At 69.7% G+C, this 53,381-nt stretch carries 66 protein-coding genes, 1 pseudogene and 1 riboswitch (1 of these 68 running past the window's edge); of the genes and pseudogenes, 47 read left to right on the top strand and 20 right to left on the bottom strand.

Going from position 1 to position 53,381, the window contains the following annotated elements; translation table 11 throughout:
- Window positions 1-113: 113 nt before the first annotated feature.
- The 3 genes from ACIBK0_RS28125 to ACIBK0_RS28115 all read right to left on the bottom strand — a co-directional run bounded on the left by ACIBK0_RS28125 (window position 114) and on the right by ACIBK0_RS28115 (window position 2,072).
- Complete coding sequence (locus tag ACIBK0_RS28125; RefSeq protein WP_399085733.1) at window positions 114-587, bottom strand: C40 family peptidase; 474 nt, start codon at window positions 585-587, stop codon at window positions 114-116.
- Between the two features lie 3 nt (window positions 588-590).
- Window positions 591-786: riboswitch (cyclic di-AMP (ydaO/yuaA leader) on the bottom strand.
- A gap of 337 nt (window positions 787-1,123) precedes the next feature.
- Window positions 1,124-1,429, bottom strand: coding sequence for a hypothetical protein (locus ACIBK0_RS28120; RefSeq protein WP_399085730.1), 306 nt, complete (start codon window positions 1,427-1,429; stop codon window positions 1,124-1,126).
- Window positions 1,430-1,436: 7 nt separating this feature from the next.
- A complete protein-coding gene (locus ACIBK0_RS28115; protein WP_399085727.1) occupies window positions 1,437-2,072 on the bottom strand; it encodes an ATP-dependent Clp protease proteolytic subunit in 636 nt (211 codons plus the stop codon).
- 168 nt (window positions 2,073-2,240) lie between these two features.
- Between ACIBK0_RS28115 and ACIBK0_RS28110 the strand changes: the two genes are divergently transcribed.
- Complete coding sequence (locus ACIBK0_RS28110) at window positions 2,241-2,519, top strand: type II toxin-antitoxin system Phd/YefM family antitoxin (protein WP_189184395.1); 279 nt, start codon at window positions 2,241-2,243, stop codon at window positions 2,517-2,519.
- A 138-nt stretch (window positions 2,520-2,657) separates the two neighbouring features.
- Here the strand turns inward: ACIBK0_RS28110 and ACIBK0_RS28105 are convergent.
- Window positions 2,658-3,626 (bottom strand): annotated as a pseudogene (locus ACIBK0_RS28105) (ABC transporter permease).
- 71 nt (window positions 3,627-3,697) lie between these two features.
- On the opposite strand from ACIBK0_RS28105, the gene ACIBK0_RS28100 reads away from it, so the two are divergent.
- From ACIBK0_RS28100 to ACIBK0_RS28065, 8 genes are all read left to right on the top strand, one after another.
- Complete coding sequence (locus ACIBK0_RS28100) at window positions 3,698-4,120, top strand: hypothetical protein (protein ID WP_399085723.1); 423 nt, start codon at window positions 3,698-3,700, stop codon at window positions 4,118-4,120.
- Between the two features lie 11 nt (window positions 4,121-4,131).
- A complete protein-coding gene (locus ACIBK0_RS28095; RefSeq protein ID WP_399085720.1) occupies window positions 4,132-4,434 on the top strand; it encodes an urease subunit gamma in 303 nt (100 codons plus the stop codon).
- A 16-nt stretch (window positions 4,435-4,450) separates the two neighbouring features.
- The gene (locus ACIBK0_RS28090) at window positions 4,451-4,762 is read left to right on the top strand and encodes an urease subunit beta (protein WP_399085717.1); all 312 of its coding nucleotides are present in this window, start codon (window positions 4,451-4,453) and stop codon (window positions 4,760-4,762) included.
- Window positions 4,755-6,476 (top strand): urease subunit alpha, encoded by a 1,722-nt coding sequence (locus tag ACIBK0_RS28085; protein WP_399085714.1) that lies wholly within the window; start codon window positions 4,755-4,757, stop codon window positions 6,474-6,476. The genes ACIBK0_RS28090 and ACIBK0_RS28085 overlap by 8 nt, the downstream gene beginning before the upstream one ends.
- Complete coding sequence (locus ACIBK0_RS28080; RefSeq protein ID WP_399085711.1) at window positions 6,476-7,150, top strand: urease accessory protein UreF; 675 nt, start codon at window positions 6,476-6,478, stop codon at window positions 7,148-7,150. Before ACIBK0_RS28085 ends, ACIBK0_RS28080 begins: the two co-directional genes overlap by 1 nt.
- A 198-nt stretch (window positions 7,151-7,348) precedes the next feature.
- Window positions 7,349-8,032, top strand: coding sequence for an urease accessory protein UreG (ureG, locus tag ACIBK0_RS28075; RefSeq protein ID WP_399085708.1), 684 nt, complete (start codon window positions 7,349-7,351; stop codon window positions 8,030-8,032).
- Entirely contained in the window at window positions 8,029-8,787 is a 759-nt protein-coding gene (locus ACIBK0_RS28070) for an urease accessory protein UreD (RefSeq protein ID WP_399085764.1), read from the top strand. The genes ureG and ACIBK0_RS28070 overlap by 4 nt, the downstream gene beginning before the upstream one ends.
- Window positions 8,788-8,934: 147 nt before the next feature.
- Complete coding sequence (locus tag ACIBK0_RS28065) at window positions 8,935-10,521, top strand: alpha/beta hydrolase (RefSeq protein WP_399085705.1); 1,587 nt, start codon at window positions 8,935-8,937, stop codon at window positions 10,519-10,521.
- Window positions 10,522-10,570: 49 nt separating this feature from the next.
- On the opposite strand, the gene ACIBK0_RS28060 is transcribed toward ACIBK0_RS28065, so the two are convergent.
- A complete protein-coding gene (locus tag ACIBK0_RS28060) occupies window positions 10,571-11,584 on the bottom strand; it encodes an NAD-dependent epimerase/dehydratase family protein (protein WP_399085760.1) in 1,014 nt (337 codons plus the stop codon).
- An 88-nt stretch (window positions 11,585-11,672) separates the two neighbouring features.
- On the bottom strand, window positions 11,673-12,398 hold the full coding sequence (locus ACIBK0_RS28055) for a lysophospholipid acyltransferase family protein (protein WP_399085700.1): 726 nt from the start codon (window positions 12,396-12,398) through the stop codon (window positions 11,673-11,675).
- Window positions 12,399-12,803: 405 nt separating this feature from the next.
- Here ACIBK0_RS28055 and ACIBK0_RS28050 point away from each other — a divergent pair, with 405 nt between their 5' ends.
- Both ACIBK0_RS28050 and ACIBK0_RS28045 read left to right on the top strand, forming a co-directional pair.
- Window positions 12,804-14,057 carry a PP2C family protein-serine/threonine phosphatase gene (locus ACIBK0_RS28050; RefSeq protein ID WP_399085697.1) on the top strand — a complete coding sequence of 418 codons (1,254 nt, stop codon included), beginning with the start codon at window positions 12,804-12,806 and terminating at the stop codon, window positions 14,055-14,057.
- Between the two features lie 152 nt (window positions 14,058-14,209).
- Entirely contained in the window at window positions 14,210-14,536 is a 327-nt protein-coding gene (locus ACIBK0_RS28045) for a hypothetical protein (protein ID WP_399085694.1), read from the top strand.
- A 25-nt stretch (window positions 14,537-14,561) separates the two neighbouring features.
- Here the strand turns inward: ACIBK0_RS28045 and rocD are convergent, their stop codons facing one another.
- The 3 genes from rocD to ACIBK0_RS28030 form a co-directional block, all read right to left on the bottom strand.
- Window positions 14,562-15,800, bottom strand: coding sequence for an ornithine--oxo-acid transaminase (gene rocD, locus ACIBK0_RS28040; RefSeq protein ID WP_399085691.1), 1,239 nt, complete (start codon window positions 15,798-15,800; stop codon window positions 14,562-14,564).
- Window positions 15,797-16,618 (bottom strand): dimethylargininase, encoded by an 822-nt coding sequence (ddaH, locus tag ACIBK0_RS28035; protein ID WP_399085688.1) that lies wholly within the window; start codon window positions 16,616-16,618, stop codon window positions 15,797-15,799. Before ddaH ends, rocD begins: the two co-directional genes overlap by 4 nt.
- A gap of 123 nt (window positions 16,619-16,741) precedes the next feature.
- Entirely contained in the window at window positions 16,742-17,245 is a 504-nt protein-coding gene (locus ACIBK0_RS28030; RefSeq protein WP_399085685.1) for an Lrp/AsnC family transcriptional regulator, read from the bottom strand.
- A gap of 123 nt (window positions 17,246-17,368) precedes the next feature.
- Between ACIBK0_RS28030 and ACIBK0_RS28025 the strand changes: the two genes are divergently transcribed.
- From ACIBK0_RS28025 to ACIBK0_RS28010, 4 genes are read left to right on the top strand one after another with little or no spacing between them, the layout of a single operon-like run.
- Complete coding sequence (locus tag ACIBK0_RS28025; RefSeq protein WP_399085682.1) at window positions 17,369-18,124, top strand: LytR/AlgR family response regulator transcription factor; 756 nt, start codon at window positions 17,369-17,371, stop codon at window positions 18,122-18,124.
- 10 nt (window positions 18,125-18,134) lie between these two features.
- Entirely contained in the window at window positions 18,135-18,494 is a 360-nt protein-coding gene (locus ACIBK0_RS28020; protein WP_327426994.1) for a hypothetical protein, read from the top strand.
- A gap of 3 nt (window positions 18,495-18,497) precedes the next feature.
- Window positions 18,498-20,240: a cation acetate symporter gene (locus tag ACIBK0_RS28015; protein WP_399085678.1), complete on the top strand. Its 1,743-nt coding sequence runs from the start codon at window positions 18,498-18,500 to the stop codon at window positions 20,238-20,240.
- 25 nt (window positions 20,241-20,265) lie between these two features.
- Window positions 20,266-21,471 (top strand): sensor histidine kinase, encoded by a 1,206-nt coding sequence (locus ACIBK0_RS28010; protein ID WP_399085675.1) that lies wholly within the window; start codon window positions 20,266-20,268, stop codon window positions 21,469-21,471.
- Between the two features lie 3 nt (window positions 21,472-21,474).
- Here ACIBK0_RS28010 and ACIBK0_RS28005 read toward each other — a convergent pair whose 3' ends face one another.
- The 7 genes from ACIBK0_RS28005 to ACIBK0_RS27975 all read right to left on the bottom strand — a co-directional run bounded on the left by ACIBK0_RS28005 (window position 21,475) and on the right by ACIBK0_RS27975 (window position 29,961).
- Window positions 21,475-21,633: a hypothetical protein gene (locus ACIBK0_RS28005; protein ID WP_399085672.1), complete on the bottom strand. Its 159-nt coding sequence runs from the start codon at window positions 21,631-21,633 to the stop codon at window positions 21,475-21,477.
- Window positions 21,634-21,726: 93 nt separating this feature from the next.
- The gene (locus ACIBK0_RS28000; protein ID WP_399085669.1) at window positions 21,727-23,817 is read right to left on the bottom strand and encodes a protein kinase; all 2,091 of its coding nucleotides are present in this window, start codon (window positions 23,815-23,817) and stop codon (window positions 21,727-21,729) included.
- 39 nt (window positions 23,818-23,856) lie between these two features.
- Window positions 23,857-25,332, bottom strand: a complete 1,476-nt coding sequence (locus tag ACIBK0_RS27995) for a DUF6777 domain-containing protein (RefSeq protein ID WP_399085666.1) — start codon at window positions 25,330-25,332, stop codon at window positions 23,857-23,859.
- Window positions 25,333-25,579: 247 nt separating this feature from the next.
- The gene (locus tag ACIBK0_RS27990) at window positions 25,580-26,533 is read right to left on the bottom strand and encodes a cytochrome c oxidase assembly protein (RefSeq protein ID WP_399085663.1); all 954 of its coding nucleotides are present in this window, start codon (window positions 26,531-26,533) and stop codon (window positions 25,580-25,582) included.
- Window positions 26,534-26,713: 180 nt separating this feature from the next.
- A complete protein-coding gene (locus ACIBK0_RS27985) occupies window positions 26,714-27,739 on the bottom strand; it encodes a 6-phosphofructokinase (protein WP_399085660.1) in 1,026 nt (341 codons plus the stop codon).
- 235 nt (window positions 27,740-27,974) lie between these two features.
- On the bottom strand, window positions 27,975-28,703 hold the full coding sequence (locus ACIBK0_RS27980; protein ID WP_399085657.1) for a type 1 glutamine amidotransferase: 729 nt from the start codon (window positions 28,701-28,703) through the stop codon (window positions 27,975-27,977).
- Between the two features lie 19 nt (window positions 28,704-28,722).
- On the bottom strand, window positions 28,723-29,961 hold the full coding sequence (locus tag ACIBK0_RS27975; RefSeq protein WP_399085654.1) for a MurT ligase domain-containing protein: 1,239 nt from the start codon (window positions 29,959-29,961) through the stop codon (window positions 28,723-28,725).
- Between the two features lie 154 nt (window positions 29,962-30,115).
- Between ACIBK0_RS27975 and def the strand changes: the two genes are divergently transcribed.
- Window positions 30,116-30,655, top strand: a complete 540-nt coding sequence (gene def / locus ACIBK0_RS27970; RefSeq protein ID WP_399085651.1) for a peptide deformylase — start codon at window positions 30,116-30,118, stop codon at window positions 30,653-30,655.
- Between the two features lie 91 nt (window positions 30,656-30,746).
- Here the strand turns inward: def and ACIBK0_RS27965 are convergent, their stop codons facing one another.
- Window positions 30,747-31,391 carry a TetR family transcriptional regulator gene (locus tag ACIBK0_RS27965; RefSeq protein ID WP_369244910.1) on the bottom strand — a complete coding sequence of 215 codons (645 nt, stop codon included), beginning with the start codon at window positions 31,389-31,391 and terminating at the stop codon, window positions 30,747-30,749.
- 169 nt (window positions 31,392-31,560) lie between these two features.
- Here ACIBK0_RS27965 and ACIBK0_RS27960 point away from each other — a divergent pair, with 169 nt between their 5' ends.
- Window positions 31,561-32,787, top strand: a complete 1,227-nt coding sequence (locus ACIBK0_RS27960; protein ID WP_399085647.1) for an acyl-CoA dehydrogenase family protein — start codon at window positions 31,561-31,563, stop codon at window positions 32,785-32,787.
- Between the two features lie 88 nt (window positions 32,788-32,875).
- Here the strand turns inward: ACIBK0_RS27960 and ACIBK0_RS27955 are convergent, their stop codons facing one another.
- The 3 genes from ACIBK0_RS27955 to ACIBK0_RS27945 form a co-directional block, all read right to left on the bottom strand.
- Window positions 32,876-34,174, bottom strand: a complete 1,299-nt coding sequence (locus tag ACIBK0_RS27955) for a tyrosine-type recombinase/integrase (RefSeq protein ID WP_399085644.1) — start codon at window positions 34,172-34,174, stop codon at window positions 32,876-32,878.
- Between the two features lie 80 nt (window positions 34,175-34,254).
- On the bottom strand, window positions 34,255-34,440 hold the full coding sequence (locus ACIBK0_RS27950) for a hypothetical protein (RefSeq protein ID WP_399085641.1): 186 nt from the start codon (window positions 34,438-34,440) through the stop codon (window positions 34,255-34,257).
- 135 nt (window positions 34,441-34,575) lie between these two features.
- Window positions 34,576-35,127: a multiprotein-bridging factor 1 family protein gene (locus ACIBK0_RS27945; protein WP_399085638.1), complete on the bottom strand. Its 552-nt coding sequence runs from the start codon at window positions 35,125-35,127 to the stop codon at window positions 34,576-34,578.
- Between the two features lie 278 nt (window positions 35,128-35,405).
- Between ACIBK0_RS27945 and ACIBK0_RS27940 the strand changes: the two genes are divergently transcribed.
- The 30 genes from ACIBK0_RS27940 to ACIBK0_RS27795 all read left to right on the top strand — a co-directional run.
- Window positions 35,406-35,603, top strand: a complete 198-nt coding sequence (locus ACIBK0_RS27940; RefSeq protein ID WP_399085635.1) for a helix-turn-helix domain-containing protein — start codon at window positions 35,406-35,408, stop codon at window positions 35,601-35,603.
- On the top strand, window positions 35,590-35,901 hold the full coding sequence (locus tag ACIBK0_RS27935) for a hypothetical protein (RefSeq protein WP_399085632.1): 312 nt from the start codon (window positions 35,590-35,592) through the stop codon (window positions 35,899-35,901). The genes ACIBK0_RS27940 and ACIBK0_RS27935 overlap by 14 nt, the downstream gene beginning before the upstream one ends.
- Window positions 35,902-36,041: 140 nt before the next feature.
- Window positions 36,042-36,500, top strand: coding sequence for a hypothetical protein (locus tag ACIBK0_RS27930; RefSeq protein WP_399085629.1), 459 nt, complete (start codon window positions 36,042-36,044; stop codon window positions 36,498-36,500).
- Window positions 36,497-37,069: a hypothetical protein gene (locus ACIBK0_RS27925; RefSeq protein ID WP_399085625.1), complete on the top strand. Its 573-nt coding sequence runs from the start codon at window positions 36,497-36,499 to the stop codon at window positions 37,067-37,069. Before ACIBK0_RS27930 ends, ACIBK0_RS27925 begins: the two co-directional genes overlap by 4 nt.
- Window positions 37,066-37,950: a hypothetical protein gene (locus ACIBK0_RS27920; RefSeq protein ID WP_399085622.1), complete on the top strand. Its 885-nt coding sequence runs from the start codon at window positions 37,066-37,068 to the stop codon at window positions 37,948-37,950. The genes ACIBK0_RS27925 and ACIBK0_RS27920 overlap by 4 nt, the downstream gene beginning before the upstream one ends.
- Window positions 37,947-38,492, top strand: coding sequence for a hypothetical protein (locus ACIBK0_RS27915; RefSeq protein WP_399085619.1), 546 nt, complete (start codon window positions 37,947-37,949; stop codon window positions 38,490-38,492). The genes ACIBK0_RS27920 and ACIBK0_RS27915 overlap by 4 nt, the downstream gene beginning before the upstream one ends.
- Window positions 38,489-38,695, top strand: a complete 207-nt coding sequence (locus ACIBK0_RS27910; RefSeq protein WP_399085616.1) for a hypothetical protein — start codon at window positions 38,489-38,491, stop codon at window positions 38,693-38,695. Before ACIBK0_RS27915 ends, ACIBK0_RS27910 begins: the two co-directional genes overlap by 4 nt.
- Window positions 38,692-39,027: a hypothetical protein gene (locus tag ACIBK0_RS27905; RefSeq protein ID WP_399085613.1), complete on the top strand. Its 336-nt coding sequence runs from the start codon at window positions 38,692-38,694 to the stop codon at window positions 39,025-39,027. The genes ACIBK0_RS27910 and ACIBK0_RS27905 overlap by 4 nt, the downstream gene beginning before the upstream one ends.
- Window positions 39,024-39,218 (top strand): hypothetical protein, encoded by a 195-nt coding sequence (locus ACIBK0_RS27900; RefSeq protein WP_399085610.1) that lies wholly within the window; start codon window positions 39,024-39,026, stop codon window positions 39,216-39,218. Before ACIBK0_RS27905 ends, ACIBK0_RS27900 begins: the two co-directional genes overlap by 4 nt.
- The gene (locus tag ACIBK0_RS27895; protein WP_399085607.1) at window positions 39,218-39,538 is read left to right on the top strand and encodes a hypothetical protein; all 321 of its coding nucleotides are present in this window, start codon (window positions 39,218-39,220) and stop codon (window positions 39,536-39,538) included. The genes ACIBK0_RS27900 and ACIBK0_RS27895 overlap by 1 nt, the downstream gene beginning before the upstream one ends.
- A gap of 94 nt (window positions 39,539-39,632) precedes the next feature.
- Entirely contained in the window at window positions 39,633-40,046 is a 414-nt protein-coding gene (locus ACIBK0_RS27890) for a hypothetical protein (protein ID WP_399085604.1), read from the top strand.
- 108 nt (window positions 40,047-40,154) lie between these two features.
- Window positions 40,155-40,694, top strand: a complete 540-nt coding sequence (locus ACIBK0_RS27885) for a hypothetical protein (RefSeq protein WP_399085601.1) — start codon at window positions 40,155-40,157, stop codon at window positions 40,692-40,694.
- 134 nt (window positions 40,695-40,828) lie between these two features.
- A complete protein-coding gene (locus ACIBK0_RS27880; RefSeq protein ID WP_399085598.1) occupies window positions 40,829-41,170 on the top strand; it encodes a hypothetical protein in 342 nt (113 codons plus the stop codon).
- A complete protein-coding gene (locus ACIBK0_RS27875; RefSeq protein WP_399085595.1) occupies window positions 41,167-41,394 on the top strand; it encodes a hypothetical protein in 228 nt (75 codons plus the stop codon). Before ACIBK0_RS27880 ends, ACIBK0_RS27875 begins: the two co-directional genes overlap by 4 nt.
- Entirely contained in the window at window positions 41,391-41,762 is a 372-nt protein-coding gene (locus ACIBK0_RS27870) for a hypothetical protein (protein WP_399085592.1), read from the top strand. Before ACIBK0_RS27875 ends, ACIBK0_RS27870 begins: the two co-directional genes overlap by 4 nt.
- Entirely contained in the window at window positions 41,759-43,246 is a 1,488-nt protein-coding gene (locus ACIBK0_RS27865) for a DNA cytosine methyltransferase (RefSeq protein WP_399085589.1), read from the top strand. Before ACIBK0_RS27870 ends, ACIBK0_RS27865 begins: the two co-directional genes overlap by 4 nt.
- Window positions 43,243-43,452 carry a hypothetical protein gene (locus tag ACIBK0_RS27860; RefSeq protein ID WP_399085586.1) on the top strand — a complete coding sequence of 70 codons (210 nt, stop codon included), beginning with the start codon at window positions 43,243-43,245 and terminating at the stop codon, window positions 43,450-43,452. The genes ACIBK0_RS27865 and ACIBK0_RS27860 overlap by 4 nt, the downstream gene beginning before the upstream one ends.
- A complete protein-coding gene (locus ACIBK0_RS27855) occupies window positions 43,449-44,240 on the top strand; it encodes a PD-(D/E)XK nuclease family protein (RefSeq protein ID WP_399085583.1) in 792 nt (263 codons plus the stop codon). Before ACIBK0_RS27860 ends, ACIBK0_RS27855 begins: the two co-directional genes overlap by 4 nt.
- Window positions 44,241-44,320: 80 nt before the next feature.
- Window positions 44,321-44,926, top strand: a complete 606-nt coding sequence (locus ACIBK0_RS27850; protein WP_399085580.1) for a hypothetical protein — start codon at window positions 44,321-44,323, stop codon at window positions 44,924-44,926.
- A gap of 109 nt (window positions 44,927-45,035) precedes the next feature.
- Window positions 45,036-45,710, top strand: coding sequence for a hypothetical protein (locus tag ACIBK0_RS27845; RefSeq protein ID WP_399085577.1), 675 nt, complete (start codon window positions 45,036-45,038; stop codon window positions 45,708-45,710).
- Window positions 45,707-48,442, top strand: coding sequence for a phage/plasmid primase, P4 family (locus ACIBK0_RS27840; protein WP_399085574.1), 2,736 nt, complete (start codon window positions 45,707-45,709; stop codon window positions 48,440-48,442). The genes ACIBK0_RS27845 and ACIBK0_RS27840 overlap by 4 nt, the downstream gene beginning before the upstream one ends.
- 321 nt (window positions 48,443-48,763) lie before the next feature.
- Window positions 48,764-49,135, top strand: coding sequence for a hypothetical protein (locus tag ACIBK0_RS27835; protein WP_399085571.1), 372 nt, complete (start codon window positions 48,764-48,766; stop codon window positions 49,133-49,135).
- 11 nt (window positions 49,136-49,146) lie between these two features.
- Window positions 49,147-49,827, top strand: a complete 681-nt coding sequence (locus ACIBK0_RS27830) for a hypothetical protein (RefSeq protein ID WP_399085568.1) — start codon at window positions 49,147-49,149, stop codon at window positions 49,825-49,827.
- Window positions 49,827-50,504: a hypothetical protein gene (locus tag ACIBK0_RS27825; RefSeq protein WP_399085566.1), complete on the top strand. Its 678-nt coding sequence runs from the start codon at window positions 49,827-49,829 to the stop codon at window positions 50,502-50,504. Before ACIBK0_RS27830 ends, ACIBK0_RS27825 begins: the two co-directional genes overlap by 1 nt.
- A 76-nt stretch (window positions 50,505-50,580) precedes the next feature.
- On the top strand, window positions 50,581-51,288 hold the full coding sequence (locus ACIBK0_RS27820) for a hypothetical protein (RefSeq protein WP_399085564.1): 708 nt from the start codon (window positions 50,581-50,583) through the stop codon (window positions 51,286-51,288).
- Window positions 51,281-51,652: a hypothetical protein gene (locus ACIBK0_RS27815; RefSeq protein WP_399085561.1), complete on the top strand. Its 372-nt coding sequence runs from the start codon at window positions 51,281-51,283 to the stop codon at window positions 51,650-51,652. The genes ACIBK0_RS27820 and ACIBK0_RS27815 overlap by 8 nt, the downstream gene beginning before the upstream one ends.
- 61 nt (window positions 51,653-51,713) lie before the next feature.
- A complete protein-coding gene (locus tag ACIBK0_RS27810) occupies window positions 51,714-51,917 on the top strand; it encodes a hypothetical protein (protein ID WP_399085558.1) in 204 nt (67 codons plus the stop codon).
- A complete protein-coding gene (locus ACIBK0_RS27805; RefSeq protein WP_399085555.1) occupies window positions 51,914-52,090 on the top strand; it encodes a hypothetical protein in 177 nt (58 codons plus the stop codon). The genes ACIBK0_RS27810 and ACIBK0_RS27805 overlap by 4 nt, the downstream gene beginning before the upstream one ends.
- Before the next feature lie 334 nt (window positions 52,091-52,424).
- Window positions 52,425-52,895, top strand: a complete 471-nt coding sequence (locus ACIBK0_RS27800) for a hypothetical protein (protein ID WP_399085548.1) — start codon at window positions 52,425-52,427, stop codon at window positions 52,893-52,895.
- A gap of 29 nt (window positions 52,896-52,924) precedes the next feature.
- Window positions 52,925-53,381: the 5' portion of a hypothetical protein gene (locus ACIBK0_RS27795; protein ID WP_399085546.1), read on the top strand. The gene runs 155 nt beyond the window's last position; 457 of the gene's 612 nt are visible here — the first part of the coding sequence; it begins with the start codon at window positions 52,925-52,927; its stop codon lies beyond the right edge, outside the window.

The raw sequence follows: 53,381 nt of genomic DNA, 5'->3' as shown, positions 1-53,381 counted from the left end.
GGGCGGGCCCGGGGGCCCCGGTGGCCCGGCCTGGGGCCCGTTGACCCGGTTACCCCCGCCTACCACCCCCGGGGGGGGTCCGGGCTACGGCCCCCGCCCCCCCCTCGGCCGGGTCAGCTGACCCGGCCGTACCAGACGCTCTTCGTCCAGATCTTCTGGAGCTTCACGACCTCCCCGGTCTTGGGGGAGTGCCAGATCTTTCCCTTCCCGGCGTAGATGCCGACGTGGTACACGTACCGGCCCGAGTGGAAGAACACGAGGTCTCCGGCCTTGCGGTGCGAGGCGGAGATGTGATGCGTCTTGTTGTACTGCGCCGCGGCCGTACGAGGCAGTTTCTTGCCCGCCTTCTTGTACGAGTAGAGGGTGAGCCCGGAGCAGTCGAAGCGGCGCGGCCCCGTGGCGCCCCACTGGTACGGGGAGCCCTTCTTGGAAGCCGCAACCTGAAGTGCCTTCGTCGCAAAAGTGGCCGCCTCGGCGTCGGATGCGACGCCCGGGACCACGAGGGTGCCGCCCACGGCGGCGAGGGTGAGGGCCGAGGCCGTACCGGCCCTGGTCCACAGCGACGGGGCACGATTGAGCGCAGTCATGCGCAACCCTTCGTCAGCCGCCTGTGAAGGATGACCTGTCGGATTCGGGCTGGCGAAGTAGCCCGGCCGCTTACGCGGCTTCACCCCAAGGGCCGCCCGGATCTCTCCGGCGGACCGTCGTGCTGGGTCCTCCACTCCTGCCGATCCACTCCTGTCGACCGGTCATCCGGGCAGCGGCAGGACTCGGCGTCCGCCCGGACCGCCCCGCCGCTGTGGCGGGGGCTTGTCGTCGGAAGGGATCTTCACGCATGAGTGTTGGAATATCCGAGCGGAATCGGCGATTTGTGGGGTTACTCACCACTCACCCGTTCGGGTGGACACCCCTCCGTTCGAGGGGGTGTTGAGGAACTCGACCATGCCCGCACCTGCAATGGAGGGCTTCATTCCGCCTCACTGTTACGCGCGTTGCGCAACTTTTACGCGCTATTGAAAGGACCAGCGTCTACTCCATCAGGGGGTACGCCATTTGGTCCGTTTGAAGCCCGAGCCGGATGCTTCGCTGCCGCGACGCGTGCCGCGGCCCGGGTGTCCCTGCGTCAACTGTCCGAGCCGGGGGGCAGGGTGACCCGGGCCGCTCGCCGCTCGCCGTCCAGGACGCGCAGGGCCTGTGCCAGGGTCGGGGCGTGCACCTCGCTCTCGCCCCGCTGATGCATCAGGGCGAGGGCGTCACGCAGCGCCGTCGCCTTGCCGACCAGCGCCTGAGCGGCCCTCAGTCCGCGATAGGTGTCCCCGGGGCGGGCGGGATTGATGCGGCCGACCAGATCGACCACGTCGAGGTAGCGGTCGATCAACTCGGCCTCGGCACGCGTCAGTGCGGGCAGCGGGGGCAGATCGGGGATCATCGGGCGATCACCTGGCGCCGGGCGCGGTGCGCGAGGCCTTGCGGCTCGGGATGATCCGGTCGACCAGTCCGTACGCCACCGCCGCCGGCGCGTCCAGGATCTTGTCCCGCTCGATGTCCGCAGCGACCTGCTCCGGGCTTTGCCCCGTGTGCCGTACGAGCATGTCCTCCAGCAGCTTGCGGGTGCGCACCAACTCCTCGGCCTGGATGGCGAGATCGCTCGCCTGACCCTGGATCGGTTCGGGGATCGACGGCTGGTGGATGAGCACGCGGGCACCCGGCAGCGCGAACCGCTTGCCCGGTGTACCGCCGGCCAGCAGCACGGCGGCGGCCGACGCCGCCTGCCCCAGGCAGACCGTCTCCACGTCGCAGGTGACGAACTGCATCGTGTCGTAGACCGCTGTCATCGCGCTGAACGAGCCGCCGGGGGAGTTGATGTACAGCGAGATGTCCCGGTCCGGGTCCAGGTACTCGAGGTGCATGAACTGCGCCATCACATCGTTGGCCGACGTGTCGTCGATCGGCGTCCCGAGGAACACGATCCGCTCGTCGAGCAGCTTCGAATACGGATCCAGGGTCCGGTGCCCCGTGCTGGTCCGTTCGGTGAACTCGGGCAGGACGTAGCGGGCGGACGGACTGTCCATGGCGCGTGCCTCCTCGGATCGACATCCGTAAAAAATGTACAGGACGTACGCTCGCTGTGGAGGGTTCCCTCGCTGACAGCGAAATGCCCCGCAGGGTGAGATGCGGCGGATCGGCACGAAATCGTCCGCTCTGTGGGGGGTGTCGGGGACCGGTCTAAGCTGGACGACATGGCCTACGAGATTCCGGTGACGCAAGCCAGGGCTGAGCTCGCCGATCTGATCAACCGCGTGGTGTACGGCGGTGAGCGCGTCGTCGTGACGCGGCACGGGAAGCCCCTCGTCGCCCTGGTCTCCGCCGCCGACCTGGAGCGCCTCGAAGAACTCCAGGACCCCGCGGACGAGCAGGTGATCAGCTCCCTCTCCAGCGTCCGCGAGGTCGCGTCCGCGCCGCGCGAGCGACAGCGGTTCGGCATCGCCGCGGAGCACCGGGGGCCCAACGCCTCGTAGACACAAGGCGGTTCACCACCGACGTAGAGGCTCACAAACACAGGGACCAGGAACGGCGGAAACAAAGAGACCGTGCGCCCCCGTCCGCTACAGCGGGGGCACACGGTCCGTTCCGTGGGCGGTCGTCCCGCCAGGCGGTCAGCTCGCCAGGGCGGGCTCCAGCCTGGCGACCGCCTTCGTGGTCCTCCGGCCTCGTTTGAGCGCGTTGCCCAGCAGGACCGCGCCGAGGCCGAGCACGGCCCACGAGGTCCAGGTCAGCGCCGGTCCGGTCGCGGCGGCGCCGTCGAAGAACGACACCGAGCGCAGCAGTGACGCGCCCGCGCCCGGCGGCAGCCAATGGCCGATCGTCCCGACCGGCTCGGGCAGCATCCGTGGAGCCGAGGACGCGCCGGAGGCCGGGTTGCCGAGCAGCATGACCACGAACGCGCCGAGCCCGTTGCCGGAAGGCCCGATCAGTGCCGCGAGCCCGGCACCGCCACGCCCACGGCCAGGGTCGACAGCCGCGGCGGCCTCCCCCCACCAGTTGCCGGTGAAGACCCCCGGCCGGCTGTGCGCGAGGACGGCCGCGACCACGCCGACCAGGGCCGCGGTGCCTTCCAGCGCGGCGACGGTGCGTGTGCCGCGTAGTCCGAGCAGGGTCACGACGGCTCCGGCGGCGATGCCGACCAGGGTGGGCGGGAGCACGCTCGCGCCGAGGGCCGCGCCGCGTGGACCCTTCGCGGAGGCGGGCACGACATCGGTGGTCGTCACCTTGGTGCCCTTGGGGGCATGCCGGGTCACCGCCTGCTGGAGCAGCTGGGCGACGAGCGGGCTCGCGGCGGAGGCGGTCAGCAGCTTGGGTCCCTGTGCGGTGGCGACGACCGCGCCGTATACGGTCCGGTCCTCGATGGCGTCCCGCGCGGCGGCCTCGTCGGCGTAGTGGTGGATCTCGAAGGCGCCCTGGTGTCGGGACAGTTGCTTCTGCGGTGACGGTCGCGGGGCCCGCCACACCGAGCGGAGATCGCGGGGTGCCGTGCGGGTGGCGGGCCAGGCGAAGGCCCAGAGCGCGAGCGCCACCAGGGCCGGGGCGAGCGCGATCACGGCGACGATCCGGCGGCCCTGCGGCAGCGCGGCGGTGCCCGTGGGCGTGGCGGAATGGGCGGGCGTGATCGTTCCTCGCTTCGGACTCCTGCAGCGACGTGGCGTGGATCCCGCGGCTGATGATCCAGGTGTGGACCGAGACCCTGCGCAACGACGAAGTGTCGGCCCTGATGGCCGCGGGGTACGTCAAGGTGCGCGGCGCCTGGGCGAACCTCGTCGAGAGCTGCAGGGCCGCGGGGCTGGTGTCCGAGGACGCCGCCGCCATGGCGCGCACGATGATCGCGCTCGCGCAGGGGTTCGCGGCGCAGGTGGCCGTCTTCGTCGCCGCCTCGCCGGAGGTCCTGCGGGACGGTCTGCGGGCCCTGATGAGCATGGGGGGGAGTCCAGGGTGCGGCCGTGAAGGGATCACAGGCCGGTTAACGTCCTCGAAACTCCGGCCAACTACCGTGCGCATCCATGCCACCAGGGGTTTTTGGTGGCTGCGGCCACCGGGCCCCGCACGGTCCGGAGCGAGGATGTGAGGTGGGACGCCGTGCAACTGACCCCGCACGAGCAGGAGAGGCTGCTCATTCATGTGGCAGCCGACGTGGCCGAGAAGCGGCGGGCCCGCGGACTGAAACTGAACCACCCCGAGGCTGTCGCCCTCATCACGTCGCACATCCTCGAAGGCGCGCGTGACGGCCGTACCGTCGCCGAACTGATGTCCTCCGGACGCAAGATCCTCACCCGGGACGACGTCATGGCGGGCATCCCCGAGATGATCCACGACGTCCAGGTGGAGGCGACCTTCCCCGACGGCACCAAGCTCGTCACCATCCACGACCCGATCGTCTGACGGGGGAGCGAGAACCATGATTCCTGGGGAGATCCTGTTCGCCGACGGACCCGTCGTCTTCAACGAAGGCCGCGAGGTCACCCGGCTGACCGTCCTCAACGCCGCCGACCGGCCCGTCCAGGTCGGCTCCCACTACCACTTCGCCGAGGCCAACCCCGGTCTGGACTTCGACCGCGCCGCCGCACGCGGCAAGCGGCTCAACGTCGCCGCCGGCACCGCCGTGCGCTTCGAGCCGGGCATCCCCGTCGATGTCGAACTCGTTCCGCTCGCCGGTGCCCGTGTGGTGCCCGGACTGCGCGGTGAGACTGGAGGTGCCCTCGATGCCTGAGATCTCGCGTGCCGCCTACGCCGATCTGTTCGGCCCCACGACCGGCGACCGCATCCGGCTCGCCGACACCGATCTGCTGGTGGAGATCGAGGAGGACCGTTCCGGCGGCCCAGGACTCGCCGGTGATGAGGCGGTGTTCGGCGGTGGCAAGGTCATCCGCGAATCCATGGGCCAGGCGCGCGCCACCCGTGCGGAGGGCACCCCGGACACGGTCATCACGGGCGTTGTGATCATCGACCACTGGGGAATCGTCAAGGCCGACGTCGGCATCCGCGACGGCCGGATCACCGGCATCGGCAAGGCGGGCAACCCGGACACCATGGACGGTGTGCACCCCGATCTGGTGATCGGTCCGGAGACGGAGATCATCGCGGGCAACGGGCGGATCCTGACCGCGGGCGCCATCGACGCGCACGTGCATCTGATCTGTCCCCAGATTGCGGACGAGGCGCTCGCCGCCGGGATCACGACGCTGGTCGGCGGCGGCACGGGTCCCGCCGAGGGCTCCAAGGCGACCACCGTCACGCCCGGCCCTTGGCACCTGGCCCGGATGCTGGAGGCGATGGAGGCATACCCCCTCAACTTCGGCCTGCTCGGCAAGGGCAACACCGTCTCGCACGACGCGATGTTCTCGCAGATCCGTGGCGGCGCGCTCGGCCTGAAGATCCACGAGGACTGGGGTTCCACGCCCGCGGCGATCGACGCCGCGCTGACCGTCGCCGACCGTACGGGCATTCAGGTCGCCATCCACACGGACACCCTCAACGAGGCCGGCTTCGTGGGTGACACGCTCGCCGCGATCGGCGGCCGCGGCATCCACGCGTACCACACCGAGGGTGCGGGCGGCGGCCACGCCCCGGACATCATGACCGTGGTCTCCGAGCCGCACGTGCTGCCCAGCTCCACCAACCCGACCCGGCCCTACACCGTCAACACCGCCGAGGAACACCTCGACATGCTGATGGTGTGTCACCACCTGAACCCGGCCGTCCCGGAGGACCTGGCCTTCGCGGAGTCCCGGATCCGGCCCTCCACGATCGGGGCCGAGGACATCCTGCACGACCTCGGCGCCATCTCGATCATCTCGTCCGACGCCCAGGCCATGGGCCGCGTCGGCGAGGTCATCATGCGGACCTGGCAGACGGCACATGTGATGAAGCGGCGGCGAGGGGCTCTTCCCGGCGACGGGCGCGCGGACAACCATCGCGTACGTCGCTATGTCGCCAAGTACACGATCAACCCGGCGCTAGCTCAGGGGCTGGCCCGCGAGGTCGGTTCCGTCGAGACCGGCAAGCTCGCCGACCTCGTGCTGTGGGAGCCCGCGTTCTTCGGGGTCAAGCCGCATCTCGTCATCAAGGGCGGACAGATCGCGTACGCGCAGATGGGCGACGCCAACGCCTCGATTCCGACGCCGCAGCCGATTCTGCCCCGCCCGATGTACGGGGCCATCGGGCGGGCCCCGGCCTCGAACTCGTTCAACTTCGTGGCGCCGCTCGCCATCGAGGACGGGCTGCCGGAACGGCTCTCGCTCGGGAAGCGGTTCGTCGCGATCGAGTCGACGCGTGGGGTGACCAAGGCCGACATGCGCGAGAACGACGCGCGGCCGGATGTGCGGATCGATCCCGACAGCTTCGCCGTGCACATCGACGGGGAGCTCGTCGAGGCGACTCCGGCCGCCGAACTGCCCATGGCCCAGCGTTACTTCCTCTTCTGATGTCCCGCGCAGCACTGCTCGTCCTGGCCGACGGCCGCTTTCCCGCCGGGGGGCATGCCCACTCCGGTGGGGCGGAGGCGGCGGTCAAGGCCGGGCGGATCACCGGGGCGACGAGTCTGGAGGAGTTCTGCCGGGGGCGATTGCACACGACCGGGCTCGTGTCGGCCTCGCTCGCCGCGGCGGGCGCGCTCGGCGTCGATCCGGTGGCGTTGGACGCGGCCGCGGACGCCCGCACGCCGTCGCCCGCGCTGCGTGGCGCCGCGCGCAGGCTCGGGCGGCAGTTGATGAGGGCGGCTCGGGCGGCGTGGCCTTCGGCGGAACTCGACGCGATGGCTCGGGAGTTCCCCAAGGGGGCGCATCAGCCGGTGGTGCTGGGGGTGGCTGCGCGGGCCGCGGGGCTCGGGGCGCAGGACGCGGCGTACTGCTCCGCGTACGAGGCGGTCAGTGGGCCGGCGACGGCGACGGTGCGGTTGCTGAGTCTGGACCCGTTCGATGCCACCGCGGTTCTGGCCCGTCTTGCGCCGGAGTTGGACCTGGTGGCCCGTGCCGCGGCCGACGCCGCCCGCAGAGTGGTCGACGACGGGGTCGATGCGCTGCCTGCCGCTTCGGCTCCGCTGCTGGAGATCAGCGCGGAGGCGCACGCGGCGTGGTCTGTACGTCTGTTCGCGTCGTAGGAGTTCTCCGCCCCCTCCGCCCCTGCCCTTCCCAAGCTCTTGGCTTCGCTCGAGCAGGGGAGACCCCCATCGTCCCTGGGGCTCCGCCCCCGGACCCCGAATCGGCCTTGACGGCCTCGTCCTCGAACGCCGGACGGGCCGGTTGTGCCGGCCGGAGCTGACGGACCTCAGCCCCGACCAAGAACTGGAGCCGTAATCATGCACCTCGACCACCATCACACCCACGGCGGTGTCTCCGCCGTCAGTGCCGACGCCCATCGTGCCGACGGCTCGCGTCGTGCTCTTCGCATCGGTCTCGGCGGGCCCGTGGGCTCCGGGAAGACGGCCACCGTCGCCGCGCTCTGCAAGGCGTTGCGTGACGAGTTGTCCCTCGCGGTCGTCACCAACGACATCTACACGCGGGAAGACGCCGAGTTCCTGCTGCGGGAGGCCGTGCTGCCGCCCGAGCGGATTACCGCCGTCGAGACGGGGGCCTGCCCGCACACCGCCATCCGGGACGACATCTCCGCCAACCTCGAAGCGGTCGAGGATCTGGAGGACGAGGTGGGGCCGCTGGATCTGATCCTGGTGGAGTCCGGGGGTGACAACCTCACGGCGACCTTCTCGAAGGGGCTGGTCGACGCGCAGATCTTCGTCATCGACGTGGCGGGCGGGGACGACATTCCGCGCAAGGGCGGGCCCGGTGTCACGACTGCCGATCTGCTCGTCGTCAACAAGACCGACCTCGCGCCGTACGTCGGGTCCGATCTGGGGCGTATGGCGGCCGACGCCAAGGCGCAGCGGGCCGAGCTGCCGGTCGTCTTCCAGTCGCTGCGGACCGAGGCCGGGGTTACGGACGTCGCCGGCTGGGTGCGGGAGCGGTTCGCCGCGTGGACGGTATGACGACGGCGGGAGTGCGGGCCACCGCGCGGATTTCGGCACGGGACGACGGACGGGGCGGGACCTCACTGCCCGTGCTGGAGGGGGACGGGCCGCTCGCCCTGCGCCGTACCCGGGCCGACGGCTCCGAGGCACGGGTTCTGCTCGTCGGCGCGATGAGCGGTCCGCTCGGCGGTGATCACTTCACCGTCGAGGCGGAGGTGGGAGAGAGGGCGCGGCTGCAGGTCGGGTCGGCCGCCGCCACCATCGCGCTGCCGGGGCAGAACAAGGGGGAGGCGCGCTACGACGTGCGGCTCCACGTCACCGACGGGGGCGAACTGTGCTGGCTGCCCGAGCAGTTGATCTCGGCAGGCGGTAGTGATCTGTACGTCTCCTCGCGCATCGAACTCGACGCGGGTGCTCGGCTCGTCTTCCGGGAGGAGCAGGTGCTCGGGCGGGTCGGCGAGGAACCCGGGCGGCTCACCAGCCGTCTTGCCGTGCGGCTCGCCGGACGACTGTTGCTGGACCAGGAGTTGGCATGCGGGCCCGGTGCGCCCGGTGGGTGGGACGGTCCCGCCGTCCTCGGGGGACTGCGGGCTCTGGGGCAACTCGTCGTCGTACGACCGGAGTTCGAGAAGGAGCTGCCGCAGGCACGACTGCTGGGGGAGTGCGCCGCGCTCACACCGCTCGCCGGACCGGCCGTGCTGGTGACCGCGCTCGCGCCCGACGGGCTGCGGCTGCGGCGTGTATTGGACGACGCACTGCGGGTGCTCGGCTGAAGGACAGCGTCTCCGCTCAACGGAACAGTGGACACCGGCTATCGGATTAGTAAAGAAGGCCGGTCTCATCTGTTCTCAGGGACCTCACAGCCGAAAGGATCCCCGTACCAATCGCAACGATGTACGGGGAGGCCCCACTTGAGGTCCATGAGACCGTCGAGACGCGTGACAGCCCTCGGTTCGGCCGGAGCGCTCGTCACGGCGACCCTGATAGCCGGAGCCGTGGCGGCCCCGTCGGCCACCGCCGACTCACGCCACGGTCAGAGCCGGGAGCAGCGCGGAGCGGCCATCGCCGCGGAACGGGCCGCCAAGGCCGGGATCGACTGGCAGGACTGCCCCGCCGACTGGGGCTTCGAGAAGCCGATCCAGTGCGGCTGGGTCAGTGTGCCGCTCGACTACGCCCACCCGAACGGCAAGCAGATCAAGCTGGCCGTGGACCGTATCGGGAACACGGGCACCAAGGAGGAGCGCCAGGGCGCCCTCGTCTACAACCCGGGTGGTCCCGGTGGCTCGGGCATGCGCTTCCCGCGCCGCGTGACCACCAAGAGCGCCATCTGGGCCAACACCGCCAAGGCGTACGACTTCGTGGGCTTCGACCCGCGCGGTGTCGGCCACTCGGCGCCCATCTCCTGCATCGACCCGCAGGAGTTCGTGAAGGCGCCCAAGGCCGACCCGGTCCCGGACACGCAGGCCGACAAGTTCGCCCAGCGCAAGCTGGCCGCCGAGTACGCGGACGGCTGTGCCGAGCGCAGCGGCGCCATGCTGCCTCAGATGACCACGCCGAACACCGCGCGCGACCTGGACGTCATCCGGGCCGCACTCGGCGAGAAGAAGCTCAACTACCTGGGCGTCTCGTACGGTACGTACCTCGGCGCCGTCTACGGCACGCTCTTCCCGGGACACGTCCGCCGCATGGTCGTCGACAGCGTCGTCAACCCGTCGCGCGAGAACATCTGGTACCAGGCCAACCTGGAGCAGGACATCGCCTTCGAGGGCCGCTGGAAGGACTGGGAGGACTGGGTCGCCAAGAACGACGCCGCCTTCCACCTCGGCGACACCCGCGCCAAGGTGCAGGACCAGTGGCTGAAGCTGCGCGCCACCGCGAAGCAGAGTCCGCTGGGTGGCGTCGTCGGCCCCGCCGAGCTCATCTCCTTCTTCCAGAGCGCCCCGTACTACGACTCCTCGTGGGTGCCGGTCGCGACGGTGTTCAGCAAGTACGTGGCCGGTGACACCCAGGCGCTCGTCGACGCCGCCTCCCCGGACCTGTCGGACACCGCGGGCAACATCGCCTCGGAGAACGGCAACGCCGTCTACACGGCCGTCGAATGCACCGACGCCAAGTGGCCCACCAGCTGGAAGAAGTGGGACCGGGACAACACGCGGCTCCACGAGGACTACCCGTTCATGACGTGGGCCAACGCGTGGATGAACCTGCCGTGCGCCACCTGGCCGGTCAAGCAGCAGACGCCGGTGGACGTGAAGACCGGCAAGGGGCTGCCGGCCGTCCTGATCGTGCAGTCCACGCGTGACGCCGCCACTCCGTACCCCGGTGCCGTCGAACTGCACAAGCGCTTCAAGGGCTCCCGCCTGATCACCGAGAAGGACGCGGGCTCGCACGGCGTGACCGGCCTGGTCAACCCGTGCATCAATTCCCGGGTGGACGCCTACCTGCTGACCGGCAAGACGGACAGCAGCGACGTGACGTGCACCCCGCACGCCACGCCGACGCCGTAGCCCGGCATCAAGTGACCGAAGGGCGGCCGGAGTTCCGGCCGCCCTTCCCTCATTTCGTCAACCAGTCGTCCTCCGCGGCATAATCGAAGAGATCCCCGTACGCCCGGAACATGTCCGGATACGCCTCGCGCCAGTCCCGCCCGGCGAGCCGGCCTTCGATCCAGGCGACCGTCTCCGGGAGGGTCTCGGCGTACCGGACCACCGGGCGGTAGCCCAACTCCCGTTCGGCCGAGGTCATGTCGCAGATCACGGGATGCGGAACCGACCAGGGCGTGTCGCCCACCGTGGGGGCGGGCGGGAGCCCGTCCACGAGGACGTCCTCGTTCTCGACGCCCATCACCGCGTCGACCGCCGCGCCGATCTCCGCCACCGTGGGCGCCTCGGGGTCACAGGCGTTCAGGACACGTGATCCCGGCCGCGCGGCCGCCAGGCGGACCAGCTCAGCGAGGTTGTGGACGCTCGCCGGATGAAAACGGCTCGTGCCGCCGAAGGGGAGGATCCGCCGGCGACGACCCTCGATGTTGCGCTTGACGAAATACAGCTCGCGCGGCGTTCGGCAGTACGGGCCGTGGACGGCACCCGCGCGCAGCAGGGTCGCGGGCAACTGCTCGCCCAGGGCGAGAAGTTCGCGCTCCAGGGCGACCTTCCGGGTGCTGTACGTGTCGTCACCGGGCCGCACGGTGCGCTGACTTTCCGGGATCGGCACCGGATACTCAGGGAAGCCGTCCGGCTGTGACTGCGTGTCGAAGCCGCGCCCCTTGTCGTCCTCGTACACCGACACGCTGGAGATCACTACGGCCGAGCCGACGCGTCCGGCGAGGCCCGCCAACTGCCGTGCGTGCCCCGCTCCGTAGGCGACGACGTCCACGACCACGTCGCAGCCCTCGCCGATCACCGCGTCCAGTGCCGCGTCGTCCTCGCGGTCGAGCCGCGCGCTCCGTACCTGCTCGGGCCAGGTGTCGTCCCGGCCCCCACCACGTGACGCGGCCGTCACGTCCCAGCCGTCCCGCACGAGCGTGCCCACGGCCGCACGCCCGATCTGTCCCGTCGCCCCGATCACCACAGCTCGTCTCATGAGGGGACCGTACGGCCGGGAGGGCATGGTCCCCCAGAGGTTCAGCCCTCGGCAGAGTCACCCGGCTCCCGCCGGGTCAGCTGAGCGGCATCCGCGGGAACGAGCGGGCCTTCGCCGCGCTCTCGGTGGCCTCCTCGGCCTTGACGACGGCCGCGTACCGGTCGACGTACTCCTGCTCGGACAGGGTGAGGATGGCGTACATGATCTCGTCGGTGATGGCACGCAGCACGGCCTTCTCGTCCTCCATCCCGGCGTAGCGGGAGAAGTCGAGGGGCTTGCCGAAGCGGATCACGACGGGGTGGATGTTCGGGATGACCTTGCCCGGGGGCTGGGCCTCGAAGGTACCGATCATCGCGCAGGGAATCACCGGGACTTGGGCCTTGAGGGCCATCACCGCGACGCCGACCTTGCCCTTGTACAGGCGGCCGTCGTGCGAGCGGGTGCCCTCCGGGTAGATGCCCAGCAGTTCGTTCTTGCGCAGGACGCCGAGTCCTTCGCGGATGGCGGCCTGGCCTGCCTCCTTGCCGGAACGGTCCACCGGGATCTGCCCGGCGCTGCGGAAGAAGGCGGCCGTCAGCCGGCCCTTGATGCCGGGGCCGGTGAAGTACTCGGCCTTCGCGAGGAAGGTGATGCGCCGCTTGAGGATCGCGGGCATCAGGAAGTGGTCCGAGAAGGAGAGGTGGTTGCCGGCGACGATGGCGGGACCCGACGGCGGGATGTGCTCAAGGCCCTCGATCCGGGGCCGGAAGACAAGCCTCAGCAGCGGCCCGAGAAGGACGTATTTGAGGACGTAGTAGAACATGGGGTCGCTCCTCACTCTGGCGGATCGGCTCAACCGCCGCGTTCCAGCAGGTCAACCGGCATGTCGCGGGGTGCCAGTGTATGTGCAGGCGCGGTCGGCCGGAACCGTGTCCGAACGGACTCATGCTGACCCATCACCGCTTTCCTGATGGCAGGTCAGGGTGCGATGGGCGTGTTCTTGCGCAGGCCGGGACGAACGCTGGTCCAGCCTGCTGCTACTGGCCGGTACACATCAACCTGATGGCGTAGTGTGGCGCAATCATTACTGTCCGTTGGCAAGCGTGTGGGTCTTGTGTCCCCCGGGGTACTCCTGCTGGCTCCGCGAAGCCGCAGGTCTTCGCCGGGCGTGGACGGCGGATGCTTCGTAGATTGGAAGTGGCGGGTCACCAGGACTGGCAGGAAGCACGTGACATCACCAGAGATCGACTACGCGGCGCTGTTCGCGGCCACGCCGAGCCCCTACCTCGTTCTGGGGCCCGACCTGGTGATCGTCGACGTGAACATGGCCTACCTGCAGGCGACCGCCCGCAGCCGTGACGATCTGTTGGGGCAGTACATCTTCGACGCCTTCCCCGACAACCCCGCAGATCCGCATGCCGACGGGGTGCGCAACCTGGACGCCTCCCTGCGCCGGGTCCTGTCGTCCGGCGAGCGGGACACCATGGCGCTGCAGAAATACGACATTCCCATCGTGGAGCGGCCGGGTCAGTTCGAGGAGCGGTGGTGGTCCCCGATCAACACCCCCGTCCTGGGGATCGACGGAAAGGTTGCCTGGATCATCCACCGGGTGGAGGACGTCACCGCGTTCGTGCGCGCCCGTCAGGCCTACCGTCGGCTGCTTGGCCCGAACGCGGGCGTGAGCAAGCGCGAGGAGGGGATGGAGGCCGAGCTGTACGCACGTTCCCGGGAACTGCAGCATCTCAACGAGGAACTGCGCCAGGCCCACGCCCGTGAACGTCAGGTCGCCGTCACCCTGCAGGAAGCCATGCTGCACTCCCCGGACCTGGCCCGGCACCCCGACATCGCGGTGCGGTATCTCCCCGCGGTCGGTTCCCTGAACGTGTGCGGCGACTGGTACGACGTCGTCGACCTGCCCGGCGACCGCTTCGCCGTCGCGGTCGGCGACGTCGTCGGTCACGGTCTGGAGGCCGCCACTGTCATGGGCATGCTCCGCAGTGCACTGAGTGCCTCCACCCGCACCGTGGAGGGGCCCGCGAAGGCCTTGGAGGTGCTCGGCCTGTACGCCCGGTCGGTCGAGGGTGCGATGGCCACCACCGCGGTCGCCGCGGTGATCGACGCCGACAGCCGGCAGATCGCCTACAGCAGCGCCGGCCACCCGCCGCCGGTACTGCTGCACTCCGACGGCACCTGCCGGCTGCTCGACCGGGCCACCGACCCACCGCTGGGCGTCCGCCCCGAACACGTCCCCCGCCCCCAGTCAGCCGTCCCCTACACCTCGGGCGACACCCTCGTCCTGTACAGCGACGGGCTCATCGAACGCCGCGGCGAAGACATCGACGCCGGCCTCGACCGTCTCACCGACGCCCTGGCCCGTTCCGCCCGACTCGGTCCCGAACGCCTCGCCGACTTCCTGCTGGCCCGCCTCGGCGTCACCGGCGGTGCCCGCGACGACATCGCCCTGGTGGCCGTACGGCTCTGACACCTTCGCTCACACGATGGGACGGCCGAGCGGGGAATTCGGTGCTTCCGCGCTCCCTGTTGTGGAACGATCGCACCCGATCGCGAACAAGCCGGAGAAACGGGCGGGGCGGACATGGCGCAGCCTTTTCGGCGCCCCGAGTTCTACCGGCCATGGTCCGCGCGTCTGAATCCTCATCCGGATTCCGCGCGCGAGCACAGCAGGCCGTGGACATCGCCTACGACCTGTTCACCGCCCGGATCCGCGAATTCGAGGAGACCACCACGACCGAACTGCCCCAGCTCCTCGCGGAACTGGGGTCGGACGTGTCCGAGAGCGTCCTCGGGTACGTCGGAACGCTCCAGGACTGGATGGCCGGCGACAACGAGTGGTACCGCCGCACCGGCCTCCGCACGCGAGGACCCGCGGAGCGCCTCCTCCACGGCCCCGCCGGCCTCGGAACCTCGGCCGCCAGGATCGCCCCGCACCCGTGGTGGTGACGCCCTTGCCCGATCGCCGCCGGTTTCAGACGCCCTGAGCCAGGACCTTCTCCAACGCCCCGAGCGCCGAACGGAGTTCCTGGCCGGTGATGGTCAGCGGTGGTGCCAGCCGGATCGTCGAACCGTGGGTGTCCTTGACCAGGATCCCTTCGCGCATCAGGCCCTCGCTGATCTCGCGCCCCGTGCCGATGGCCGGGTCGATGTCGACGCCCGCCCACAGCCCGCGCGAGCGGAAGCCCTCGACACCCTTGCCCACGAGCGCGGCGAGACCACCACGCAGGACCACGCCCAACTCGGTCGCCCGGCGTTGGAATTCACCGGTCTCAAGGAGCCCGACGACGGCCGAACCGACCGCCGCGGCGAGCGGATTGCCGCCGAACGTCGAGCCGTGCTCGCCAGGACGCAGCACGCCGAGCACGTCCCGGCGGCCGACCACCGCGGAGACCGGCACGATGCCGCCGCCGAGCGCCTTGCCGAGCAGCAGCAGATCCGGAACGACGTCCTCGTGATCGACGGCGAGGGTGCTGCCCGTGCGGCCGAGGCCCGACTGGATCTCGTCCGCGATGAACAGACAGCCCGTGCGCCGGGTCAGTTCGCGTACGCCGGTGAGGTAGCCGTCGTCGGGGATGACGACGCCCGCCTCGCCCTGGATGGGCTCGATCAGCACGGCTGCGGTCGTCTCGTCGACCGCCGCTTCGAGCGCGGCGAGGTTGTTGTACGGGACGACACGGAAACCGGGCGTGAAGGGGCCGAAGCCCGTGCGGGCCGTCTCGTCCGTGGAGAAGCTGACGATGGTCGTCGTACGGCCGTGGAAGTTGTCGGCGGCCACGAGGATCGTCGCCTGGTCCGGTGCGACGCCCTTCACCTCGTACGCCCACTTGCGGGCCACCTTGATGGCGCTCTCCACGGCCTCCGCGCCCGTGTTCATGGGCAGGACCATGTCCTGGCCCGTCAACTCGGCGAGCGACTCGGCGAAATGGGCCAGCTGGTCGTTGTGGAAGGCGCGTGAGGTGAGTGTCAGCCGGTCGAGCTGCTGGTGTGCCGCCTCGATCAGCACCGGGTTGCGGTGGCCGAAGTTGAGCGCGGAGTAGCCCGCCAGCATGTCCAGATAGCGGCGGCCCTCGACGTCCTCGACCCAGGTGCCCTCGGCGCGGGCGACGACGACGGGCAGCGGGTGGTAGTTGTGCGCAAGGACGGGCTCCTCGGCACGGATGAGGTCGGTGGAGGTGCGGGTACGGGCAGGGACGCGGGTGGGTGCCGTCATGAACGGATCTCCTGAGTGCAGCACTTGATGCCGCCGCCGGCCTTGTGGAACTCGGACAGGTCGACGGGGACGGGGACGTAGCCGTGGCGTACGAGCTGGTCGGCGAGGGCCTCGGCGCGCGGCGAGATGAAGACGTGGCGGCCGTCGGAGACGGAGTTGAGACCGAAGGCCATGGCGTCCTCGCGGGTGGCGATCACCGCGTCGGGGAACAGCCGCGCGAGCACCTCGCGACTGCCCGGCGAGAACGCCTGCGGGTAGTACGCAATGTTTGCCTCGTGCCCGTCGTCCAGGACGAAGAGGGCCGTGTCCAGGTGGTAGAACCGCGGGTCCACCAGCTGGAGGCTGATCACCGGGACGCCGAAGAACTCCTGGACCTCGCGATGGGCCTCGGGCCTCGTCCGGAATCCGGTGCCGGCCAGGACGTACCGGCCCGTCGGGACGAGGTCGCCCTCGCCCTCGCACACCGACTCGGGGCGGTAGACGTCGAAACCGGCCGCCTTGAACCAGGTCTCGTACGCGGTGGACTCGGGGCGGCGCTGCGGCGCGTGGAAGAGCGAGCCGAAGACACGGCCGGCGAGGACGAGCGCGGAGTTCGCCGCGAACACCATGTCGGGGAGGTCGGCGACGGGCTCGACGGAGTCGACGGTATGACCGTGGTCGCGATAGGCGCGGATCAGCGCCTGCCACTGGCCGCGGGCCAGATCGACGTCGACCGGGGTGTCGGGATGCATCCAGGGATTGATGGCGTACTGCACGGCGAAGTGTCTGGGTTCGCAGACGAGGAAGCGCCGGGGGTGCGGCACACGGCTGTCGGGCACAGAGAGGTTCCTCCGCTTCCTGCGGTGTCGGCTGGGGGTGCCTCCACGGTAGGAAACGGGGGATACGGGCGACAAGCGACGAGAGCTGCGCGTGTGCGCAGTTTTGCTGCGCAAACCAGGGGTTCAGCGCACGGTTGCTGCGTCATCCGGTGCGGCGTGGGTCGCACCCGCCTCCGGGGCCTCCGGCAGCAGGTGGGACAGCACCATGTAGCTGATCGTCTTCCGGATGAAGGGTTCGGCACGGATGCGCTCCAGCACCTCCTCGAAGTGCTCCACGTCCGTGGCGCGCACATGCAGCAGCGCGTCCGCGCCCCCGGTCACCGTCATCGCCGCGGTGATCTCCGGATGATTGCGCACGACCTCCGCGAGCCGCCGGGGCGGGGCCGCGCCCTCGCAGTAGACCTCCACGTACGCCTCCGTGCGCCAGCCCAGTGCCGCCGGCTTCACCGTGGCCGTGAACCCGGTGATCACGCCGGTCTCACGCAGCCGGTCGACGCGGCGCTTGACTGCGGTGGCGGACAGGCCGATCGCCGCGCCGATCTCCGCGAAGCTCGTCCTGGCATTGGCCATCAGGGCCGTGATGATCTTGCGGTCGAGGTCGTCGAACATCGGGGGCTTGCTGTTCATGGCGGCACTGTATCCAGCACGCCGCCCGGGCCCCCTCCGGCGCAACATCCATGCCGCATCCAGCGGCAACGTCCACGCCCCGCGCATGTCCAGTCGTACGAATCGCTCATACACTCCACTCTCATGCTGCGCGCGCTCGCCGTCGACGACGAACAACCGTCCCTCGAGGAACTCCTCTATCTGCTGAACGCCGATCCACGCGTCAGCAACGCCGAGGGGGCGAGCGATGCGACCGAGGCGCTGCGCCGGATCAACCGGGCGCTGGAATCCGGACCCGGCGGACCCGAGGCGATCGACGTCGTCTTCCTCGACATCCACATGCCGGGGCTGGACGGGCTCGACCTCGCCCGGCTGCTCACAGGCTTCGCCCAACCGCCGCTCCTCGTGTTCGTCACCGCCCACGAGGGCTTCGCCGTGCAGGCCTTCGATCTCAAGGCCGTCGACTACGTCCTCAAGCCCGTCCGCCGGGAGCGGCTCGCCGAGGCCGTTCGACGAGCCGTCCAACTCAGGGACACCGCACCGCTGATTCCCGTGCACGAGCCCGACCCCGACCACATATCCGTCGAACTCGGCGGTGTGACGCGCTTCGTGGCCGTCGAGGACATCACCCACGTCGAGGCGCACGGCGACTACGCCCGCCTGCACACCGCCCAGGGCAGTCATCTCGTGCGCATCCCGCTGTCCACCCTCGAAGAGCGCTGGCGCTCCCGCGGCTTCGTCCGCATCCACCGGCGCCACCTCGTCGCGCTGCGCCACATCGGCGAGCTCCGGCTGGACGCGGGTACCGTGAGCGTCCTCGTCGACTCCGTCGAACTCCAGGTCAGCCGTCGGCACGCGCGCGAACTGCGCGACCTGCTGCTGCGCCGGACCACGAGCTGAGGAGGGCAGCGTGCCGCAGGACCCGACCGAGCGCCGCGTGGTCGTCACCGGCGTGCCCCGGCGCACCCGCCGGACGTCCGGCTACTACCGTCCCAGGACCGAGATCGACGAACAGACCACACTCGGCCACACCTATGTCCGTTCTCTGATGCGCAGTCAACTCCGGGTCGCTCTCGTGGTGTTCGCCGTCCTGGTGCTGCTCGTCGGTCCGCTTCCCCTCGTCTTCGCCGCGATGCCGGACGGCGCGAGTCTGGAGTGGGCCGTACTCGGATTCTGCGTGTACCCGCCGCTGGTGCTGCTCGCCCGCTGGTACGTACGCCGGGCGGAGCGCAACGAGAAGGACTTCGTGCGCCTGGTCGAGGACCGCTGAGCCGTGAACCAGAGTTACGCCGTCCCCGCGGTCGCCCTCGTCGTCGTCGCGACCGTCCTGGTCGGCGCCTTCGGCCTGCGCATCTCCCGGACCACCTCCGACTTCTACGTCGCCTCGCGCACCGTGGGCCCCCGGCTCAACGCGGCCGCGATCAGCGGCGAGTATCTCTCGGCCGCCTCCTTCCTGGGCATCGCCGGCCTCGTGCTGGTCCAGGGCCCGGACATGCTCTGGTACCCCGTCGGCTACACGGCGGGCTACCTGGTGCTGCTGCTGTTCGTCGCGGCCCCGCTGCGCCGCTCGGGCGCGTACACCCTGCCGGACTTCGCCGAGGCACGGCTCGGCTCGGGGGCGGTGCGGCGGCTGGCCGGTGCCTTCGTCGTCGGCGTCGGCTGGCTGTATCTGCTGCCCCAACTGCAGGGCGCGGGCCTGACCTTGGCCGTGCTGACCGACGCGCCCGACTGGTTCGGCGGAGTGCTCGTCGCCGTCGTCGTGGTCGCCACCGTCGCCGCGGGCGGCATGCGCAGCATCACCTTCGTGCAGGCGTTCCAGTACTGGCTCAAGCTCACCGCCCTGCTTGTCCCCGCGCTCTTCCTGGTCCTCGCCTGGCAGGCCCACGGCGGACCCCGCGACGCCTTCGACGAACCGGCGACCTTCCGCGAACAGCGGTTCGTACGCGTCGACGTCACCCTCGACCTGAAGCTCTCCAGGCCCCTGGGCGTCACGGCCACGGGCGGCGTCGACGGACGGGGGTACGAAGGCGAGCGCGTCGAACTCCCCGCGGGCGTCCACCACATCGAGCGCGGCGCCCGGCTCACCTTCTCCAAGGGCGACCCGGTCCCGGTGGCCGACCGCGGCAGCAACGGCGGCATGTCGACCTCGCTGGCGGCCGGGCGCGAGGAACGCCCGCTGTACGCCACGTACGGACTGATCCTCGCCACCTTCCTCGGCACGATGGGATTGCCGCACGTGGTCGTCCGCTTCTACACCAGCCCGCACGGCGTCGCCGCTCGCCGCACCACGGTCGCCGTGCTCGGTCTGATCGGCACCTTCTATCTTCTCCCGCCCGTCTACGGGGCGTTGGGCCGGCTGTACGCCCCCGAGCTCACCCTCACCGGGGACGCGGACGCCGCGGTGCTGCTGCTGCCGGACCGGATGATCGGCGGCGTCGGCGCGGACCTCCTGGGCGCACTGGTGGCGGGCGGCGCCTTCGCGGCGTTCCTGTCGACCGCGTCCGGACTCACCATGGCGGTGGCGGGCGTGCTCACGCAGGACGTGCTGCCCACGCGTGGGGTACGGCACTTCCGGCTCGGCACCGTGATCGCCATGGCCGTGCCGCTCGGGGCGAGCGTGCTGGTGGGCGGGCTGCCGGTGGCCGATGCGGTGGGGCTCGCGTTCGCCGTCTCCGCCTCCTCCTTCTGCCCCTTGCTGGTGCTCGGCATCTGGTGGCGGCGGCTGACCCCGCCGGGCGCGGCCACCGGGATGCTCATCGGCGGCGGCTCCGCGCTGGTCGCGGTCGGCGCGACCATGGCGGGTTATCCGGGCACAGGTTCCCTGCACGCACTCCTGGCCTGGCCCGCGCTGTGGTCGGTGCCGCTCGGATTCGTGACGATGATGCTCGTGTCACTGGCCACGCCGGGACGGGTGCCGGCCGGGACGGCCGCGATTCTGGCCCGGTTCCACCTGCCTGAGGAACTGGCCGGCGCTCAGGTGCGCACCGCGGTGAGCGCCAAGGAGGCCGGGGCGTGAGGGGCTTCGCGAACGAGGCCCAGACATGAGCGGATTCCTCGCCGGTCTCTGTGTCGCCGTACTGCCGTTGCTCGCCGCCGGGTTCTGGCTCGGCAGGCGCACCGCGCGGCCCGAGAGCCTCGGCGGGCTCGGCACCCCCGTCGAGCATGCCACCTTCGAGACCCTGCACACCGCTTCGCTCGCCGCGCCACCGCTGCGCGCGGGCCTCACCGGCGAGACGGCGGGCCGGTCCGCGCGACGGCTGCGCACGCTGCTCGGCACGGACGCGCTCTGCCTCACCGATCAGGAGACGGTCCTCGCCTGGGACGGCGTGGGGGCGCACCACCGCGCCGAGATCATGGAGCGGCTCGGCGGACCGCTGGAGACCGGCCGTGGCGAGGCCTTCCGGCTGACGTGCGAGGAACCCGACTGTCCGCTGCGCTGGGCCGTCGTCGCGCCGCTCACCGTCGACGAACGGGTGCACGGGGCGCTCGTCGCCTGCGCGCCCCGTGAGTCCGCCGTCCTCGTACGGGCCGCGGGCGAGGTCGCCCGCTGGGTCTCCGTGCAACTGGAACTCGCCGACCTCGACCAGTCCCGTACTCGGCTGATCGAGGCCGAGATCAAGGCACTCCGCGCCCAGATATCACCGCACTTCATCTTCAACTCGCTCGCGGTGATCGCCTCGTTCGTCCGCACCGATCCCGAACGCGCCCGCGAACTGCTCCTGGAATTCGCCGACTTCACCCGATACTCGTTCCGCCGGCACGGCGACTTCACCACGCTCGCCGACGAACTGCACGCCATCGACCACTACTTGGCTCTGGTCAGAGCCCGCTTCGGGGAGCGTCTGTCGGTCACCCTGCAGATCGCGCCCGAGGTGCTGCCGGTCGCGCTGCCCTTCCTCTGTCTGCAGCCCCTCGTGGAGAACGCCGTCAAGCACGGCCTGGAGGGCAAGACCGACAAGAGCCACATCAGTATCACGGCTCAGGACGCGGGCGCCGAGGCGCTGGTCGTCATCGAGGACAACGGCGCCGGAATGGACCCCGACCGGCTGCGCCGCATCCTGGCCGGAGAGGTCAGCCCCTCCGGCGGCATCGGGCTGTCCAACGTCGACGAACGCCTGCGCCAGGTGTACGGGGACGACTACGGCCTCGTCATCGAGACGGCGGTGGGGGCCGGCATGAAGATCACCGCCCGGCTGCCCAAGTACCAGCCGGGCGTGCACTCGGCGGGACGGCTGCCCCGGGAGTGACCCTCACATACTGCGCGAGGCCACCATCCCCAACGTGATCAGGCCGAGGACCACCCAGCCGAACCACAACCAGCCGTTGCTGCCGAGCGCCACCGTGTAGGCGGTCACCACGACCAGCCCACTCACGGTGATCACGCCCATCGCCTTCGTCGAACCGGGCATCGCGGCACCCTCCTCCAGGCGGGTCCGCGACGCGGGCCGTGGCCTTGGGCCCATTTTCACCCGGGGGGAGGTGGTTCGCCAGGGCCGGGCGGCCTACGGGTCCGCGTGCATGAGGGTTTTGTCCAGGCGCTCGATGCTGCAGACGACCAGGTACGTGCCCTTCGACCAGATCCCCGTGCTGCGCAGGCCGTGACTCCAGTAGGTGGTACTGCTGTAGTGGTGCTTCTCGGGTGGGGCGTCCTTCTCGCACTGTGCGTTCGCCTGTTCCAAGGGGTCCTGGTCCGGCGCGTAGCTCGTGAGGTGCGTGATGTCGACGACGAGTCCGACGTGCTCCTTGTCGCAGGCGACCAGCTCGTAGTGATCGTTGACCCGTGCTTCGCCGTCGACATGGCCGAGGCAGTCCCCCCGCTGGATCTGGGTGGCGTCCGTGAAGGTCATCCCGTAGGGGCGGAGGTCGCCCAGCGGGCCGTACACCGGCCCGTCCTTCCCGACCAGCAGGCACGCGACGGTGCCCCCGGTGGCGGCGAAGCCCTCGCGGGTGGGGACGACGGCCATGCTGCGCACGTTCCACGCGAGCCTGCCCGCGGTCTTCTTCGTCCGCTCCAAGCACTGGTTCTCGCCCTGGCGTTGCGCGACCTCGAACGAGGGGGCCTTGTAAAGCGCCATCACCTGCCCGTCGGGGCGCAGGGCCTTGCAGCTCGGATCCAGCGTCAGACGCGGGACACCCGTCGCCTTCCAGGGGGCGGGATCGCCGAGGACGCAGTCGCCCTTGTGGAGCGGTTCGGACAGTCCCACCTCGGCGCCGTACGGCAGCTCGGCCTTGTGCGCCATCGCGTACCAGACGCCGCCGGCCGTCAGCCCGAGCGCGAGGAGCACCGCCGCCACGGCTTGCAGGGCGCGCGGGCGCTTGCGCCGACGCCGGCCTCCGGGCCCTGGCGTGGGAGCGGGCGGCGCCCCGGCCCAGGGTGGGCCGAACCCTTGGCCCGGCGGAATGTACGCGCCCGGTCCCGGTGCGGTCGGGGTGTACGCACCCGGCGCCTGGGCGGTGGGAGCGTACGCGGCCGGTGCGGCGAAGCCCTGGTCGCGGGCCGGGCCGCCGGAACCCATGGCTGTGGGCGTGTACGCGGCCGGTGCGGCTGACCCTTGGTCTCCCACCGCGCCGCCGGGGCCCATGGCCGTGGGCGTGTACGCGGCCGGTGCGGCGAGGCCCTGGTCTCCCATCGCGCCGCCACCAGGACCCGAAGACCCGTCGGAGGTGACGAGACCGGCCCAGGGCGGTTGCGAGCCCGTGTCGACCCGAGTCGGTGGATGCGGCCCGGGCGTGATGATCCTGGCCAGCGCCGCCGCCACGTCCTCCGCGCAGATCCGCCGGGCGGGATCCTTGACGAGGAGTGCCTCGACGACCGACCGCAGCGCCCCGGCCCGCCGGGGTGGCGGCGGCTCCTCCAGGACCACGGCGGTGATGGCGGCCAGATCGGTGTCGCGGTCGAACGGCCCGTGGCCCTCCACGCCGAAGTACAGGGTGCAGCCCAGCGAGAACAGGTCGGCCGCCGCGGTCGGCGGTCCGCCCGTGGCCCGCTCCGGTGCCAGATAGCCGGCCGTGCCCACCAGGATGGACGTCCTGGTCCAGCGGGTCTCGGAGGAGTCCGGCTGGACGGAGATGCCGTAGTCGGTGAGCAGAATCCGGGCGCCCGGTGTGCCCGTGCGGTCCGGAGCGAGCAGGATGTTGGCAGGTTTCACGTCCCGGTGCATGATGCCGCGCTCGTGCCCGGCGGTCAGGGCGTCCAGCACCGCGAGGCCCATGCGGGCGCACTCGGCGGGGGCCAGCGGTCCGCGCCGGGCGAGCCAGGCGCGTAGATCCTCCGCGCCCGCCACGTTCTCCATCACGATCCACGGCAGACCCTCGTGCTCCAGGACGTCGTGCACGGTCACCACGTGCGGGTGCCCGCGCAGCACCGCGGCGTGCCGTGCCTCGGCGCGGGCGCGTGCGATGCGGGACTCGTGCTCCTCACCGCCTTCCGGCGTGGTGCGGAACCTGATCTCCTTGAGTGCGACATCGCAGTCGAGCCGCTGGTCGTGGGCGAGCCACACATGGCCCATCCCACCCGAGCCGACCTGGTCCAGCAGCCGATACCGGCCGGCGATGATCCGGCCCACTCCCGATTGCGGTGATCCTGGTGCCATCCGGTTGCTCCCCGGGTTCTGCGCTGGTTCGTACGCGGATCAGGACGTGCCTCCGGTGAGCCCACCGGAGTCGGTCGCGTCGGTCGCGGAGGAGGGGGCACCGGGCGCGGAGTCGCTGAGGCCGGGGTCGACCGAGGAGGAGCCGCTCGCCCCCGGCGCGCCGCTGTCCGTCGGCTCGATGGGGGACGGGGCGGTCGAGACGGACTCCGAGGGGGTCGCCGCATCGCTCGTCGGCGTGTTCGGCGCGGTGGTGTCCGAGACGGGCGGCGAGTCCGTGCCGTCGGTCGTCGGTGTCGTGTTCGTCGTCGATGGCGTCGTGCCGGCTCCGGTGCTGGACTCGCCCGGACCGGTGCTCGACGCGCCGGGACTGGTAGCGGATTCATCCGGTCCGGTGCTGGACTCGCCCGGTCCGGTGCTGGAGTCGCCCGGTCCGGTGCTGGAGTCGTCGGGTCCGGTGCTCGACTCGTCCGGACCCGTGGTCACGCCGCCGGAATCCTGCGGAGTGCTCTGCCCGCCGTCGTCGGACTGCACGAACAGCGTCACGGAGGCGCCCCACTCCAGCGTGCTGCCCTGGACAGGCTCTGAGGCAGTGACCTGGGCGTCGTCCGGCGGCAGGGAGTCGCCGTCGTACGCCAAGGCCAGCCCGGCGTCGGTGAGGTGCTGCGCCGCCTGGGCGAACGTCATGCCGGTGACGGTCGGCACGGTCTGTTCCGCGTGCGGGTCGAAGGACGTGTCGTCACCGTCGGCGCCCAGCTCGCGGGCGATCCCGCGATCGGGGTCGTTGACGTCGATGAGCTGCAGCCGGTCGATCTCGGGGTTCCCGGGCGGCGTCTCGACGATCACGATGTGGTCCTGCTGATATCCGGACCACTTCTTGTTTCCGTCCTTGAACTGCACCGAGGTCTTTTTGATGTTCACCTCGGAAGGACGCAGCGGATTCCCGCAGGAGCACTTCACGGCGGGCAGCCCCTGCTTATCGACCAGAATCGCGATTCCCGCCTGCAGTAACGCGTCGAAAGGGACGGCCTTGCCGTGCTTGTACTCGTGATTCGTCACCAGAGTGTCGTGACGCAACACGACAGGTGTGAGTTGATCAATGTAATGCGGGATCTCGGCGGTGCCGATATGCAGGACTCGCGCCCATTCCCGCGCCTTCGCGGAGTTCTCGGGAGCGGTGAGGAATTTCTTCAGCTTTGCCACGACGCAGGTGCCCGGCTTGGTCGATCCGCCGAACTCACCGGTGGCCCCACCGCCAACATCCTGTCCTGGCGAACCGTTGTCCGCGCCCGTGCCGCCGCCCGCCCCGTTCCCGCCCGTCCCGTCTCCGCCGGTGCCGTCCCCGCCCGTCTCGTTTCCGCCCGGGCTGTTCCCGCCGCCCGGTGTGCCCCCGTACAGCCCCGGACTGTTGCTGGCCTGTACCCCGCCGGCCGGTCGTGCCTCGGGGACGTGGGTGTCCCTGCCGAGCTTGCCGTCCTCCTTGAAGAAGGGATCGGCCTGCGAAATTCCTGCGGCCACGGCACGCACGACGAACAATTGATCGGATTTGCTGCACCCGCTGACTATCAGCACGGAAACCAGCAGTAGAGCGATCCTGCGGGCTGCCGATATCCCAGCCCTTTGCATGGACGCACGAAATGTCATGACCGCTCCCCCTGCGGTTTCCCCCGTGGACCCCGCGCACCGGAAGACCGGACGCGGGGGCTTCACATTCCATGCTACTGAATGGAAACGGCTTTCACGCAACGTGAAGAGAAAAGTTAATTCAGCGACCGCGTGCGTTGAGTGAGGCCAGATAGGCGTTGTACGCCTCGAGTTCCTTGTCGCCGTCGCGGTCCGCCGCCCGGTCCGCGCGCTTGGCCTGCCGCTGCTCGGAGCCGTACCACTGGAACAGCAGCGCGATCAGTACGAGGACGGAGGGGATCTCGCTGAACGCCCAGGCGATACCGCCCGCCGCGTTCTGGTCGGCGAGTGCGTCGATGCCGAGCGAGGCGGGGGGGTTCTTGTACGTCTCGACCATCGGAGAGGACGCCATCATCAGTGCGATGCCGAAGAACGCGTGGAACGGCATGCCCGCGAACAGCTCCAGCATCCGCATGAGATAGCCGGGGCGGTGCGGGCCCGGGTCGACGCCCATGATCGGCCAGAAGAAGACCAGGCCGACCGCGAGGAAGTGACACATCATCGCGATGTGGCCGGCCTTGGAGCCCATCAGGAAGTCGAAGATCGGCGAGAAGTACAACGCGTACAGGCTCGCGATGAACAGCGGAATGGTGAACGCGGGGTGCGTGATGATCCGCATGTACCGGCTGTGCAGGAACATCAGCAGCAGCTCACGCGGTCCCTTGTTGCCCCGCTTCGCCGCGACCGGCAGCGCGCGCAGCGCCAGTGTGATCGGCGCCCCGAGCAGGATCAGGATCGGTGACAGCATGCTGATCACCATGTGCTGGACCATGTGCACGCTGAACATGACCATGCCGTAGTCGTTCAGCTTGGTGCACATCACGGACATCACGGTCAGTACACCGACGACGAAGGCGGCGGTTCGGCCCCACGACCACTTGTCGCCGCGCCGCTTGAGCCGCACGACCCCCCAGCTGTACAGGCCGAGCCCCATCAGGCAGGCGACGAGGAAGAACGGGTCCGTGGACCATTCGAGCCCCCGCCCCAGCGTGAACGGCGGCAGATCCATGGTCATGCCGTGCCCGCTGTGATCCATCGGCCGGCTCCTGATTCGTACGGGTTGTGCTGTCTGTCCGCACCAGACTAGGACCGACCCCGGTCACTGTTGTGACCGGGGTCGGTACCAGCGCCTCTGACAGGGCGCGGGGCTGTGACCGCCTGCGGCTCCGCCGCGTGGGCGCGATCAGCCACGACGAACCCGCAACCCGCCGAACCTCTAGAGCACGCACTCCGCTTCGGCGTACCGCTCGTCGGGAACCGTCTTGAGGGTCTCCACGGCCTCGGCGAGCGACACCATGACGATGTCGGTCCCGCGCAAGGCGGTCATCCGGCCGAACTCCCCACGGTGCACCGCCTCCACCGCGTGCCAGCCGAACCGCGTCGCGAGGACACGGTCGTACGCGGTCGGCGTGCCGCCCCGCTGCACGTGCCCGAGGATCACCGGACGGGCCTCCTTGCCGAGCCGCTCCTCCAGCTCCAGCGAGAGCTGCCGGGCGATCCCGGCGAAGCGCTCGTGCCCGTAGATGTCCTTGCCGCCCTCGTCGAACTCCATCGTGCCCGCGCGAGGCTTGGCGCCCTCGGCGGCCACGACGATGGCGAACCGCTTGCCCGCCTCGAAGCGCTCGCCGACCTTGGCGGCCAACTCCTCGATGTCGAAGGGGCGTTCCGGTACGACGATGGCGTGGGCGCCGGCCGCCATGCCGGAGTGCAGCGCGATCCAGCCGGTGTGGCGGCCCATGACCTCCACGATCAGGACACGCTGGTGGGACTCGGCGGTGGTTTTCAGCCGGTCCAGTGCCTCGGTCGCGACGCCGACGGCCGTGTCGAAGCCGAAGGTGACGTCCGTGACGGCGATGTCGTTGTCGATGGTCTTCGGAACGCCGACGATGGGCAGCCCGCTGTCGCTGAGCAGCCGGGCCGCCTTGAGGGTGCCCTCGCCGCCGATCGGGATGATCGCGTCGAGGCCCAGTTCCGCGACATGGCCCTTGGCCCGCTCCACGCCGTCACGCAGATGTGCCGGCTGGACCCGGGAGGAGCCGAGCATGGTGCCGCCGCGAGCCAGGATGCCGCTCACCGCGTCGAGGTCGAGCTTGAGGTAGTCGCACTCCAGGAGGCCCTTCCAGCCGTCCCGGAAGCCGATGACCTCGTCGCCGTGGTCGACGACGGCACGGTGCACGACGGACCGGATGACGGCGTTCAGGCCGGGGCAGTCGCCGCCGGACGTGAGGACACCAATGCGCATAGCCCGAAATACCTTCTCAACGTGGGCCGGAGACCGGACCACGCTGTCCGGCTGGACCCCGCCACCCTACCGGCGGCAGGGGGCGGGTCCGCATCGTGCGTCCGCCTGCTGGACGCGCCCGCACACGTGAGCGGAGGCCTTGTCAGACGGGCTCCCGCCGGTGTCCCGCGGAACCGTTTCTCGAGCGGACCGCGCGGGTCTCCAGCCGGTCCGGCAGGCTGCTGTCCAGCTGCGTTCACGCAGGCTGCTGTGCAGACGCGATGCGCTCGTTGCGCAGCGCCTCGTACCACCGGTCGTCGATCGGCGGCAGCGCATTCACGTCGAGCGCCAGCTTCAGCAGCAGGTCGGCGATCTGCGGGTTGCGGGCGAGGACGGGGCCGTGCATGTACGTGCCGAAGACCGTGTCGTTGTACGCGCCCTCGGTGCCGTCACCCGTGCCGTTGCCCTTGCCGAGCCGCACGTTCGCGAACGGGCGGGCGGTAGGGCCGAGGTGGGTCACACCCTGGTGGTTCTCGAAGCCGGTCAGCTGGGGCAGGCCCAGGCGCGGGTCGATGTCCGCGAGGACGTCGCCGACGCACCGCTCGCCTTCCCCGCGCACCGAGACCACGTCGAGCAGGCCGAGACCCGGCTCGCGCTGGCCGAGGTCGTTGACGAACTCGTGGCCGAGGATCTGGTAGCCGGCGCAGACCGAGAAGACGATCGCGCCGTTGCCGACCGCGCGGTGCAGACCGCCGTCGCGGCGCAGGCGCTCCGCGGCGAGCCGCTGCGGCCGGTCCTCGCCGCCGCCGATCAGATAGATGTCGCCCGAGGTCGGGATCGGCTGGTCGCTGCGCACGTCGAGGCGGGCCACGTCGAGGCCGCGCTGACGGGCCCGGCGCTCCACGACGAGCGCGTTGCCCTGGTCGCCGTAGGTGCTCAGCAGGTCCGGGTAGATCCACACCAGACGCAGGCTGTTGTCACTCATCTTCTTCGTCCTCCGTGGCTCAGTTGCCGACACGACGCCGCAGATCCTGGAAAGCGGTGTAGTTCGCGATGACCTCGATGCGTCCCGGCGGTGCCATCTGCACGGCCTGGTCGAGGTTCTCGCAGACCTGGAAGTGCTGGTTGGCGACTTCCAGGCGCACGGCCAGGTCCAGCTTCCGGTCGCCGAGAACGAAGATCGGGTGCCCGGTCAGACGCGTGTAGTCGACGTCCCACAGCCAGGAGGTGTCCGTGCCGTCGGCGCCGCGCGCGTTCACGGACAGGATGACCGGGGTCGGCGGCGGGTCGATCAGGGAGAACGTCTCCAGCCAGCCCGCGGGGTTCTTGGCGAGCAGCAGCCGCAGGTCGCGCTGCATGAACTGCACCACGTCGTAGCGCCCGGCCACGGCCTGCACCTGGTACATGCGCTCCAGGGCGACCTGCGGGGGAACTCCGAAGACCGCGGCGACGGCGGCCGACGAGGCGGCGTTCGCCTTGTTGGCGCGGCCCGGCAGCTGCAGATGGATCGGCCAGGCCGAGCCGTGCGGGTCGAGGACGTGGTCGCCGGACAGCGCCCAGGTCGGCGTCGGCCGGCGGAAGCCGCACTCGCCGCAGAACCAGTCGTCGCCGGGGCGCTGCATCACACCGCCGCAGGACGGGCAGGACCAGGCGTCGTCCTTCCACATCTGACCGGCCGCCACCCACATGACGTTCGGTGAGGAGGACGCGGCCCACACGACCAGCGGGTCGTCGGCGTTGGCCACCACGACGGCCTTGGAACCGGCCAGGCCCTCGCGCCAGTGCTCGGCCATCATCCGGGTCTCGGCGGCCCGGTCGAGCTGGTCGCGGGAGAGGTTGAGCAGTGCGATGCACTTGGGGTCGGTGTCGCGCGCGACACCGGAGAGGTACTTCTCGTCGACCTCTATGACCGCGTACTTGGCGTCCGAACCGCCCGCGAGCGCCGAGGTGATACCGGCCGGCATGTTCGCACCCAGGGCGTTCGACACGACCGGGCCCGCGGCACGCAGCGCCTCCGCGATCAGCCGGGTGGTGGTGGTCTTGCCGTTGGTGGCCGAGACCAGGATCACGTCCAGGTGTGTGGCCAGCCGGGCCAGCAGGTCGGGGTCGAGCTTGAGTGCCACCCGGCCGCCGATCACCGATCCGCTGCCGCGTCCGGCGGCACGCGAGACGGCCGCTGCCGCCTTGCCCGCCGTCACGGCCAGCTTGGCCCGCGGCGTCAGCGGGTCCGAGTTGCCTGACATCGTTTCTCGATCCTCCTTGCGTACGCGCCGCGCCCCTGCCCCCGGCACCGTGTGGGCCTCAGCCTATCGAGATCCACTCACGCGCCCGAATCGCGGCACCACCACGGCGCCCGCGCGACATGCGCGCGCCATCAAGGACCGTACCCTTGCCGCCATGCGACACGGCTCCATCCCGGGCACCCACGGGCGCGTCCGGCCCCTTACGCTGCTCGGCGACCCCGTCCTGCACACACCGTGTGAAGACGTCACCGAGTTCGGCCCCCAACTCGCGCAACTCGTCGAGGACATGTTCGCGACGATGTACGCCGCACAGGGCGTTGGCCTCGCGGCCAACCAGGTCGGTGAGTCGCTGCGGGTGTTCGTGTACGACTGCCCCGACGACGAGGATGTCCGCCACATGGGACATGTGGTGAACCCACGCCTTGTCGAGGCGGACGGTGTGGTGCTCCGGGGCCCGGAGGGTTGCTTGTCGCTGCCGGGTCTGGAGGCGGGGACCGAGCGGTACGACCACGCGGTCGTCGAGGGGTTCACCGTGAGCGGCCGGCCGGTGAGCGTGCACGGCACCGGCTGGTTCGCGCGGTGCCTGCAGCACGAGTGCGATCACCTTGACGGCGGGGTGTACGTGGACCGGCTCACCGGGTGGCGGCGTCGGCGGATCATGCGCCGGGCGGCGCGGGCGTCCTGGAGCCGCTGAGTTCTGTCGGCCGGCCGGGGGGCCGGCCATGGCTGGTCGCGCCCACGCGGCGGAGCCGCGCAATGTCACAGCCCGGCGCCCCGTGCCGGGCTCAGAACCCAGGACCGCCGATCTTGTCCCCCGCCGCAGCAAGGCGGCCCCAGAGCAGGTCGGCCAGACTCCGCACCAACTCGGCCCGGGAACACGGCCGTTCCCCGAGCCACCAGTCCCCGGCGGCATGCATCATGCCGACGATCCCGTGGCCCCACACCCGGGCGAGCTGCTGGCTGCCGGGGCCGAGGTCGACGCGCTCCTCGATGACCTCGGCGAGCTCCTCGCCCATGCGGCGCAGCAACGGCGCGGAGTGCTTGCCCACGTCGAAACCCTGGTCGCCCGGCTGGCCGCCCTCCGCCGGATGCATGAGGAATCGGTAGACCTGTGGGCGTGCCTCAATGGCCGCCAAATAGGTGTCGAGTGTCGACTCGACCCGCTCCCGGCGCTCGGCCGGCGCGTCCAGTGCCGCCCGCAGCGCTCCGAGGAGGGCGTCGGTGTGCCGCTTGGCGAGCGCGGCGTAGAGTCCGCCCTTGTCGCCGAAGTGGCGGTACAGGATCGGCTTGGTGATGCCTGCCTCGGCGGCGATGGCGTTCATCGATGCCCCGGGGCCGTCGCGGAGCACCACCCGGTCGGCGGCTTCCAGCAGCTCGCGCCGGCGGCGGTCGGCGGACCTCTGCTGATCGGTCCGCTGTGTGGTGTCCATGTGCTCTCCCCACCCGTGGTGATTCGGTGACGCCTGCGCAAACTAACACTCGTCGGCGTATGGGTATCGAACGGGCTACCGAGCGTGGCTCGGGAGTTGACTTTTCCTACTGGTCAGTAACACACTCCAGTTACCGCAAGTAACACTTTAGTGCAGCGCTGGAGGGGACATGGCCGAGTTCACCATGGAGCTCAACGACGAACAGAAGGAGGTCCGGGACTGGCTGCACGGCTTCGCCGCCGATGTGATCCGCCCCGCGGCCGCCGAATGGGACGAGCGCGAAGAAACTCCCTGGCCGGTCATTCAGGAGGCCGCGAAGGTCGGCATCTACTCCCTCGACTTCTACGCCCAGCAGTACTTCGACCCCACCGGCCTCGGCATACCGATGGCCATGGAGGAGCTGTTCTGGGGCGACGCGGGCATCGCCCTCTCCATCGTCGGCACCGGCCTCGCCGCCGTGGGCGTCCTCGCCAACGGCACCGAGGAGCAGATCGGCACCTGGATTCCCCAGATGTACGGCGACACCAACGATGTCAAGGTCGCGGCCTTCTGCTCCTCCGAGCCCGACGCCGGCTCGGACGTCGCCTCGATGCGGACGCGCGCCGTCTACGACGAGGCCAAGGACGAGTGGGTCCTCAACGGCACCAAGACCTGGGCGACCAACGGCGGCATCGCCAACGTCCACGTCGTCGTCGCGGTCGTCGACCCCGAGCTGGGCTCCAAGGGGCACGCCTCCTTCATCGTCCCGCCGAACACACCGGGCCTCTCCCAGGGGCAGAAGTTCAAGAAGCACGGCATCCGGGCCTCGCACACCGCCGAGGTCGTCCTGGAGAACGTCCGTATCCCCGGCTCCTGCCTCCTCGGCGGCAAGGAGAAGCTCGACGACCGCCTGGCCCGCGCCCGTGAGCGCGCCAAGACAGGCGGAGAGCGCGTGAAGAACGCCGCGATGGCGACGTTCGAGGCGAGCCGCCCGGCCGTGGGTGCCATGGCGGTGGGTACCGCTCGGGCCGCGTACGAGGTGGCCCTCGACTACGCGAAGACGCGTGAGCAGTTCGGGCGGCCGATCATCGACAACCAGGGGGTTGCCTTCCAGCTCGCCGACATGCGGACGTCGATCGACGCGGCGCGGTTGCTGGTGTGGCGCGCCTCCTGGATGGCGATCAACGGCAAGCCGTTCACCGCGGCCGAGGGGTCCATGTCGAAGTTGTTCGCCAGCGAGTCCGCGAAGAAGGTGACCGCGCAGGCGATCCAGATCCTGGGCGGCAATGGCTACACCCGGGAGTACCCGGTCGAGCGGATGCACCGGGACGCGGCCATCTACACGATCTTCGAGGGTACGAGTGAGGTCCAGCGTCTGGTGATTGCCCGCACGCTGTCCGGGATGCCGATCCGCTAGATACGTCACGGCAGCGGAACGCGCATAGATCGACTCGCACAAGAAGGCCCCCTCGACTTCACGAGGGGGCTTCTCCTGTCTGCCCAAATCAAGATCCATCTGGAATTGGGAGACAACTGGGAGATCGTTTCTCACGGCGGGCCTCAAGTGGGGGATAGGGGCCGAACTCGCGGCGATCCACGACGCTCCTCAACGAGCCCTCCCACAACCCCTGGAGGTACTCGGCAATCGCCAACTCCATCGCCAACGTCACATGCGAGTACGTGCCCTCGACGCCCTGGAGCACATGCCCCATCCGCGCCTCAACAGCAACTCTAGGATGATTCCCCTCATCCAGCCAGACCTTGTGAGAATGCCTCAGCCCATGCGGCGTCAGGCCCTCCACGCCCACAACAGGGCGCACACCGACCCGCTCCCTCGCACCGCGCACCACACCACGGGGCGCCCGGCCAGACACCATCGGCTGCCACGTGTCCGTGTACCAGTCCCCACCCCGCAGCAGCCGGCCACCCTTCGGAGCGGTAAAGACCCACTCGCTGTCCGGCCGGGAGTCCATCAGCTCCTGCAGGAGCTCGGCGAGGAACGCCGGGAGGATGAGCCCGCGGCCCGAGTCGTACTTGTTGTCGATCTCCGTGAACACGCCTCCGACGTACTGGCTCTGCTGCACCGAGTGCAGGCGAGCCCCCTCGCCGCGGTCCTTCAGCGCCAGCTGGTCGCGGTGCACGCCGGCCAACTCACCGATACGCAGGCCCGTGTAGGCGGACGCGAGGACGATGGCGTGCTCGTTCAGACCCCGCATCTCCAGCGCATTGCGGGCTATCAGCAGCGCCTGCCGAGGCGTCGCAATGACCTTCTCGTCCTTCGGCTTGGGCTGGTACCTGCCGCGCCGGCCTGACTTGCGGGTCGCGACGGGGTTGTCACCGCGGAGCTTTTCGGTGACCGCGTCGTCGAGCAAGGTACGGAAGACGCTCATCACGGCGTCCGCATAGTTCTTCGACAGCTCCTTGCGGAGCTTCTTCTCCCAGGTGACGATCGCCGTGGGCGACAGATCGCCGACCGCGACGTCTCCCCACTCGGGGAGGATCTGGTTCTTCAGCCGGAGCCGATACTCCTTCTCACTGAGCGGGCCCACGTCGATGGACGGCAGCCAGGCTTCAGCCCACTCGGCAACGGTGATACGCCCGTCCCTGGGGTTGACGAACTGCTTGCGGCGCACGTCGACTTCGAGTCCGTGCGCGTACTGCTCGGCAGCCCGCTCGGTGTAGAACGGCTGGCCGTTGTTGTCCCGGGAGACAGAGCCCCACTTGCCGTTGGGCAGCTTGTACCGGCCGCGGTAGCGCCACTTGCGGGCTCGCTTGTCGTAGGTGCGTTTCTCGGCGTGCGCCATCGTTCACCTCGCGGAGGCGTTGAAAGGAGCGGAGACGGCAACGCCGGTGGGGGAACGGCGAGGTCGACCCGTGCCCATTGTCAACCAGTGATCGCCCGCAAGGCGCGGTGCACGAAGGAATGGTCGAGGCGCTGCCAGCCGACGGCATGGCGCCGGAGGACTGCCTGAAGGTGCTTCGCGCCCCGATCCGTTATCAGCGCACGGTCGACGTAGATCGTGAACTCGCCCTCGCTGTCGTCAAGCCAGATCTCGACGCCGTAAGGCATACCCGAGACAGGTAGAACCCGCACAGACATAGGTCCCCCAAGACCACCGCGGGCGGCCCCCATTGTGGTATTCGCACATGACACCACACTGCCGGATGGTGGGGGAGGGGTTGACAGCAATCAGTGTGCAGGCGGTTACGACCCGTTGGCTGCCTGAGGTTCGTCACCTTCCCCGTCGGGCAGACGTCGCAGCTTGCGCTCGGCCTGCCGCCAGGCGAGGAGTGCTTCCTGGATCTGCTCGGGCGTGGCATCGGGACGACCGTGGACGACGACGGTCATGCGCGCGCCATCGGCGCCGGGCAGTTGGATGACAGTGGAATCGAGCAGGGGATCGTCGCTCTCCAGCTCGTCGACGATCCGCAGCGGGAGTTTGCGGCGCAGCGCCCCCTCGGCGGCTGCGGCATCGTCTGGCGCCTCGGCGGTTGCAGGTGTGGGCTCGCCGCCATCGAGGATGGCGCGGCCCGAGCCTGCCGCCCAGCCGAGATGCGGCTCGATCTTGGCGAGGGTCTGCGGCATGCGGTTGCGCGCCTTGCCGCTCTCAAGGTTCTGGACGCTCCCCTCGCTGATGTCAGCCAGTTGCGCGAGGTCGACCTGGGAGAGCCCGCGCGCTTCGCGGGCTGACCTGATGGCCTCCGCGAGCTCAGCCCAGCGCAGTGTGGTCCGGTCCTCTGTCATGGCTTTCATCATGCCGCACGGTTTGGCAACACGCACCCACCGAATCCCCCAATTGACCAGGATTGATCGGTCTTAGCGGCTCAAATTTGTTGCCTCGTTAGCACTTCGTTGCGCTTGCGTCCCGTGTGCGCCCCCATGCGCTCCGCGCATCTATGGCCACAGGTTTCGGCACTCGACCCAGATCTACACCCAAGGAACCCAGAAAAACACCCAAGGAAACCGGCGATACGCCTTGCGCGGATCCACTCGTTGCGCCTACGTTGAGTCCTGTGAGACCCAACGGAGCCGCAATGAAAGCCATCCGCGAGGCACGGGGGATCGGCCTGAGGCGGCTCGCCGAAGCCATCGGCATCGACCCCGGCTACCTCTCCCGCATCGAAAACGGCCAACAGGGAGCAGGCAACGGAACCCTCCACCGCTACGCCGAAGAGCTCAACGTGCCCATCAAGGCCATAACCCACGAGGAGACACCCCGTGACCAGGAATGACCTGGCTCCCCCCACCGAAACCACTCTGATCCTGCGCCTGACGGAGATCAAGGCAGCCGTCGAGCGCCTCGCCGCAGCCCCCTCCGCCGCCGAGCTGGAGCTCACGGCGTTCACGCCGGCCAAGGCTGCGGAGCTGCTCGGCAAGACCGAGAACTGGGTCGTCGAGGCCATCCAGGCCGATCGCATCCCCCACACCTACATCGGCAAGTCGCCGCGCATGACGGCCAACCACATCCGCTGGGTTCTGGCCAACGGCGAGCGCATGCCCAACAAGTACGCCAAGCCCATCGCCGCCTAAACGGCCGCGACCCCAACCGTCGGAGTCCAGTCCGGCAGCCGGGGTCACCGCGGCTCACGCCGCGCGATCCACCTCTCACCATCCCAACAGAGACGAGGCGAACCGTGCCTTCATCATCCACTACTCCAGCCCCAGGAACCATGACGGTCCGGGTCTGCGACCGCGGCTCCGGCCGCGACTACGTCGGCGTCACGATCCGCACGATCACGATCTCCGACCGCTGCGCGCAGTGCGACGGACCGCGCGGCGTCGACACGATCCGCAACCACAACTTCCACGAGGACGGCGACTGGCTGTCCGTGGACACCTGGAAGAACCCCTGCGGCCACGTCGACATGTACTCCGCCGTGCTCGCCGAGGCCCGCAAGCGCGCCGAGCTCCTCGAACTGCACGAGTGGGATGAGCTGCTCTTCGGCGGCTTCTACTGCATGTACTGCACGCCCGGCGACGCGGACGACCCGGAGCAGAACGTGTATTGGCCGTGCCCGCCACTGCGTTCGGCTGGCGTCACGGACGAGGAAGCGGTCGCGCTTATCACGGCGGAGCGAGCCGCAATCGAAGCCGAGCACCGCGCCAAGGCCGAAGGCGGTGCGGTATGAAGTGCGGCGAGCTGAAGCCCGGTGACTCGTGGCGTGAGTGCGACCAGAAGCTGAAGCACTCGGGCCCGCACCGCTACCTCAATGAGTCCTGGCCGCGTGTAGTCCCGAATGAGCCCAACCCTGATGTCGAGGCGCTGCTGGACCGGACGAAGGCCGCCCGGTCGTGGGGCCTTGATGAGCGCCGCTACCCGATCATCGTCATCGAGACCGTCACCCGCCTCATGTGGGTGGACGCCGACGACGAAGACGATGCGCTCTCGCTCTACGCGGACGACTACAGCGACATCGACCTGGACGGGACTGAAGTCCTCGACGGCGAGCTGGAGTTCCGCCGCCTCGACGACATCGAACGCATCAACCTCCAGCGAACCTCGCCGATCGGACCGGTCATCGCCTGCCCTGAGTGCGGCGACGTGGCCATGACTCGGCGCTGGTACCACAACCCGCTGCGGAAGTGTCACGGCCCGATCGAGTGGACCGAAACCCGTGCACCGAACCCGCAGTACCGGTGGCGTCGCAAGTTCCAGGCAACCCCGATCGGTGGCATCCGAGAGGCGGTGGCCGCGTGAACGCCGACCAGTTCAACGCCGCGTACCCGGTGGGTACTCCGGTGCTGGCGTATCCGTTCGTGCGGCCGGAGCACCCGGTCGCGGTCCGGTACCGCGAGGCTGTCGAGGCGGGCCGTGCCGCACGGAGCGAGAAGGACCCGTGCATGCGGCTCGTGACCGTCACCCGCACACCCGCGTGGGAGCTGGGCCACGGTGAGCCCGTCGTGTCCGTCGACGGCTACGCGGGCGGCATCTGCCTCACCCACATCGACGTGATCGAGGACGCGGTCCAGCCGATCACCGACACCGCCACTGCTGTCCGCGAGCTGGGCGCCCTGCCGATGCCGACGGGTGGTGCGCTGATGAACTCCACCGTCATCCCGCTCCCGTCTTCCTGGGCGTGCGCCTACGGGGCCACGGACGACGAACCGTTCTGCACCGAAGTCGGCGACGAGCATGTCTGCCCGACGATCCGCGTCCATCGCGACGACACCGAACAGTTCGCCGCGCTGGTGGCCCGGGTGCACGAGCTGGAGTCGCAGGTCGAGAAGGTCGAGGGGCAGCGCCCGAATCGCTACCGCGCAACCCCCGCCGAGGTCGACTGGTTCCTGCGGAAGGTCCTCACCGAGGAGACGCTCCTCAACTACCAGCGGGCCATCGGTAACCGGGCCGTCGAGGAGGCCGCCGAGGACATCCGGCAGGAGACCGCGCGGCTGAAGGCGCACGGCGTCCTGGAGCCCGACAAGGACTGGGCAGCCGCAACGGCCGCCGACTGGATCGACACCTCGAAGGACGGCGGCCACTACCCGTCGCAGCTCCTCTGCGCGAAGCACGACGGCTTCAACCCCTGCCCCGGCGCTCCGCGTTGCACGCCGCGCGACGACGAGGAGGCGGCCCGATGACCGCCCGCATTCCGCTGGTTTCGGCTCCAGCCTCGGCGCTTGCCGCTGCCCTCGCCGAACTCCGAGCCGTCCCGGTAACCGCGAGCCCCGTCGTGGACGCGCCGACCGAACCGGAGGGCTGCTGCACGGGTGACCGGCGCGGCTACCAGTGGCACCAGCGCACCGGGAACCTCCCCGCCTGCCAGGCGTCCGCCGAGGCCGCCGCCGCCTATATGCGGGAGTACGCCGCACGTGCCGTCGGTACGCCGCGCAAGCAGCGAGAGCGGGGCAAGTCGCTTGCGGACCACGAGCACGGCCACCCCCGCACCTATGCCAAGGGATGCCGTTGCGACGCCTGCAGGGCCGCGAACGCGCAGCGCTGCGCAAGCCAGCGTGCTGCCCGCGCGCAGGATTCGACGTCAGCGGACCGGGCTGGTCACGGCAAGGCGTCGACGTACAAGAACCACGGTTGCCGGTGCACCGCCTGTTCCAAGGCCAACACCGCGGCGGTGACCGACTTCAAGCGTCGCAAGCGCGCACTGGTTGAGGCGGTGGCCCGATGACCCGCCCAATCCGCGACCTGGACGTGCCGCTGCCCGAGGTGGAGCTGCAGATCGCCGAGCTCCGCGCCCATGCCGTGAAGCACCTCGCCGACCGCGGCCAGACCCCGACCGGCGCCCACTGGGACCAGTGGCACGAGTTCCTCGACATCGACCCCGACCTCCGGGGCCGCGACTACACCCCGCAGCCCAAGGGGGCGAAGTGACCGCTCTATGCCTGACCGACATGACGACCAGCTTCCGCGCACTGGAGACGCTGGCCGAGGAGTACCCGCAGCTGCCGACCGCCACGTTCCACCTTCGCGGCGTCACGCTCGCTGCCGAGCAGGTCATCGACGTCCAACTGCACAACCAGCCGGACGGGTTCGCCGCCTGGTGTGAGGCGTTCGAGATCGACACCACGCTGCTGGAGACCCGCGAGTCCGGCTTCCTCTACTTCACGCGGGCTGTCGTCCGGTACGCGGGCGTCACCTTCGTCATCGTCCTCGACCACCGCGACCGCCAGTGGCGGACTGCACCCCTGGCGGTGGCCGCGTGAGCGCCGCACCCCGACCGCTCGCCGATGCCGCCGAGGAAGCCCTGGTCCGCCTCGACCAGGAGTTCCAGCGCCGCGCTCTGGGCGCCAGGCCGTGGACGGTCGGCGACTACTACGAGCGAGTCGAACGCGTCCACGCCCAGTTCACGGTCTGCCGCGAAAGCCAGCGGCGACAGCAGCAGGCGGCGGCGTGATGGGCGCCGAACTGAAGGGCGACGCACTCGCCGTCTCGGACATCGACCCGAAGCTGCTACGCCGGGCCGCGGTCCGTGTGGCCGACCAGATCGCCGTCGAGCACCCGCACGAGCTGGACGAGCTCATGCCGAAGCTCGCCGGCCGCCAGTTGGCGAAGGACCCGGCGATCGCGGCCGGGCTGCTGGAACTCATCGACGCGCTCGGCCTGCGGCGCGGCCTCGCCGAGATCGAACTCCTGCAGACCCGCGAAGTCCACCTCGAAGCGGAGCTCGCCATCCGCACCGACCTGAACCAGCGCCTGAAAGGAGGCCGGTCGTGATCTACGTCGGCATCGTCCTCGCGACCGGCACCCCGTTCCTCCTCCTCTTCGGCGAGCGCATCGCTGACCGCATCCGAGCCCGCCAGGGGGACCAGTGACCATCACCGCCTATCTGCCCCGCCTCGGACTCTTCGACCGGCCCGCCCGCAAGCCCCGGCACCGCGCCGTCGACGAGGTGGAGCGGCTCAACCAGGAGAAAGAACGGCTCCGCCTGAACCTGGGATGGGCCGACGCGTTGATCGCGACCCAACGCGTCCAACTCGACGACGCCGACCGGAAACTCGCAGGCGAGCGGCAGCGCCGGAAGATCGCCGAGAGGCAGCGGGACCAGGCCGAAGCCGTCATCCGACTCCGCGACCAACGCATCGCCGACCTCGAACACCGCCTCGAAATCTGGGGCCTCGCCGAAGCCGCCGCCGCACAGACGCAGGAAATCCCCATCCCGGTCATCACACCCGTGCTGCCGCTCCACCAAGCGCCGATGGCCAAGACCGAGCCGGCCACCTGACTCGCCGGGCCGCCAGATGGCCAACGGCTGGCGGACCCGGCGCCCAACGCAAGAACCCCCGAGCGACGGAACCGCCCGGGGATCAAACCCAGCATCCCAGGAGAACGCGTGAACATCGAAATCAAGGTCGACGACATCACCCTCTCGACGGTTGTTGCGGAGGTCGTCGACTTCGACGAGGACGGCGACCTCGTCTCGTCCGGCAAGGAGAACACTGTCGCCCACCTGGTTGCCGAGCAGATCGTCGCCCGGCTGGTGCGCGACGACCGCTACCCGCGGCTGCGCGACAAGGTCACCGAGATCCGCGACGAGGAGATCCGGGCCGCAATCCGCCCGTCCATCGTCGAAGCCGTCAACCGGCCGATCAAGAAGACCAACGGCTACGGCGAGGCGACCGGCCAGGTGACCACCCTGTCCGAGGTCATCGTCGACGAGGCCCGCAAGTACATGAAGGAGCCCGCCGACAAGTACCGGCGTGAGAACGGCACCGTCCTCCAGCAACTGGTCCGGTCCGCCGTGAAGGAAGCGTTCGAGACGGAGATCGCCGACGCGGTGAAGCAGGCCCGCGACATGGTCGCCGCCGAGCTCGGCGACACCGTCAGCACCCAGATCGCAGGCGCCGTCAAGGCCGGACTCAAGGCCAAGTAGTCGCCTGATCCACAACCGAAGACCGGCCGTGTCGAGTTCCCCCAACTCCGCGGCCAGCCGGAGCCTCGCCGCCCCACCAACCCCCCGGTCACGGGCGGCGAGGCCCGGCACCCCACACCTTGAAACGAGGATTCATGAGCACCAACAGCCCGATAGCCACCGCCAGCCGCATCAACCCCGCCATGGGGGAGCAGCTCAAGAACGACGGCATGCACGACGCCGACCAGGCCACCGACCAGGACTGGAAGGAGCGCTGCGACGACGCCATCGACGAGATGGCCCGCCGCGGATCCCCCTTCCAGGCCTCCGACCTCGTCGACCAAGGCCTCATCGAGGACCCGCCCGACCACCACCAGTGGGGGCCCCGCTTCTCCTACGCCGCCCGCCGCGGCGTCATCCGCGAAGCCGCCGCCAGCAAGTCCAAGCGCACCGCCTCCCACAGCTCCCGCCTCGTCACGTGGGTCGGTGCCGCATGAACCACGACCTGCAGACCGGCCTCGCCTGGTTCGGCGGCATCAACGCCCTCGCATACGTCGGCTTCGGCGCCTGGATCTCGGTCGTCAGCGTCCTCGAGGGCCGCCGCCTCGAAGCCAAGCGTGCCGAACTCCGCGCCCGCCCTGCCCCGCTCAGCCAGATCAACATCACCTCGGCCGACTTCGACGCCGAGCTCATCACGCTCATCGAAGGAGACCAGAAGTGAGCGCCTCAAAAAGGAAGGGAACCTCGGCCGAGACCGCGGTCGTCAACTTCCTCCGCCGCATCGGCTTCCAGCACGCCGAACGCCGCGCCCTCAACGGCAACGCCGACCGCGGCGACATCGCCGGCCTGCCCGGCATCGTCATCGAGGTCAAGAACTGCGCCCGCCAGGAACTCGCCGCCTGGGTCGCCGAGGCCGAGGCCGAACGCGAAAACGACGGCGCATCTCTCGGGGTCGTCTGGCACAAGCGCCGCGGCAAGGGCGACGCCAGCGAGTGGTTCGTCACCATGTCCGGCCTGCAGTTCGGCCACCTGCTGCGCGAGCACATGGAAATGCCGCCGCTCGAGATCGAGGGCGGTGAAGCAGCGTGAGCCTCTCCTTCACTGACATCTTCTGCGGCGCCGGCGGCTCGAGTACCGGGCTCGTCGCCGCGGGCCTCGAACTCAAGCTCGCGGCAAACCACTGGGCTCGCGCCATCGAGACCCACGCAGCCAACCACACCGACGCCGACCACCTGTGCGCGGACGTCAACAACTACGACATGCGGCGCCTGCCCAGCACCGACGTCCTGTGGGCGTCGCCGATCTGCACGGAGCTGAGCCCGGCGGGCGGCCGCCGCCGCAAGGCGCGGCTATCAGCGGCTGGCCACGGACAGCTCGGTCTCGAGGAGTTCGGCCACGTACCCGCCGCGGCGTTCGACCGCACCCGGGCCACGTTCTGGGACGTCATCCGCGCCACCGAAGTCCATCGGTACCGCGCGGTCCTCGTCGAGAACGTCATGGAAGCCGCGGACTGGGAACTGTTCGACGTCTGGCTCTCCGGGATGCGCACCCTCGGCTACAACATCCAGTTCGTCTCCCTGTCCTCCGCCCACGCCGGAGACGACAGCAACCCGGCAGCGCCGCAATGGCGGGACCGCATCTACATCGTCTGCACCCGCGAGGGCATTCCGCTCCCCGACGTCCAGCCCCGCCCGCGCGCGTGGTGCCCGACGTGCGAGGAGACCGTCACTGCGTTCCAGTCGTGGAAGAAGGAGGGTCGGCGCCTTGGCAAGTACGGACAGCAGTACGTGTACCGCTGCCCCAACGGGCCACGCTGCCGCCACGCCATCGTCGAGCCCTACGTCCGCCCTGCGGCCTCGATCATCGACTGGTCGAACCTCGGCGTCCGCATTGGCGACCGCACCGAGCACGGGCTGCGGCCCCTCGCCGGGAACACAGTCACTCGGATCCGTAAGGGCCTGAGTCTGCTCGGCGACCGCCGCATGGTCGTCACCGTCAACCACGGCGGCCACGACGGAAGGGCATTCCCTGCAGACGATGGGCCGCTGCCCGCCCGTACCGCGAAGATCGGCGACGCAATCCTCGTCCCGTCGGGCGGCACGTGGAACACCACGGCGACCAGCACGGCCGAGCCGATGCGGACCCGCATGGCCAACCCGAAGGGGTTCGAGGCACTGGTCACACCGCCGCAGGCCGATGACTCGTTCATCGTCACCCTGCGCCGCAACGCCACGGCCCGCCCCGTGACCGAGCCCGTCGACACCGTCACCGGGCAGGGCCGACACCACTGGCTTGTCGTCCCCTACCGCAACGGCAATCAGGCCCGAACCGTCGGCGAGCCACTGCACACGCTCAGCACCAAGGACTCCGCAGCAATCCTCGAACCGGCGCCCGTGCTGGAGGACTGCCACTACCGGATGATCCAGCCGCGCGAGCAGCTGTACGCACAGCGCTTCCCCGAGGACTACATCGTCCTCGGCACCAAGGGCGAGCAGACCATGCAGGCCGGGAACGCCGTGTCCTGCAACGTCGCCCAGTGGCTCGGCCGACGCGTCGCCGCGGTGCTCGCATGAACGAGCCGACCGTCATCACCGGCATCCGCCCGGGTCTCGCCATTCGAACCGCCACCGGCTGCGGTGGCCGCCAGACCCCCGTCGCCGACTGGCTGTGCGCCTGCGGCCACCACGAACGCGCCGTCGGCAAGGACGTCGCCGACCTCGCGGCCCGCGTGATCGTCGGCATCTGCCCCCACCAGACCGCAGCCAAGGAGGCAGCGTGACCTTCACCCAGCCCGCCGGAACCGTCACCGAACACGAGACCGGCGCCGGCGCCGCCATCGCGTCGATGATCCGCACCCTCGTCATCGACACCGCCAACAACGCGCCCCGCTCCCGGCAGCGCCGCATCGGCCCCTCCGAGGTCGGCAACCCCTGCTCGAGGGCCCTCGCCTACAAAGCACTCGACTGGCCCGAGGTGCCAGGCGCCGACCGCGACCCGTGGGCCAGCATCCAGGGCACCGCCGTGCACGCCTGGATGGCTGAACTCTTCGAGAAGCGCGACCCGAAGGGCGAGCGCTACCTCGTCGAGAAGCGGGTCACCGTCCGCCAGGGCTACGGCTACGACTCCACCATCGCCGGCTCCGCCGACCTGTACGACAAGGCCACCGGCACCGTCTACGACTGGAAGGTCACAGGCGTCACATCGCTGCAGAAGTACCGCAGCGGCGGGCCCGGCGACCAGTACCGCATCCAGGCCAACCTGTACGGCCTCGGCATGGAAAACGCGGGCGAGAAGCCGCAGCGCGTCGCCATCGTCTTCCTGCCCAGGCATCACGTCCTCGAGCCCTACGTGTGGGTCGACGACTACCGCCGCGACGTCGCCGAGCAGGCCCTCGCCCGCCTCGACGCGATACGCGAGCTCGTCCTGAAGCTCGACCCCGAGAAGAACCCGCAGCACTGGGCGCTCTTCCCCACCGACCCCAAAGCCAAGTGCATTTTCTGCCCCTGGCACAAGCCCGGCTCCACCGACCTCAGCCAGGGCTGCCCCGGGGCCACCAAATCCTCCTGACCGCACCGCGGTTCAGGACGCACAAACCCGCACGGCAACCACGCCGAACGGGACACCGCACATCCATCAAGGAGAAACACATGTTCAACCAGCCCACCGAGGCGGCCTTCGGCGGATTCTTCAAGCCGGCCGACCACAACGGCCACCTCGTGCTCATCACCGTCGTCCACGGCATCAGCAAGAAGTTCGACACCCTCCGCAACGAGGAGATCGACCAGGCCGACGTCGACGTCGTCGACCTCGACGGCAACGGCGAGCTGCGCGAGCACGTCAACGTCACCCACAAGGCCATCGTCAGCCGCCTCGCCCCCGGCGCCACGCTCGTCCTCGGCCGCATCGGACAGGTCGCCACCAAGTCCGGCTTCCAGGCCTGGGCGCTGCAGCCGTTCAACGAGGGCGTCGACGACGTCAAGGCCGGAGCGTGGGTCACGGCCAACCAGCCGACCTTCAACCAGGCCGCCACGCCCGCACCGCAGACAGCGCCCGCGCAGCAGGTGCCCGCGCAGACCGCCCCGGTCCCGTCGCAGGCCCCGGCCGCGCAGCCGCCCGTCAACACCGCCACCGGCGAGATCGCCGCCGGAGTCAACCTCAACGACCCCGCCGTGCAGGCCCTGCTCGCACAGGTGCAGGGCGGCCAGGCCCCGGTCGCCGCCGGAACGCCGCAGACCAACGTCGCGCCGTTCTAGTCCGACCCAGCACCAACCCCAAGCCCGAAACCGGACAGGCCGGTCACCCCTGGATCCGAGCCAGGGCGGGCACGAAGCCCAGCTTCCGCATCATCAACAAGGAGTCCCAGTGATCCAGGCCATCGAGACCCGCTACGCCGGGTGCCGATTCCGCTCCCGCCTCGAAGCGAGGTGGGCCGTCTTCTTCGACACGCTCGGCATCACATGGGAATACGAGCCCCAGGGTTTTGAGAACCGCTTCTGGTGCGACTGCGACAAGCCCGAGAATTGGAAGTTCACCAATGGCCGCCAGTGCACTGGAAAGCATGAGCGTTACCTCCCGGACTTCTTCCTGCCCGGCACGAAAACTTGGGTGGAGGTAAAGGGTGAAGAAGGCAGGCTGCTAGAAAAGGCCGCGTTCTATACCGAGATGCTCGACTGGGGCGGGCAACTCCCAGGCGTTGCCGAGTCGTACGGCAACAGCGGTGGCCTGCTCGTTCTTGGTCCTGTTCCGCGGGTCGAGCGGCGTTCTTCCGCCCCCCTGCACTCCGCGCTGCAGCACCACAAAGGCGTCTGCCGGGTCTTCATGGAATTCGAACAAAGTGGTCCCAGTTACGTCGGCGACGACGGATGGGATCACGAATCCTGGGCGGACGCCAGTTGTGGTGGTGAGTACCCGGAGCCCGGCGAGTATCCGTATACAGGCACGACGTGGCACACCTCGCGCAGAGTCGACACAGTCGTTCAGCGCGCCTACACCGCAGCACGCTCTGCCCGCTTCGAGCACGGGGAGAGCGGCGCATGACCGAGAACCCCAACCCCATCGCCGCCGACCTCGACACCGTGCGGCACTGGCTCACGAGCCTCTACGCAGACCTGCCCGGATGGATCAGCATCTGCTCACCCACCGACTACTGGAAGGGTCGCCGCTTCACCACCGACGAAACAGGGATCGCTGCAGCCGTCGAACGCGTCGCCGAGCTTGACCGCCTCGGCGCGAAAGGCATCTACGCACAGGTCACCACCCTGAGCGAACAGCCCCTTGGCCGCGGCGGCGAAGACCTCGCCTACGGCATGCGCGGCCTGTGGTCCGACCTCGATTTCGGCACCACCGGCCACAAGCCCGCCGCCGACGGCCTCCCGCTACCACCCGACGAAAAGGCTGTCCTGCAGGTCGTCAAAGAATCCGGACTGCCCGAACCCACCGGCATCATCTGGTCCGGCTACGGCGCCTACGCCTGGTGGTGGCTCGACACTCCCCACCTCATCGGTGACGACCGCGACATCATCAAGCAACTGTCCACCGACTGGCAGACCATCCTCGCAGCGACAGCACTCGAGCACGGCTGGTCGCACGACGCTGGCGTCGCCAACCTCGACCGTCTGCTGCGCATCCCCGGCACCGTCAACCGCAAGGCCGGCGGCGAGCGGCTCTCCCACATCGGCACCGAAGGCAGCGGAGCCCTCTACCCCCTCGACGCCCTGCAAGCCGCTGCCTCGGAGAAGGCGCTGTCAGCACGGCAGGCGCTCGAGGCGGCCGCTGCGGCGCGCAAGCCCGTCGGCTTCGAGCAGCCCGCTCCCAGTCGGACCCCGGGCGAACAGCGCACCGGCACAGGGCCGTTCGACGTGCTGCAAACCATGGCTTCCTGGTCCAACGTCCTCGCCGGCACCGGATGGCTGTACGTCGGCAAGCACTCCGACGGACGCGAAAAGTGGAAGCGCGACGCCCAGGCCGAGTCCGAGTACAGCGCGCTGTGCTCCTATGACCCGCCCGTCATGGTCGTCTTCTCGAGCGCCGCAGGCCTCGAGACAGGCGCGCTGCCAGCGGGCCGCAAGCACACCATGGGCCGCGTCTTCGCCCACTTCCACTACAACAACGACACCATCGAAGCCGGCCGCGACCTCATGCGTGCAGCAGCAGGCAAGACCGCCAGCAGCGCCGCGTCCGCACTGCCGCGCAACATCCTCGACACCATCAAGCAGCGCTGCCAGGCCGACCCCTTCCGCCCTGCTCTGCACTTGGTCGCCAGCAACCAGCGAGCCGTGCACCAGACCGACGGCACCGCCGCCCTCAAGCCCGACCATGCTCCCGTCTGGCAGCCGCCCACCGAGACTGTTCCGCCCCTTCCGTCCCCAATGCCCCGGCGAAACTGGGACGACATCGGAAACGCCGAGCGCGTCGTCGACCGATGCGGGACGGAAGTCCGGTGGATCACCGACACCGAGCAGTGGGCCATCTACGAGGGCGGCAGGTGGACGCTCAAGGGCGCCAACACGGGCGTGTGGACACGTGTTGTTGCCACGATCGACAACCTCGCCGACGAAGCCCCCAACTACTCCGACGAGGTTCCAGTCCCTGACGAGGAGGCGCCAAAGAAGCGATCCGCGCGCGAAGAACTGTCCGAGAAAGAGGAGTTCTTCAAATGGGGCCGCGCCCAGCGCATGCGCCCCAAGCTCGCCGCGGCACGAGAAGTGCTTCAGGCGCACCCGGCCGTGCACTGCACCATGGACCGCTTCGACCGGCCGGAACTGCTTCTCAACGTCACCAACGGCGTCGTCGACCTGCGCACCGGTGACCTGTTGCCGCACGACCGCGGTCTGTATCTCATGCAGCAGGCCTCGGTGCGCTACCAGCCGGACGCCACCTGCCCAACGTGGGACAACTTCCTGCAGGGCGTCATGCCCGATGACGAGCGCCGTGAGTACCTGGCCAGGGTCGTCGGCTACACCCTCACCGGCTCCACCGAAGAGCAGGTCATGTTCATCCATCACGGCGATGGACAGAACGGCAAGGGCGTTTTCATGCGCGTCCTCATGGGGCTGCTCGGCGACTACGCGCAGTCCGTACCTCGTTCAACGCTGTTGGCCAAGCAGGCCGACGGCATCCCCAACGACGTGGCCCGCATGATGGGCAAGCGACTGCTGTCCACGACGGAGACCAGCGCCGGCAAGAAGCTCGATGACGAGCTGGTCAAGCAGCTCACCGGCGAGGACGTGATGTCGGCGCGGTTCATGCGCGCCGAATTCTTCGACTTCCGTCCGGTCGGAAAGATCCACCTGGCGACGAACTACCTGCCTCACGTCGGCGGCGGCCACGGCATCGCCCGTCGCCTGCAGGACATCGGCTGGGACGTGACCGTCCCGCCGTCCCGGAGGATCCCCAAGCTCGACGAAAAGATCATGGCCAACGAGGCGGCGGGCGTCCTCAATTGGGCGATCCGCGGATGCCTGGACTGGCTGGCTCAGGGGCTGTCGGTTCCGGAGTCGGTGAAGGCCAAGACGCAGGAGCACCTTGCGAGTTCCGACCCGGTGGCGATCTGGCTCGACGAGCACTGCATTCAGAGCGATGGCAGCAGTGCCGGAGCACAGGACCTGTACCAGAGCTACCGCACCTGGGCTGAGGCGAACAGCACCCGGCCGATGACCGGCATGGCGTTCGCCATGGCGCTCAAGGAGCGGGGATTCGAGAGCACCAAAGACAGCCGGACGCGCCGGTCGGTCTATCACGGGCTGCGGCTCGCGCCGCTGGGTTTCTGAGGTGATGAGGATGCGTGTGTCATACAAGTGCGAAGGACCTGCGAAGGGCTCTGCGAAGGACTTTGCGAAGGGCCTGACCTGCGGGTCGAAGGACCCGAAGGGCTTTTTCCTCCTGTACGCGCATAAGGGAAACACTCTGTGTTTCACCCTCCAATACAACTCGAGGACCGAAAAAGCCCTTCGAGTCCTTCGCAGGTCCTACGACTTGCAGGTCAGAGGGCGCGAAGGACCTTCGTTTGATCTTCCGCTACCCCTTCGCAGGTCCTTCGCACGTGTACATGACACGCACCCTTTGGTGTTGATACGGGCGGTGTGTGGCAAATGACCGCCGCCAAGAAGCCGCCGTCGTGGCTCGACCTCTCCCAGCCGCTCAACGACCGGGCCCGCACCCAGCTCTGCCCCCGCTGCCGCCAGCCGATCCTGCGCTCCCTCGTCGGCCACGCCGCAGCCCTCGACGTCCGCGCCGACCCTCGAGTCCTCAACCCGCTCGAGGAGCTGGCGGCCCGGCTGCAGGGCCGCACCACCTACTGCCTCCGCATCCGCCCGCACCTGCCGCCGCGGCTCACCGACCGCAGCCCAGAGCACATCCGGGCCGGCCGCTGCACGCACCTCGTCGTCGCCGACCACCACTGCACACGGACACCGGCACTCGCCGAACACCACACCGCATCAGCAACCGACCAACTCTTCTGAGGAGAAGACCGATGACCGACCGAATCCCCGCCCACGGCACACCGGGCCGCTACCAGGGCCCGCGGCGCCACAATCGCTGGCAGGCCTGCCGCTGCGACGACTGCCGCGCTGCCGGGCGACGCACGGCCAAGGCCCAAGGGCTGCGGCGCCTGCGCGGCGTACCCAGCTACGTCGGCCGCGAGACTGTCGCCGCGCACGTAAGGACGCTGCTCGACGCGGGCTGGACCAGGGTGCAGATCGCCGACACGGCACAGGTCGGCCGCAAGACCGTCTGGAACGTCCTCAACTCGAGTCTCGCCACCGTGCAGACGGGCACCGCGCAGGCGCTCCTCGCACTCGAGCCCGCCGACGCCCCGGACTTCAAGCCGGCACTCGGCGCCACCCGCCGTGTGCGCGCCCTCTCGGCCATGGGGTGGACGCTCGCCTGGACCGCCCGGCAGACCGGCCTGTCCGAGACCGCGCTGCGGGACATCTCGAGCGGCCGCAACAAGACGATCCGCCGCGAGCACTTCGAGACGCTCGACCGCGTATACCGCCGCTTCGCCGTGCGGCTCGGACCGTCCGAGGCGGCGATGAAGACGGCCCGCGCCAAGCAGTGGGTGACCGCTGCCGCCTGGAACGACATCGACGACCCGAAGGACAAGCCGCACAGCGTCCTCGGCCAGTGCCACCGCCAGAGGAAGGCCGCCTGATGTCGCCCGTCGACCCCCGCCACCCCGTGCACCCCACGACGGCCTACACCACCGACCCTGCCCGCCCGCACACCCCAAACCCCAGACACCTGGAGCAGACCATGACCGACCAGCCCACCCGCCCGTGGTTCGACGACCAGATCACCGCCCACGCCATCTGGCTTCAGAAGACCCACGGCGACAGCCTCGAAACCCTGACGGTCACCGAGACCGCCGACGACCACGGCATGGACACCAGCGACTGGCGCGGTGAGGACTGGGACGCCTACATCGACGCCGTCTGGAAGATCCTCCGCAATGCACCCAACCTCACCGAGTGGGCGATCAACCTCGGCGCCGACGGACTCCAGCCCGACGAGCACCAGCTGACGTGGAGCGCCGGAGACCAGCCGATCGTGCGCGTGCACCTCGCCTTCCACTCCGGGATGCACGCCGAGGCACGCGACTACCTGGTGACCGCTGTCGGCGAGGCCCTGCACGAGGAGATGCAGCGCGCCGCAGCAGTGCCGGCCGTCGACGCGTCCGAGGCGTGCGGCAACTGCCGTCAGCCCTTCGACCCCACCGACACCCGTTTTGACGGCCAAGCCCGATCCGGCAACCGGCCGTTCTGCCGGCGCTGCGTGGACCGCTGCCACGAGTCGACGGACTTCGCGCATGAGTGCGCGGTCTGTCGCTGACGCAAGGCCGGCCGCCCCGCGGGCTATGCGGGGCGGCCGTACCGCCGATCACATCACACCGACTCTGGAGCCCCGCATGCCCGACACCACCAACCCGCAGACCGGGCGGCCGTCGACCGCCAGCCAGATCAACACCGCCTTCCTCGCCTCCCTCAACGAGTCCCGCGCCCTGAACGCCCCGCTGATCGCCGCCCTGTCCACGGTCTTCGACTCGATGGAGCGCGCGCGGCCCGACGAGTGGGCGATGGAGTGGCTCGGCGAGGTGTGGTCCAGCCTGCCGCTGGAGGTGCGCGCCGCGGCCGGGGACACCGATGCGGCGCAGGAGCTCGCCGATCTGAGGAGCGCACAGCTCGCCGCCGCGCCTACCCCGCCGTCAGCGCCCGCCGACCGGGCGCTCCTGCTGCGGGCCGCCGACCACCTCACCCGCTCCGCCGACCAGCTGTGGCCGAAGGGCGACAGTGTGATGCACGCCGACGGCATCCGGCTGCGCCGTCTGGCCGACGAGCAGCCCGCGACCGGCCCGGGCCGTGTGGCCGGCGAGGCGCAGCAGGACCAGACGCAGGCCGGGTGCTGGCACCTCACCCCGCAGACGCTCGACCTGTTCGTCCGCGCCCTGGTCAACGAAGTCGACTACGACATCCACAAGGGCTGGGAGTGCGGCGAGGAAGACGGCGAGGACCACTACCCCGAGCTGGTCGCCGACGCCGCCGAGATGCTCAACGCGATCACCGCCGAGCAGCCCGCCGTCGTGTCGCAGCCCGGCAAGGAGAACGACCGTGGCTGAGCTCGCCGCCGCCGAGTTCCTGTACGAACTCTGGGACGCCAACTGGGACGACGGCCCCCTCGGCAACTATCAGATCCACCGTCACCCGATCACGAAGAAGACCAGCAAGCGGATCTACTTCACGCTCAGCGGCCGGACGGGATTTGTGGACCGGCAGCAGATCGAGGCCGATGGAGAGATCTACTACGGCCGCTCGATGCGCCGCCTGCATCTGACCCCACCGGACATCCCCACCCGGCCGAAGCCGCAGTCCCTGGCTGACCTGAAAGCCGCGATGGCCGCCGCGCATCCCGACCGGGGCGGCAGCGACGAGGCGTTCATCGCCGCCCGCGATCGCTACGAGCAGGCGCGCCGTACCGCCTGACCCCGCCCCTGCCGCCCCTGCGCCGTGGGGGCGGCACCCCGCACCGCTGGAAGGAACCACCGTGAGTCATCGATCAGACGCCGAGGCAAGCATCGTCGCCGCCCGCACCACCCTCGCCGAGATCCAAGGCCAGCGCACCACCACCGACATAGCCATCGCCAACGCCGCACGAGCGCAGGCCATCGCGACCGCGGCTGTGGCGCAGGCCATCCTTGCCCTCGGGGACACGATCAATGCTCGTCGCGGCGGCGAGGCCGCGTCATGACGACCCGGATTCTGCGCCTGCTGGTCGACGAGGAGTTCAGCCGCCTGCTCGCGCTGTACGTGCGGCGCGGCGAGAAGCCCCGCGGCGCCCTGCTGCGTGCGCTCCGGCTGCGGGCGACCGCGGACGGGCTGCTCCTGCCCAACGGGCGGATCAAGAACGGGGGTCGGCCGTGAGCGGGCCGAGCGGAAGCCCGCGCGGCGAGCGTGCCGGAACGCCGGGCGCCCGCTGGGAGACGGAACTCGGGTCGACCGGTGAGCAGTGGGTGCCGGACGGCGAGCCGGAGCCGTGGGCGAACCGGGCGGCACGACGGGCGGCGAGACGGGCGCAGAAGCCCGCAGACGGCCGCGAGACGCCTCGACGGGGTCCTGTTGGACCCCAGGAGGCCCGAGAAGGCCCCTGGAGCCCTCTCTCGCGACCTAACGGCCCGCGCGCGGCCCGGAGTCGCGCCGAGCCTGAGAACGCCAGCGAGAGCCACGACCACGCACCGCCGACCCGAACGGAGACCCCATGACCCCCGAACCGCCCCCGCTCCACCGCCTGCTGCACCTTGTCGACCGGGCCGAAGACGGCGTCCTGCTCCCCGCCGAAGCCGCCCAACTCCGCACCGCCCTACAGGCCCGGGATGCCGCGCTCGCCGCCTGCACCGCCCAACTCGTCCACGACCAGGCCGAACTCGCGGACGAGCAGGCCGCCTCCCGGTCCCGCACCGAGCAGTGGCGTCGCGTCGTCCACAGCCGGCAGCACGTCGAGGAGCTGTGCCGCCAGCTCGCTGCCGCGCTCACCGAAGTGCTTGCCGAGCCCCGCTTCCCGGACTCCGGCGGCGCGACCGCCGTCTACATCGGGCCCGTGCCATGCGTGCGCGTCGAACGATGGCGGGGCGTGCTGAAGGCGGCCGGCCAGCCCGACGACGGGCCCAGCGTGCAGGAATGCGCCGAGCAGGACGCCGCCCACTGGAACACCAAGTACGACCGCCCGTAGCCCCGCCCGCACCGCCCGAAAGGCACGCCATGCTCGACGACCAGCCCACCGAGTACTGCGCCGTCTGCGACAAGCCGTCCCGCGACCGTGACCGCGTTCACCGCGGCTGCGAGGACCGCATCCGCGACAACCTGCGCCAGCTGCCGCGCCTCTACCGGCAGTTGGGCGACGCCCTCCAGCCTGGGCGGCGAGGCGGCGACGGTAGGTCCGCCACCCGGTCCGCGCCCCTGCCGTGCTCGGTCGACGCACTGGACCTTCGATCCCGCGGCGGCATCGAGGGCGTTGTCGGCGGATGGGCACGCGACCTGTGCGAACGCGAGGAATGGGACATCCCCGCCTACACCAGCGTCGAAGCCATCGTCGACTGGGCGTGCGGGATACTCCTCGCCAACCTCGGCGTCATCTGCGACGAACACCCGGCGGTCAAAGAGATCGCGGCCGAGCTCAACCAAATCGCCGGACAGGCGCGGCGAATCGTCACCGGGG

Origin of the sequence: Streptomyces sp. NPDC050564 (assembly GCF_044457265.1) — a bacterium.
Taxonomy (GTDB): Bacteria; Actinomycetota; Actinomycetes; order Streptomycetales; family Streptomycetaceae; genus Streptomyces.
This window is presented reverse-complemented; position numbering and strand designations above follow the sequence as displayed.

Bases quoted from the DNA above. Each gene is read 5' to 3' on its own strand.
- ACIBK0_RS28010 (WP_399085675.1), top strand. From the start codon at position 20,266: ATGAGCGGATTCCTCGCCGGTCTCTGTGTCGCCGTACTGCCGTTGCTC.
- ACIBK0_RS27955 (WP_399085644.1), bottom strand. From the start codon at position 34,174: ATGGCGCACGCCGAGAAACGCACCTACGACAAGCGAGCCCGCAAGTGG.
- ACIBK0_RS28045 (WP_399085694.1), top strand. From the start codon at position 14,210: ATGGTCCGCGCGTCTGAATCCTCATCCGGATTCCGCGCGCGAGCACAG.
- ACIBK0_RS28110 (WP_189184395.1), top strand. From the start codon at position 2,241: ATGGCCTACGAGATTCCGGTGACGCAAGCCAGGGCTGAGCTCGCCGAT.
- ACIBK0_RS27880 (WP_399085598.1), top strand. From the start codon at position 40,829: ATGAGCACCAACAGCCCGATAGCCACCGCCAGCCGCATCAACCCCGCC.
- ACIBK0_RS27860 (WP_399085586.1), top strand. From the start codon at position 43,243: ATGAACGAGCCGACCGTCATCACCGGCATCCGCCCGGGTCTCGCCATT.
- ACIBK0_RS28030 (WP_399085685.1), bottom strand. From the start codon at position 17,245: ATGAACAGCAAGCCCCCGATGTTCGACGACCTCGACCGCAAGATCATC.
- ACIBK0_RS27945 (WP_399085638.1), bottom strand. From the start codon at position 35,127: ATGATGAAAGCCATGACAGAGGACCGGACCACACTGCGCTGGGCTGAG.
- ACIBK0_RS27985 (WP_399085660.1), bottom strand. From the start codon at position 27,739: ATGCGCATTGGTGTCCTCACGTCCGGCGGCGACTGCCCCGGCCTGAAC.
- ACIBK0_RS27950 (WP_399085641.1), bottom strand. From the start codon at position 34,440: ATGCCTTACGGCGTCGAGATCTGGCTTGACGACAGCGAGGGCGAGTTC.
- ACIBK0_RS28085 (WP_399085714.1), top strand. From the start codon at position 4,755: ATGCCTGAGATCTCGCGTGCCGCCTACGCCGATCTGTTCGGCCCCACG.
- ACIBK0_RS28070 (WP_399085764.1), top strand. From the start codon at position 8,029: ATGACGACGGCGGGAGTGCGGGCCACCGCGCGGATTTCGGCACGGGAC.
- ACIBK0_RS27940 (WP_399085635.1), top strand. From the start codon at position 35,406: ATGAAAGCCATCCGCGAGGCACGGGGGATCGGCCTGAGGCGGCTCGCC.
- ACIBK0_RS28115 (WP_399085727.1), bottom strand. From the start codon at position 2,072: ATGGACAGTCCGTCCGCCCGCTACGTCCTGCCCGAGTTCACCGAACGG.
- ACIBK0_RS28120 (WP_399085730.1), bottom strand. From the start codon at position 1,429: ATGATCCCCGATCTGCCCCCGCTGCCCGCACTGACGCGTGCCGAGGCC.
- ACIBK0_RS28005 (WP_399085672.1), bottom strand. From the start codon at position 21,633: ATGCCCGGTTCGACGAAGGCGATGGGCGTGATCACCGTGAGTGGGCTG.
- ACIBK0_RS28080 (WP_399085711.1), top strand. From the start codon at position 6,476: ATGTCCCGCGCAGCACTGCTCGTCCTGGCCGACGGCCGCTTTCCCGCC.
- ACIBK0_RS28025 (WP_399085682.1), top strand. From the start codon at position 17,369: ATGCTGCGCGCGCTCGCCGTCGACGACGAACAACCGTCCCTCGAGGAA.
- ACIBK0_RS28065 (WP_399085705.1), top strand. From the start codon at position 8,935: ATGAGACCGTCGAGACGCGTGACAGCCCTCGGTTCGGCCGGAGCGCTC.
- ACIBK0_RS28000 (WP_399085669.1), bottom strand. From the start codon at position 23,817: ATGGCACCAGGATCACCGCAATCGGGAGTGGGCCGGATCATCGCCGGC.
- ACIBK0_RS27800 (WP_399085548.1), top strand. From the start codon at position 52,425: ATGACCCCCGAACCGCCCCCGCTCCACCGCCTGCTGCACCTTGTCGAC.
- ACIBK0_RS27980 (WP_399085657.1), bottom strand. From the start codon at position 28,703: ATGAGTGACAACAGCCTGCGTCTGGTGTGGATCTACCCGGACCTGCTG.
- ACIBK0_RS27915 (WP_399085619.1), top strand. From the start codon at position 37,947: ATGACCGCCCGCATTCCGCTGGTTTCGGCTCCAGCCTCGGCGCTTGCC.
- ACIBK0_RS27805 (WP_399085555.1), top strand. From the start codon at position 51,914: ATGACGACCCGGATTCTGCGCCTGCTGGTCGACGAGGAGTTCAGCCGC.
- ACIBK0_RS27960 (WP_399085647.1), top strand. From the start codon at position 31,561: ATGGCCGAGTTCACCATGGAGCTCAACGACGAACAGAAGGAGGTCCGG.
- ACIBK0_RS27830 (WP_399085568.1), top strand. From the start codon at position 49,147: ATGACCGACCGAATCCCCGCCCACGGCACACCGGGCCGCTACCAGGGC.
- ACIBK0_RS27875 (WP_399085595.1), top strand. From the start codon at position 41,167: ATGAACCACGACCTGCAGACCGGCCTCGCCTGGTTCGGCGGCATCAAC.
- ACIBK0_RS28055 (WP_399085700.1), bottom strand. From the start codon at position 12,398: ATGTTCTACTACGTCCTCAAATACGTCCTTCTCGGGCCGCTGCTGAGG.
- ACIBK0_RS27820 (WP_399085564.1), top strand. From the start codon at position 50,581: ATGCCCGACACCACCAACCCGCAGACCGGGCGGCCGTCGACCGCCAGC.
- ACIBK0_RS27895 (WP_399085607.1), top strand. From the start codon at position 39,218: ATGGGCGCCGAACTGAAGGGCGACGCACTCGCCGTCTCGGACATCGAC.
- ACIBK0_RS27850 (WP_399085580.1), top strand. From the start codon at position 44,321: ATGTTCAACCAGCCCACCGAGGCGGCCTTCGGCGGATTCTTCAAGCCG.
- ACIBK0_RS27910 (WP_399085616.1), top strand. From the start codon at position 38,489: ATGACCCGCCCAATCCGCGACCTGGACGTGCCGCTGCCCGAGGTGGAG.
- def (WP_399085651.1), top strand. From the start codon at position 30,116: ATGCGACACGGCTCCATCCCGGGCACCCACGGGCGCGTCCGGCCCCTT.
- ACIBK0_RS27825 (WP_399085566.1), top strand. From the start codon at position 49,827: ATGTCGCCCGTCGACCCCCGCCACCCCGTGCACCCCACGACGGCCTAC.
- ACIBK0_RS28090 (WP_399085717.1), top strand. From the start codon at position 4,451: ATGATTCCTGGGGAGATCCTGTTCGCCGACGGACCCGTCGTCTTCAAC.
- rocD (WP_399085691.1), bottom strand. From the start codon at position 15,800: ATGACGGCACCCACCCGCGTCCCTGCCCGTACCCGCACCTCCACCGAC.
- ACIBK0_RS27990 (WP_399085663.1), bottom strand. From the start codon at position 26,533: ATGGATCACAGCGGGCACGGCATGACCATGGATCTGCCGCCGTTCACG.
- ureG (WP_399085708.1), top strand. From the start codon at position 7,349: ATGCACCTCGACCACCATCACACCCACGGCGGTGTCTCCGCCGTCAGT.
- ACIBK0_RS27835 (WP_399085571.1), top strand. From the start codon at position 48,764: ATGACCGCCGCCAAGAAGCCGCCGTCGTGGCTCGACCTCTCCCAGCCG.
- ACIBK0_RS27925 (WP_399085625.1), top strand. From the start codon at position 36,497: ATGAAGTGCGGCGAGCTGAAGCCCGGTGACTCGTGGCGTGAGTGCGAC.
- ACIBK0_RS27930 (WP_399085629.1), top strand. From the start codon at position 36,042: ATGACGGTCCGGGTCTGCGACCGCGGCTCCGGCCGCGACTACGTCGGC.
- ACIBK0_RS27965 (WP_369244910.1), bottom strand. From the start codon at position 31,391: ATGGACACCACACAGCGGACCGATCAGCAGAGGTCCGCCGACCGCCGC.
- ACIBK0_RS27840 (WP_399085574.1), top strand. From the start codon at position 45,707: ATGACCGAGAACCCCAACCCCATCGCCGCCGACCTCGACACCGTGCGG.
- ACIBK0_RS28125 (WP_399085733.1), bottom strand. From the start codon at position 587: ATGACTGCGCTCAATCGTGCCCCGTCGCTGTGGACCAGGGCCGGTACG.
- ACIBK0_RS27975 (WP_399085654.1), bottom strand. From the start codon at position 29,961: ATGTCAGGCAACTCGGACCCGCTGACGCCGCGGGCCAAGCTGGCCGTG.